Source organism: Pseudomonas sp. Tun-23181 (assembly GCF_057415455.1).
In genome coordinates this window covers 2,865,290-2,920,973 of sequence record NZ_CM171630.1, presented here as the reverse complement: position 1 = coordinate 2,920,973, position 55,684 = coordinate 2,865,290, and the positions used below count along the sequence as shown (strand labels likewise).

The window sequence follows — 55,684 nt, the reverse complement described above, 5'->3', positions numbered from 1 at the left end:
CCAGTCACGGGATTTCGGCATTCTCAGCGGCGGCAGCGTGGGCATTTGCGGGGCGTCTGCGGCGCTGGCCATTTCCGCGGTCCTGCCGCAAGACAAGGACAGCGAGCGCAACATCATTTTCACGGTGATCAGTGTGACGGCGTTGAGCACCATCGCGATGATCGCCTATCCGCCGATCGCCCAATGGATCGGCCTGGATGCCCAGCAAGCAGGGGTATTCCTTGGCGCGACCATTCACGATGTGGCGCAGGTGGTCGGTGCCGGCTACAGCATGTCGGATGAAACCGGCGATACCGCGACCGTGGTCAAGCTGCTGCGTGTGGCCATGCTGGTGCCGATTGTCTTCAGCCTGTCGTTGCTGCTGCGCAAGCGTAAGGAGGGAGGCCCGCGCACGGCACTGCCATTGCCCTTGTTCATCATCTTCTTCGTGTTGTTCGTTGCCATCAACAGCAGCGGCATAGCTCCGCCACAGGTGCAGGCGCTGGCCGGCGATGTGTCGCGCTGGTGCCTGGTTACCGCGATCGCCGCCCTGGGCATGAAAACCTCGTTGAAGGCGCTGCTGGAGGTGGGGTGGCGCCCGGCGACCCTGTTGGTCAGCGAGACGGTGTTTCTCGCCGCATTGATTCTGATCGCGGTGCAATGCCTGGGGTAAGCCAGCACCATGGGGTGAGTCGTATCGCTCCCGCCCGATCGACCGACGGCTGCCGACACCTGGCGTGTGCGGCGGCCGTCTGGTTTAACCCGTAGCCGAGGTGGTATGAGCCTACAAGTGCATCTGATCTTTCTGGGGTGCGTGGCATTGGCAAGCGTCGCCCAGAGCCTCACCGGCTTTGCCTTCGGCCTGATCCTGATGGGCTTGATCGCGTCCCTGCACATGGTGCCGCTGAGTGAGGTCGCGGTGGTGATCAGTATCCTTACCCTGGGCAACGCCATGGGGACCCTGGGCGGGCCGAAACCGCAGTTGGATCGCGCGGTGCTGATGCCGGTGTTGCTCAGCAGTCTGTTGGGGGTCAGCCTCGGCGTGTGGGGGCTCGATGCGTTGAGCGGCGGCCTGATCATCTGGCTGCGCCTGCTGCTTGGCGTACTGATCGTCGCCGCCAGCCTCATGCTGGTGGTGCAGAACAAACCGAAAGCGCAGCTCTCCCGGCAGCCATCATTCTGGCTGGCCGGTGGCCTTTGCGGGCTGCTCAACGGCTTGTTCTCCAGCGGCGGGCCGCCGATCGCGTATCACCTGTATCGCCAGCCTCTGGGCTACGAGATCATCCGCAACACCCTGATCACGGTGTTTTCCGCCAATGCGGCGGCGCGCCTTGGCCTGGTCGTCGCGCAAGGGCAGATGCAAGTGTCCACCTTGTTGTTGAGTGCCGAAGCCTTGCCGTTGGTGCTGCTGGTCAGTTGGCTGGTCCGTCGTTATCCGCCGAAGTTGTCACTGCGCACGGTACGTTGGCTGGTGTTCGTCCTGATGATGCTGGCCGGCGTGAGCTTGATCTGGGACTCAGTGCCGGGGCTTTTGGCTGCGACCTCGGCCTGAGTCCTGGCCGCATCAGTGGTTACTGCTGCAGTATGTACGTCGCCAGTGTTTGCAGCTCCTGCGAGTTCAACTGCGCGTATGGCGGCATAGGGATCGCTCCCCATTTCCCGGCGCCGCCGCTCTGAATGCTGGACGCCAGCTTGGCCGCTGCCTGCGGGTCGCTCCGATATTTGGCAGCGACATCGTGATAAGCCGGGCCTACCACCTGGTGATCGATCGCGTGGCAGGACAGGCAGGCATTGTTCTGAAGCAACGTCATGGCGTCGGCTTTCGCCGCAGGGGCCGCCGAGGCTTGGCTCGTTGCCAGGTTGGAGGCCGCTTGCACATCGGCATCGCTCGCCTGGGCACTGCCATAGGTCGCCGCCAGATAGGCGCCGATGATCTTCACATCCTGATCGCTGATCGGTGCGCCATACGCCTGCTGCATCTTGCTCGCCTCTGCAGTCCATTGCGCCAGGGACATCCCCGGAGGCTGAAAGTTGATGTAGTCGGCCGAATGGCAGGTGGAGCACTTCTGCAGGGCCAAGGTGTAGCCCGGCAGCGTGCTGGGCTTGAGCGCAGCCGTCTCAGGCGGCAGCGTGATCGACAGTGGCGCTGCACTGGCCAGGCTCGCCAAGCAGAATTGAGTCGCGCACAACAAGGTGGTCAACGGTTTCATGCGAGCCCCTCAGGCGACAGTCACGTGGGTGGTTTCGACGACGTGGCGACGGTAGCCCCCGGGATTCCAGTCGGCACGTAGCGGTTGTGTCTCGCCTGCGCGGTTGCTGGCGCGCACCATCAACTGGGTAGCCCCCTTGCTGGCGAAGGCGATCGCCAGTGTCCACTCACGGAATGAGAAACGCCCCAGGTCCTGCCCGAGCTGGGCTTCGAGCCAGCGCTTGCCGCCGTCGATGGAAACTTCCACCTTGTTGACCCCAGCCCCACTGTCGAACGCTATGCCCTTGAGCACCACCTGTTCTTTCAGTGGCAGGACATCACCGTGCTTGACGCTGGTGATGAAGCTGCGCACGGGCAATTTGGAAATCGGCTGGGTCTTCGCTGCCGTGGTGCCGGGGGCGACGCAAAAGCAATCGTTGTCCGGGACACGGTAGCCTTTAGCCATGAAAAAGCCGTCATCGATTTGCTCGATGACTTCGATCTCACTCAGGTGCTTGACCCAATAGGTCCCGAAGTAGCCTGGCACCACCAGACGAATCGGGTAGCCATTGAGAAAGGGCAGGTCGGTGCCGTTCATCGACCAGGCGATCATGGGCTCGCCATCCATGGCGTGGCTGATGTCCAGGGCCTTGATGAACTCCGGTGTGCTCGACAGCACGGGCTTATCAAGCCCACGGAATGTCACCTGCCTGGCTTCGGCTTTGACGCCTGCCTTTTCCAGTACCGCTTTGAGCGGCACCCCAACCCAACGGGCATTCCCCATCGAGCCATTACCCAGTTGGGCGCCGAACACGCGGGGCATGAAAAAGCCACGGCTATTACCGGAGCACTGATTGACAGCCACCACTTCCACCGGGTCGGTGAGTGTCTTGAGTTCTGCAAGAGACAACGACAGCGGGGTGTTGACCGAACCCTTGATCGTCAATCGGTAGCTGTCTGGATCGATGCGGGTAGGGAAGTTGGCCAAATGGTAACGCACGAAAAAAGCATCGTTTGGCGTGATGGGGCCCTGGTCGAAGACCGAAAATGGCGTTTCCAGGTGTGGTGGACGAGTGGTCACCAGGGTCAACGGCCTTTTTTGCGGGTATTGCACCAGCGGGCGAGGGCCAGCAGCGAAGGTCACGTCATCGGCACTCGAGGTGGCTTCTTGGGGATCGGAGACGGCCTTGGCCAGGCTTGCCAATGGGGAGGCTGCAACCGCCAGTGTCAGGGCATCGCGTAGAACGCGGCGACGGCTCGGATGGCTGTTTTCCATAAAGCTGAATTTCATTCTGCACTCTCTATGTTTGTATTTGAGTGAGATGCAATTGACAGTTTCCCGTCAGGGGCGCGAGGCATGGATAGTTCGCCCACGTTGATATTCAGCAGAAATTGACATCAGGCTATTAAGCCAACTTCTGTTTGGCGTGATGCCTCACAGGGCCATCTTCAAACGCTTGTGACGGCATGCATAGGTCCAGTTCATGCCGTAGTGTTGGGCCTCTGACTCGGTCGTTTGGGGCCGCTTCGCGCTTGATCGCCGGCAAGCCGGCTTCAAAACCACATCCGAATGCCGGCAACGAAACGCGCTTCATCCACATCCCCGCCATCGTCACGAATCAGGTCTGCCGTCTTGCCGTAGGCGCGGCTCCAGGTGACGCCTATGTAGGGGGCGACTTGGCGCACGATCTCATACCGTAGACGCAGTCCGACTTCGGTGTTGGCGAGGCCGGAACCTACGCCGCGCTCAGGGTCATGCTTGCCGTAGAAATTAGCCTCAGCGGTGGGCTGCAGGATCAGGCGATTGGTCAGCAGGATGTCGTATTCGCCCTCCAGCCGAGCGGCAGTCTGGCCATTCTCGCCCATGAAGGCGGTGGCCTGGGCTTCGAAGTCGTACAGCGCCATGCCTTGAATACCGAAGGCCGCCCATGTCTGCGCAGACGCTGGCTTGAAGTCCTGGCGAACCCCTGCAACCACATCCCACCAAGGGCCAATGGCGCGGCCGTACAGAAGCTGCAATTCGGCGTCTTCGGTAACGCCGTTCGTGCGCTCGCCTTCGGAACGGATCCAGAGCCGGTTTATATCGCCCCCGACCCATCCCGAGGCATCCCAGGCCAGCGTGCTGCCTTCGTCGGTATCCTGATACTCAAGCTGATCCAGCAAGAAGAAGCTGTTGATACCGCTATCGTGAATCTCATGACCGCCCAATGGGGGAAATGCCGCTTCGCGGTCCGCATCGGTCAGGATGGGAATCGGCGTGCGACTGGTCGTCGTGGGGGCATTGGCAGGGCCATGGTTCATCTTCGAGTGGTCCATGGCGCCGTGATCCATGCTCATCGCCGAATGATCCATCGCTTCAGCCGCAAAGCTGGGCGCCCCACCCAGTGTGCCGAGGGACACCGCCAATGCCAGGAGCGAGGGGCGTGCCAGCCTATTGCTCATCGTTGCCTGCCTCATGATGTTCACCGGACCACGAGGAAGGGGCATGCGCCGCCAGAAGGCCTACCAGGGAGGCAAAATAGAAAACGGCGCTACGTTTCATGGGTTTGCTCATCTCGGATTTCCAGTTCATTCGTCCACACGGACTTCTCGGAACATGCCCATTTCCATGTGGAACAGCAGGTGGCAGTGATAGGCCCAACGGCCCAACGCATCGGCCGTTACGCGATAGCTGCGTTTTGAGCCAGGCGGCATGTCGAGGGTGTGTTTTCGCACCATGAAGTTTCCATGCTCGTCCTCCAGGTCGCTCCACATGCCGTGGAGATGGATGGGATGAGTCATCATGGTGTCGTTGACCAAGGTGATGCGAAGACGCTCGCCATATTTGAGGCGCAGGGGCTCGGCATCGGAAAACTTGATCCCGTCAAAGGACCAGGCGAACTTTTCCATATGCCCCGTAAGATGCAGTTCGATCGTGCGACCAGGCTCACGGCCATCAGGGTCCATGAACGTGCTGCGCAGATCCGCATAGGTCAGGACACGGCGTCCGTTGTTGCGCAGGCCGATGCCTGGATCGCTCAACTTAGGTGTCGGCGACATCGTCTGCATGTCGACCAAGGGATTGTTGGTCTCCGAATCCGGGTGGCTCTGCCTGGCTGCCATCTGGCCGTGGTCCATGCCGTGCATCGATCCGTGATCCACCCCACCCATGCTGCCGTGATCCATACCCATATCGTTCATGGAGATGAGCGGGCGTGGGTCAACGGCTGGTACAGGCGCCTGCAGGCCTTCGCGGACGGCCAAGGTGCCTCGGGAGTAACCCGTACGATCCATGGACTGCGCGAAAATAGTGTACGCCTGCGCGTCCTCCGGCTCGACGATGACATCGTAGGTTTCAGCAACTGCGATGCGCAATTCATCGACGCTAACGGGATTGACGTGTTGCCCATCCGCGGCCACCACCGTCATCTTCAAGCCTGGGATTCGCACATCGAAGTACGTCATGGCTGAAGCATTGATAAAGCGCAGGCGGATCTTTTCGCCCGGCTTGAAGATGCCCGTCCAGTTACTGTCTGGTGCCTGGCCGTTCATCAGGTAGGTGTAGGTATACCCGCTCACGTCGGCAAGATCGGTTGGGCTCATCTTCATCGCTGCCCACATTTTTCGATCCGCCATGGCGGCCGACCACCCCATCTCGCTTACGTCGTCGATGAAGTCGCCAACCGTGCGCTTGTGGAAGTTGTAATAGTCCGACTGCTTCTTGAGCTTGGACAGGACCTTGGCAGGATCCTCATCGGTCCAGTCGCTAAGCAGGACCACGTAATCCCGCTCATAGGTGAACGGTTCAGGCGCTTTCGCATCGATGACCAATGCACCATAAACCCCGGCCTGTTCCTGCAGGCCCGAATGGCTGTGGTACCAGTAGGTGCCGTTCTGGCGGACCTCGAACTGGTATTCATACATGCCATCGGGGGCGATGCCATGGAAGCTCAGGCCTGGAACACCATCCATGTTCGCCGGCAGGATGATGCCGTGCCAATGGATGGACGTGTCTTGCTTCAAGCGGTTGCGAACACGGAGCGTGACAGTGTCACCTTCTCGCCAGCGAAGAATGGGCCCGGGCAGCGAACCGTTGATCGCCATGGCGGTACGGGCGGCTCCGGTGACGTTGACCGGTAGCTCACCGATGTAGAGATCGAAATCGGTGCCTGTCAGCACGTTGGGCTGGCCAGGGCTGGTCACGGCCCAGACCGGCGTGCGCCACATGCCTAGTCCACCCAGTAGTCCAGTAGCGGCCAGGCCTTTGACGAAGGATCGTCTCGTGGTTTTGCTGTGCATGCCGTCGTGTCCAGTCAGGTCATTCGCTGATATCCAGGCTGCTCGACGTCGCAGCCTTCGGTTTCACAGGCCAGAGGCGATCATCGTCATGAGCGCTTCGAGCAAGCTCATCCGTTGTTCCGCAGCGGGTCACTGTCTTGGCTACGTTAGCGAGCCTGCGCTTTCAGGAAGCTGAGCCCGGCATTACAGATCTGTCAGGTTCGCGTGACGGTTCAACCCGGTCTGGACGCACCTGTCATGCAGGCTGAGGCGCAATGACAGGACTCAGCGATCGAGTAGGAGATGGGGCTTGCATGGCTGGATGGCCTATAGGCTGGAATTCTTCTCTTGCGCCATGAATACGGTGCGCGGGTGGATCACGAGGCTCAGGGAACGCCTGCAGACGCCTCGTGTGCAGGCCGACATACCGGGTCACTACAAGATCAAGCTGAAGGCTTTCGGCCACCGCCTGGTCTATCGCGTCGAGGATGAGCGGGTGGTGGTGTCGATGGGCAAAGGCGAGCGAGGCGAGGTCTCCAGTTTCTCGGGGGAAAGGTGTAAACCTTATTCAGGACGGGACAGGACAAATTAAAAAGCCGGCTTGTGGTCGGCCTTTTGTGTTTATAACTACATGATTTAAAATGATATTATGATTATTTGTTATGTTGACCCACACTATGACCCACATCCTGGCCTCGGGTTCCATGTGGGCGTTTTGAACGGCATTTTGGCTCGTGCTTTTGCAGTCTAGCTTGTCGTACTCCGGGGGATGGAAGCCTTGGTAGATGGGCTTATGTTCATTTAGGCTGTCGCAGATGGATTGGTAAGGTTTTTTCGCTGTGCACCCAGGGCATTCTGATCATGCCCCTTGCTGATGGGGGGCGATGGCTGTTGCTCAGCTACACTCGGCGCCGGACACCCGTTTTGGCATCAACCTTCGTGCGTACAGCCGTCAAGGCCTTGGGGCCCATCGATAACCATTGATAGCATTGTGAAGATCGTTTTTGCCGAGGAGGTCGCGCAGAGTGAAGAACACTCCTACCCAAAACCTCCCGGTCAACCTTGGCATGGTTGGCCGGGAGTCAGATGCAAAGTGGTCAAGCGACCAATTGCAGGGCGGCATCCAGAGCGCGTTGCTTGATCTGCGCGCCCTGTCCGAACCAGGCTGAGTCCAGCCGGTACTCATTGCTACGCGCACGACGTTCGTGGTCGACATATTCGGTTACCGCGTTGAGCAGGCCCCAAGCAGTGCCGCGAGCTGAGTCCAATTGGCTGCCTCGTCCACGTCCTTCGTACAGCTCCTGCACTTTGCGCAAGGCGCGCTCATTCGGCAGACTTTCTGGCAAGTTGCCGGTCGGTGAGGTTTCGCACATCACGTTCATGAAAAAACCCAAGGCCTCATGCCACTGCACTTTGCGTTCGGCCAGAGCACGCATGCGATCCATGAAGTCGTCCCATTGCGAGACGGCGATGCCGAGTTGCTTCTTTACCGCCTTCGGATCAAAGCGGGTGTTGTGCGGCACCTTGATCGCACGTGTAGTACCGTCCAAAGCGACAGTGAGGGTGTTGTTGCACACCACGCGCACAGTGGTCGGCGTTGCCGTCGTGGCCAATGTACCGTCGCAGGACGTGGCCAACAGCAGGTAACCGTTGACCTGGTCGTTGCCCTTGAGGGCAGATCCTTGTCCGGTACGCGCCAGCGCCCAGAACTTACGACCGCCCTTGAGCACGCCGGCTGTTTCCAGCTCGTAGCCGGAGACCTCGGTCAGGTCGCGGTAGAATTCCAAGACCTCCCGAGGTTGTACCGTGTGATAGCGCTGGGAAACCACCGACAGCGGCGCCTTGGTGTCTGAGCGGTAGAGGACCTTTTGCTCAGGGAAGGAGTGAATGGCCCCCAGGTGGCCGACGGCATCCGACTTGAAGTGCACAGGGCTTTCCAAGATTTGCCAGTTCATACCGGCTTCGCGCTGCCAGACTTCAATGGATTGTTTACGCGGCAGATTGTTGCCCAGGCCGTGCCAGGGAGTAGTCCCAACATAGGCCATTTGTTCGATTTGATGGGCCATGGAAGATATTCCTTTGAGCAATAGCCGGCATAAAGCGCTGCGCATTGCACAGCACCGGCAGAAATAGGGAGTGGAAAGGGGGCGGATAAGCGGAATAGGGATCGCGGGGCGTCAGTCGTAGAGGCTGAACTCGTGCCCGCATTCCAGGCACTGGTAATTGTTCAGCACTCTCTCATCGATTTGAGAGCCAATCGCTGCACCAGCTACCGCTCCGGAGGCGCCACCTACGAGCCCTCCGAAAATGGCTCCGGTAATACCGCCCAGGGCGATGCCGACAGGGCCGGCAAAAGCACCGACAGTCGCGCCAGCCTCGGCACCCGCTAGTACGCTGGACACGCCACTGGCGGCACCACCAATCGATCCGATGACACCACCGGCCTTTTTGCCGAGATCCTTCGTTGCAATGCGTGCAGAACTACATACGGGACAGTTCATGAGAGAAATTTTCCTATATCAGGCCGATTTAACCGTGGGAGAAGGCCTACTGCTAGGTCTTCAAATTAATGATATAGGTTTGAAAATTATTTGAATCTAATTTGCTGTTGGTTTCTGGCTGGAAGTGGTTGCCTGCTTAGCATTGATAGGCTTGGCGTTGGTATATTTCGGTCGTTATGTCTGGTTTGGGCTAAGTGTTGCGAAGCAGTTTGGAGTTTTGCAGCTTTTCTGAGATGTATAAGCCCTTTTTAGCCTCTATTTCTACGAGTATTTCTAGTGCTCGTGCTCGACTGATTTCGTGTTGTTCTGATATTTTGTCTAGCGTCTCGACGGTCTTGTCTGACAGGACAAAGTTATATTGTGACTTTCCCTTTAGTGTGCTTCTGTATTTTCTTTGGTTCCATAGTTTTTTAATTTTCCCAATATAAAGTTCTTCTTGTTCGGAGGTGTAGTTCGCGTTGTCGAAAAAGATCAGTAGGTCCTCATATGTTTCGATGGGCGTGCGGAAGATGGAGAGGTATGTGTTCTTTTGTAGCCACTCGTAAGCGAGTGAGCATTTTTGATTGTCGTCTTTAAACCATGAGTATTTTTTGTCGTGGATTTTGTGCTCACGCCACCGCTGCTCCAGATTTTTGATTAGAGATGTCTTTTCGGTAAGGTCTCGTTTCCAGACGTCAAGTATTGCTATAGGGAGATCCCTTCCAGAAAGATTGAAGGGGAAGTTAAGTTGGCTGTGCTTGGTTGAGTTTTGAATTTCTTTTGTTAGCCATTCCACTAGTCGACGTTCGTTCGTGATCCACTCTAGGTGTTTCTTGGGGGTGAGTTGCTCTCGTCTTCTTTGCAATAGTGGATCGACCTTCCATTTGTTTGCTTGGAGATATCGAGCCATCTTGTCTCGCATTCCATAGTCTGGGAGTGCTTCTTTATTGAAACTTTTTTCGAAGAAAACGAGTGTGTACCAAAGCCATATGTCATGGCGCTCGCTGTACTCGGAATCGCCGAGAACCTGGCTTAACTCATCGTTGTAACGTATCGCCATACTAGGATCACTCTATGCAAACTCAAGGAAGAGGCTAGATTTACACTATCGTGATTATCGAGTCAATCTAGGCGTACTCTAGTAGTGCAAAATTCTCTTGGATACACAATTTCACTGGGTCTGTAGGTGTGTTTGTGGCTATTTACGTTTGAAAAAGGCAAGTCCTCTGAGACGAACATGATCCCCCAGAGGGGTGCTGAGGGTAGGAGGCAATGGACGGATGGCGAGGGGGTGGCGTGCCGACAAGGTGTGGGGTGGGTTCGTCGTCCGTCAAATTTTACTGGCCTTGCCAATCCTCTGGACGAATACAGGAGCTACGTTCATGAGGATAATCCGCCTGAAAGAGGTCATGGATCTTACTGGTCTTTCCCGATCCACGATTTATAAGTACATCGCAGAAGGTCAGTTTCCAATTCCGGTGCCGTTAGGGGATCGATGCGTCGGCTGGCTAGAAAGCGAAGTTCACGACTGGATTCTCGCTAAGGTGGCTGAGCGTGATAAAGCTTTAGGCCTGGCTAGCTGATAATTTGCGTTGACGAGCATAGTCGCCATCATGATCTGGTTGATGTCGGATCATGATGGTTTTTTGCCGGAGTTGAATGAGTGAGGTATTTGCTGGTTTTTAATAATGGTTTGGTCGGTATTGGTGGGTATGTGTTGTCATTTTGTTCTCGGTATGGGTAGTATGCTTTTATTAAGTAACTATCAATTGTGCTGTTAGGGCGGCTGATACTTGCTTCTGCTGATGGCTGTCTGTATCTATATCCATCATGATGTGAGAATGGCTAATGCTTACTCGTACCGCTGATTCTATATCTATCCAATGCTTGGCATGATATTTTCTGTCTGAAGGCTATCTACTCCCTAGCAGACCCCTTGGTGCCTAGGGCGACCCAGTGCATCACATGCTACCCAAGCACTTATCTCCCTAGTGATTTTCTCTTCAGGTTAGGTGATGTGCAGGATGTTTGGGTAGGGAAGGTTGGCGCCGTGTAACTCGTAAATAAATACCACGCTTGCTGAGTATATGAGTCTTAGCAAAGAGAGTGGTTACCATGCTGCGTCATCCCGATAACACCAACCTTCACATTCACGCTGGCGATCTGTTTGAAGGTCTTCCAGTCATGATCAAGAAGGGGCCATTTGTAACTGAGTACTTGGCTGCATTGAAACGCACCGTTGAAAACGCGCTTAGCCAGTATCCGAGACTGTTAGCCTTTAGAATCGATCTACGTCTGCCAATCGGTATCGACTTGCCTGATTACGCATACACCAACCAAGTCATCAGCAGATTTATTGAATCGTTCAAGGCCAAGATCGAGCACAACCGACTGAAGGCCCGTGAGCGGTATCTCTACGCTCATGGGTGTAAGGTTCGTTACGTATGGGCCAGGGAGGAGGGGACAGGGCACCGGCCGCATTATCACGTTCTGATTCTGCTCAATCGAAATGCCTTCTACACGGTGGGGAAACTGCAGTCTGATAACGCCAACATGATCAGTCGCTTGCAGGAGGCGTGGGCCAGTGCCTTGAGGCTGCAGGTCGATCAGGTGGCAGGTCTGGTGGAGGTCCCGGACAACCCGGCGTACAGGGTGGATCGCGGGGACACTGGGGCGTTGTCCGGCCTGTTCCATCGTGCCAGTTACCTGTGCAAGGTCGCTTCCAAAGCCTATGGAAATGGCCAGCATGGCTTTGGATGCAGTCGGGGGTGATGTAGTTACTGCTGAGACCCTGGCTTGTCAGGCTATGAACTCTGGCCTAGTTGAGTGATTGACCGGGCTGGAGATCGTCGCAATGCTCCAGATCACCTTCATCAATTTCGTCGCAGGCTGGTTATTGCATTCACCGCGGTTTTGGCAATGGCACTATCCAATGGTGACTAATGGCAATATGCCGCTGTACGTGAATGGTCACTGTCGATTACCCTTGTCGACTTGGAGTAGGTGAACAGGAAGCAATAGAACGCTTGCATTCGACTTTCTTCAGGGGAGTCTCCGCGCGACCGGTAAGCCCGTACGTCAGCGATGGCTGTACCTGCTGGTCGCTGCGCGAGCAGTTCGCCTGTCCTGAAATTCCCGGCAGTGCGCCAGGCTTAGCTCTACAGAAACACAGGAGAAGCAGGGAGACATCACCCGAGCGTGCGGCTAAGATCGCCGTCGAACTCTGCCTGCCAGCGGAGGAATTTCATTGGTACAAAGTGAGCAAGGATGTAGGGAATGTTCGTAATCAAGGGCCCGCGTTGATCACACCAATCGAGGCAGCGTCAGAGGAAGGAAAATGAGAGGCCGAGAGGGCACAATATCCAACGGAAACAGGTCACTACGACCTCTCTGCGTCCCTTACCACTACTGCAAGGTATAACCACCATCTACAACAATATCCTGGCCGTAGATGCTGCGTGCTCGCTCGGACAGAAGGAACAGAATCACATCTGCCACCGCTTCTGGCTCAAGAAAGTTACCTTCGAGCAAACGTTGGTTGACCTTATCTGCCACAAAAGACAACGTCGCATTATCCAACCCTAATGATCCCCAGATCGGAGTAGCGGTTGGCCCTGGTGATACAACGTTCACTCTAATTCCTGCCTCAGCCAGTTCGACGGCCAACGTTCGTGCATGCGCCGTCAGTGCTGATTTCGACGCGATGTAGCCGGCCAAGCCTGGGAAGGCCAACATGGAAAGGAAAGTCCCCACAAATACAACTGACGCGGGCCTCGCCAACTGGGCTCGCAAAGCTGAAAGCGTGTTAAGCGCACCAGCACCATTCGTGGCCCAGTTTCGCTCAAATCCCTTACTCTCCAAGCTGTCTTCAAGTACAGCGACGCCTGCATTCGGCACGAGAAAATCTACAGGCCCGATTCTGGAGGCGCAGTGTGCAAGCTGCTCAAGATCCGAACTTACTGTCACATCGCCCCTGACGATATGAAGGCGATCACCATGCATCTCTTTGAGCGTAGCCAGCCCGCCCAGGCTACGGGACATCGCCACTACATTCGCTCCTTGACTGAGTAATCGTTGAACGACTACCAGACCGATACCTGAACTCGCCCCAGTTACCACTGCCACGCGATTGTCGAACTCAATTGTCATGTTTCAACTCTTGAATAGTAAAAGACCCACCCAGCATCCTCATATTTCATGCCAACCTAAAACTTCATAATAATCAAAGGGCTGGCGATTTATAGAGTCAACTTAACAACGAGCTATTCTTGTCAAAATGACTAATGTCGAGTTTTTTTGACACTCATTAGTAGCTTTATTCGCGAGTTCCTGAGAGGGCAGAAAAATCGTGTCGCACTAGCTCTCCTTCAAAGTGACATTCCCGTCCACTCTTCAGAAATGCGCCAGAGCTGCTCTGCCAACTCGGGATTGGCCGCCCATCGCGCTACCCCCCTGCGACCTGCCTCGGAGTTGTTGATCGGCGCGACATTACAGTCTTCGCAATAGACACCGCCCTTGCCTTCCAATGCCGAACTGGTCGCGCACCACAGTCCCGTTGCCGCCCCCTGTTCCAGGTTTTTGAGGCCGATCTCCGGTGCGTTTCTTTGCTGGCCGTTCTCATCAAAGACGTCAAACGCCTCGATCTCGGCGCTGCTCAGGTGACGTCCCAAGTTAGTCAGAATCTGACCGGGGTGAAGGGAGAAAGCTCGCACGCCCTGGCCAGAACCGCGTTGGTCGAGACCTATGGCGAACAGTGCGTTGGCGGTTTTTGACTGACCGTACGCGGCCCATTTGTCGTAGGGACGATGGATGAAGTCGATGTCATCAAAGTCGACACCGGCAATCTGATGGCCTCGCGATGAAAACGAGATCACCCGGGCAGTGCCAGCTGCAACAAGTGCTGGCCACAACCCACTTACCAGACGGAAGTGCCCCAGATGGTTGATCGCGAACTGACTTTCGTGCCCATCGACATCTCGTGCCAGGGGCGAGGCCATGACGCCCGCGCAATTGATCAACAACGAGAGCGGTTGCCCGCGCCGCACGACCTGACCGGTGAACGTCTGAATGGAATCGGCATCGATCAGATCCATCGCGTGGACAGAGATACGCTCTTCGCCCGCCAGGGCCTTGCGCGCACGATCTGGGTCTCTGGCCGGGACAATGACCTTGGCACCTGCGCGGGCCAGACTTTTGGCGGTGACCAGCCCCAGGCCGGAATACCCACCGGTGACAACAGCGAGATGCCCGGCGAGATTCACTCCGGCCATGACCTCGGTCGCGGTACTGGCGGCGGAAAAAGGTGAAAGAACAGTTTTTTGAGGCGTTGTCATGAGCGGCTCCTCGTTGCTTGGCTTTGACGCTCATTGTTCTTTAAGATGCCTGGACGAAATAGTTAAGATAATCCAGGTTTCTGTCTTGATCATCCAAAATCCCGTCTTAGATCCCTTATCCGATGTCCTCGCGCTGGCCGGGCTCCGCGTCGCCTGCTCCGTGTGCCTGCAGGCGGGTGGGCAATGGGCCTTGCGTTTTCGTCCGATTGAACTCAAATTCAACGTCGTTCGGCGGGGACAGTGCTGGCTGCGCATCGAGGGCAGCCCGGCGCGCCACTTGCAGACGGGCGACTGCTTCGTGATATCCCGCACCCCGTTCATTTTGGCGAGCGATCCGGAAGGCGATGCGGTCAATGCGTCCGATGCCTTCGCCCAGTCCAGCACACTCGCCACCTTGGGTGCCGGTGACGATGTGGAGTTATTGGGCGGCAGTGTGAGTCTGATCAATGCTGGCGCAAGCGAGCTGCTGTCGCTGCTGCCACCTGCGATCATCATCCATGCAACCTCGGGAGCCGCTTCGTCGTTCGCCTGGCTGCTGGATGAGCTGGACAGGGAATGGCAATCAGCGCAACCCGGCGCCAACGCCATGTGTAATGGCCTGCTTCGTCTGATTTTCGTCCACGCGTTGCGACATCACATCAACACTGCCGATATCGCCGACCTTGCCTGGCTGGGAGGCCTGCGCGACCCTGCCATCGCCAACGTAATGCGTGCCATTCACGGTGCCCCGGAGAAATCCTGGAAGTTGGCGCAGATGGCGGAGATCGCTTGCATGTCGCGATCCAGCTTCGCGGCACTCTTCAAGCACCGCGTGGGACATTCTCCTGTTGAGTACGCGACTCGCTGGCGCATGCAAGTTGCCGCCTCTAGGTTATATGCGAGCCGGGACAGTGTGGCGACCGTGGCGGCCTCATTGGGTTATCTGTCAGACGCTGCTTTTGGAGTCGCCTTTCGCCGGGTTCACGGAAAATCGCCAGGGCAATATCGGCGAGAGGCAATACGTGAAGGCGTTCAATAGTAGCCCTGCGCACGTTGGCATCCACGCTGGAAGGTCGCAGATCAAGATCTACAATTCTCGGATCTGAGCATGGCTTAGTTGGAAGGTCTCTTCTTGACTCTGTGTGACTAGGCCACGCGTGGCTACAGTAGGTTCCAGCAAACATCAACCCACTGTGAGTGACCGCCATGAACAACCGTCTTGATTACTTCAAGCTGTCCCCTCAAGCTTCCAACAAGCTGGTGGAGCTGACGATACAACTGAGCGAGAAGCCGCTACTGGGTATCCGCCCAGCCAACACATCTTCCTGACGCAACCGCCGAAGGGCCTGGTGTCCACCTAATTTAAGTGGACACCATTTCTGGCCCATCAAGCGGATCTTCCATGCACCCTCAGCGCCGTACCTACAGCAAATCCTTCAAAGCCCAGGTTATCCAGGAGTGCGCCGAGCCTGGCGCCTCCATCGCAAACATCGCTTTGGGCTACAGCCTCAATGCCGACCTCGTCCACAAATGGATTCGGCTGCACAATCAAAAAAACGTAGCGCTTCAACCTCCGTTCATCCCGCTGCAGCGTCAGATGCTCGGCGCTGGCACGCATGCTCAGCCCTCCACTATTAGCCGTGAAATCCAGCACCCGCGTACACCCATCAAGATGACTTGGCCAGTGGACAGCGCAGCCGCCTGCGCAAGCTTTCTTCGAGAACTGTTGCGATGATCCGCACCGATACCATCTGGCTTACCACCGAGCCGATGGACATGCGCGCCGGCACCGAAACGGCCTTGGCCCGTGTTGTCGCGGTCTTCGGTGCGGCGAAGCCGCACTGCGCTTATCTCTTCGCCAACCGTCGCGCCAACCGGATAAAAGTGTTGGTACATGACTGCGTTGGCGTGTGGCTGGCGGCACGCCGACTCAACCAGGGCAAATTCCACTGGCCGGGCATTCGTCACGGCTCTCAAGTGGAACTGGACAGCGAGCAAGTTCAGGCGCTTATCGTGGGGTTACCTTGGCAGCGACAGACCACGGTCGCCCAAATAACCATTAATCACCGCCAGAATCCCAGCCGCCAACTCGTGTTTCTCCAGTAAACGGCGGAAGTTGAGGATGGTGGTTTCATCGGGAATGCGCTCCAGGCTCAAGCCGACGAACTGACGCAGGATGGTGGTCTCATACAGGGCTTCCTCCATCGCCGGGTCGCTGTAGCCGAACCAGTTCTGCATCAGATGTATGCGCAGCATCGCCATCAACGGATATGCCGGGCGACCACCTTCACCCCTGGGGTAGTGCGGTTCGATCAAGGCAATCAAACCCTTCCATGGCACCACCTGATCCATCTCGCTCAGGAACAGCTCCTTGCGGGTCTGCTTGCGCTTGTCGGCGTACTCGGCGTCGGTGAAAGTCATCTCTTCATTGGGGTATTCGCTCAACGGGATCGGCGTATTTCACCAGAAACCGGAAGTCTTCTTCAGAGTTTCCCTAAAGGCAGTTACACCGTCACCCTGAAATGGGTGTTAAGAGGTGTATTGGCTTGCTCTGAACCGGGATCCGCTTCGTACGGTGGGGCAGCATTTTGCCGCCGATAGTTGCCACTCGAAACGGCAACCCCCCTGTTCCGAAATCGTTAGAAAGAAACGGACGATGCAGGCAGAGGGTGGTCGCATTGTGGGATGTCAATAGTCCCAGAAGCCGGCGATCCAGCGGAAGGCATTACCATCCAGCGCCACCCGGCCTACAGATGGGAAGGGCAGGTGAGTGGCGATGAACACTTCGCCGCTCGCTGCGGCCTCGCGCAGCAGGCGTACACGGACATGGACGGACTCTTCCGGGTCGTGTTCAAAACCGTTGTGCCATTCCGGATGATCGAACGCTACAGGGAATAGTGCGTCGCCGGCAAAGGTCAGGCGTTCTCCTCCAGAATTCACGTAGACGATGCAATGGCCGGGAGTGTGGCCGCCAGTGAGTTTCGCCACTACGCCCGGCGCCACTTCGTACTCGTCTTCGAAGATGTACAGGCGGCTTTGGTAGTAGGCCATAAACTCGTTGGCAGTACGGCGCAGTACATCCGGTACAGGCTGTGGCATCTCGGTTAGGGTGAAGTCAGGGATTTTCCAGAAGTCGACTTCGGTAGCAGTAACGTGGATACGCACGTCAGGGCTCAAGCCGTTTCTCACCGTGTCGACGAGCAGACCACCGATATGGTCCATGTGCATATGGGTGATCACGATATCGGTTATTGACGACAACTCGATACCCGCATCCTTCAGACGCTTTGGGAACTGACCTGCACGGGGAAAGCCTGGAAACTGGTTGCCTAGGCCTGCGTCCACCAAAATAATTTGATCACCGCTACGTACTACCAGCACGTTCAGCGCCCAGTCAAACATGTCTGGCCCCAGATGCATCTCCTTGAACCACGCCGCGCGCTCAGCCGGGTCGGCGTTGGTGGACATCGTCTCAGTAGGTAGCGGCAGCACACCGTCGCTGACTACCAGCACGTCGATCTCGCCCACGCGCAGGGCGTAGCGTGAAGGTACCAGGTCTTGAGTGGGGGAGGCTGTACCTGGCTGGGCAAAGGTTTTCAGGTGCATGGTCATGGTTGTTCTCCTATCGCTTTTAGGTCGAATTCATCAGGCGTGTAGCACTTCCTCAGAGCGAGGAAGTGCAGGTGGGCAATCAGGCCACAGGGATCAGAGGATCGGCGGCGGCCAAGGCGAGGTCCCGCTCTGCGGCTGGCGGGTAGATCCACATGGTGTTGATCTGCGTCTTGAGTTCCTTGGCTTCCGCTTTCACAAGCTTTAGTTGGCGGTCCCAGCCTTCGGTGTACACGGCACCCCACGTGCCCAGGTCGAGGCAGGTGACGTACTTGGGTTGGCGGTATTGGGTTGGAGCAACGTCCAGTAGGTCGGCGGCAGCATTGTTGCCAGCATGGCGGCCCAGGCTGATGGCGTGTTGGCAGGACATCACGGCGAAGTTGCCGATATCGTCGGTGGCGGCATAGGCCACATCGCCTGCGGCAAATATGTTCTGCAGTCCCCGAACCTTGAGGTTTCCATCTACGTACAGGCGCCCTTGGCCGTCACGCTGGGCAGTCAACTGCTCGGTCAGTGGGCTGGCGCGAAAGCCAGCAGTCCAGATCACCGTGTGACTCTCGATGTGGCGTCCATCTGCGAGACTAACTCCCAGGGCGTCCACCGCGGAAACCGTGGCACCGGTGATCCATTCGATACCTAAGCTGTCGGAGGCCTCGATGATAGACGGTCGAATGCCGTCGCCCATCGCCGCCCCAATACTCTCGCCACGGTCGATAATGACCACGCGTATGTCCTGCTCGCCTCCCAGAATCGCGCGTAGCCGGGCCGGCATTTCAGTGGCGGTCTCGATGCCAGTAAAGCCACCTCCTGCGATCACCACTGTATTGCGTGCGCGACTTTCCGGCTGGTTGCGCAGTGACAACAGGTGGTTTTCCAAGTGCGCCGCCGATTCGATCTGGTCAACGTCAAAAGCATGCTCTTTCAGACCAGGGACAGGTGGGCGCGCCAGTTGGCTACCGCTTGCCAGTACCAGGCGGTCGTAGTCCAGTTCGGCGGAGCAGCCGGTTTCATCGTGATAGGTGACCTTGCGGGACTGTTCGTCGATGCTTTTGGCGGTGCCTTTGACGAAACGTATGCCTACCGCGCCGAACAGGTCAGTCAGCGGGGCGAACATACTGCGTACGTCGGGTTCGTAAAAACGCGGGCGAATGCGCAGTTCGGCCTGGGGGGCCAGCAGGGTAATTTCCACATCACTGCGGCCGTGCATGTCCAGTAAGCGAGCGGCGCTCAAAGCGCTCCACAGTCCACCGAAGCCTGCACCAATAACCAGAAGTTTTCGTTTCATAATATTCTCCTGACTCAAATTGATCGATAACCTCGAAGATTTTTCTTCAAATTCGGCGTGACGCTGACTTAGGGGCGCGGAGGCTGTGTTCCGCATGCAGTTGCACGCTATAAGTCCATGCTAGGAAGGAAAACTTTAGTTGGCACTTCTACATCAGTGTGAGGACAGTACCCATTAGTTAAAGATGGCTATACAAAGGTATCGATAGGGGGCAGTGCGCGGGAGTAAGAGTGGTAGTTATTTTTCAGAGGGCAGTGACTTATGAATTTAGGTCTAGAGCGAACTCGATACAGTCCAATAACTGCTCGGCTTCGAAAGGCTTGGGCAGGCAAGCAACCACTCCTGGGGTCTCCGCACCGATGTACGGTCTTTCTCCGGGGTAGGCGGTGATAAATATCACAGGTGTGTTCAAGCCCCGGGTGCGCAGCGCCTCAAGGAGCTCTACACCGCACATGCCCGGCATCTGGACGTCAGAGATCAAACAACTGGCCAGCTCCAGATATTCTGAGTCGAGAAATTCTCGTGCACCACTGTAAATGTATGCCTGATAGCCACTAGCACGCAGTAGACTTTCCAGCGCAGTGCGAAGGGACTCGTCGTCGTCGACCACTGCAATGACTGCTTTATTGCGAGTATTTGTCTTTTGCATCCTGTGGCTTACTCGTGGCGGTTTCTGCCATATTTGAAAGATACGCTGTCGAGAAAGTCATAGAAGTATACCTAGGTATAGCTGAGTAATCATTTGGTATAGGTATTATAGTGTGTTGTATGGCGTTGATGGTTTTGTTGGTGTCCATGGGCCAATTTATATGTCTGCGGAACCCAGTCTTGAAATCGAGCATAAGCAAGCTCGTTGCTCGTGGATAATGAACTGGAGCAGCGAGGGGAGGCTTGGGTTCAAGCGCATCACACAGATGAACCCATGAGCAAAAAATGCGGGTTGTCGTGCCGGATGATGCAGCAGCTTGGCCACGGGTTGCCAAATATTGAGCCACCTTTTCGACTAAGACACATCTCTCACAACGTCGCATACGGGAACTACCTGTCAGCGACGGTTGCCGCAAAGCGGGTCGATTAATCCAAGGCAGGCATGAGCGTCCGGCATTCTTCTTTCATGAGCGACGGCGGCATATTTCTTGATGCTGATTTGAGCAAAGCAAATTTAGCGGGTAAAGCGGTTGCGGTAGTCGCGCGGGGAGATCGACAGGTGACGCTGGAAAGTACTGCGCAATCGTTCCTCGTCCGCGAAACCGCAAACGCGGGCGATCTGCTCTATGTTGCGTGAGGAGTTTTCCAGCAGGCGTTTCGCCGCTTCCAGGCGGAAAAGTTCGATGGCCTTGGCCGGTGTACGCCCGGTCCGCTGTTTGTACACGCGGGAGAAGTTGCGCAGGCTCATTTTCGCCTGCTCCGCTAGGCGTTCCACGGACAGCTCCGGGTCACCTAGATTCTCCGTTAGCCAAAGGTGCAACTCGTCGAACGCCGGGCTGTCCTGGGTTTGCAATTGCAGCAACGTGCTGTACTGCGCCTGTCCACCAGGGCGTTTGAGATAAACCACCAGTTCCCGTGCAGCCTGCATGCTGATGTCCCGACCGCAATCGGTTTCTACCAACGCCAATGCCAGGTCGATGCCCGCGGTTACACCCGCTGAAGTCCATACAGCTCCTTGCTGGATATAGATCGCATCGGCATCTACTTCCAATGCAGGGAAGCGCTGTTGCAGGGTGTCACACATGGCCCAATGGGTCGCGGCGCGACAGCCGTCAAGCAACCCTGCTTTGGCCAGCAAGAAGGCGCCGCTGCACACCGATGCCACGCGCCGTACACGGGGCGCTGCGTGATTTAACCAGGCCACCAACTCACTATGGCTATCGAGGGCTTCGCAAATGTCCGGTGCGCCGGGAACCACCAGAGTATCGACGGTGGAGAGATCGAGTTGGTCCAGGGCACTGGTATCTACCGACAACCCCTCAACGGTACTCACCAACCCACCGCGTAGGCTCGTAGTCAGCAGTTGGTAGCCGGGCAGGTCGCGCTGGGCCAGGGCCTTGCTGGCGGCCCAGAACACGGTCTGGGCACCGCTGAGGTCTAGCAGGCCCATTTGTGGGTAGGCGACGAAGGCGACGGTTATCGGTGTCGTCGCAGGGAGTGGGTAAGGGGGGGCAAAGGCGCTTGCCATTTGAGATCAGCCTGTTCAAGGGAGCTATCGAAAGAGGGGCATTGTCCTGGTGGTTAAAGGGCGGATTGGCCGATATTCAGGGTTTTTTGGCCTGGTGGCGCTTCACCTCTCCAGGCTAGCCTTACTTATAGCATCGCAATGAGCGGGTTCATGGTGACTTTCGGAATATCGAAGGTCTAGCCTTATTGGCCAACGGGTTCACGCTTTACCGCAGCCCCTTTCATATATTAGATTTTTTGCCTGCACACCGCGAGTGCTGCGGCTTCAGGAGGCAAGATGAACTCGTCGTCCCATTCCAGTCCGCCGGATAGCTTGAAAGAGCCGGTGGTCTATGTGGTCGATGATGATGAGTCCATGCGTCTTGCCCTCGATGGCCTACTGCGTTCCATCGGTCTACAGGTGCAGACTTTCGACTCCACTCAGGCATTTCTTGCCTGCGCCAGGCGTGATGTCCCCAGTTGCCTGATCCTTGATGTACGCCTGCGTGGTGAAAGTGGGCTCGCATTTCAGGAGCAGATGGAGAAGAGCGGTGCGCGTATGCCCATCGTGTTTATGACAGGTCATGGCGATATTGCCATGACGGTCAAAGCGATGAAGGCTGGCGCCGTCGACTTCCTCGCTAAGCCCTTCCGTGACCAGGATATGCTCGATGCTGTGGCCAGCGGCCTGGCCCGCGATGGTGAGCGCTTACAGGTCGAGAGGTCCAGCGCTGCTCTACGTAAAGCGTTTGACTCACTGACCCAGCGAGAACGCGATGTGCTGCGCTTCGTCATTGCCGGGTTGATGAACAAGCAGATCGCTGCCGAACTCAACCTCAGTGAGGTGACCGTAAAAGTGCATCGTGGTCATGTCATGAGGAAGTTAGCTGCACGCTCCGTCGCCGATCTGGTGCGCATGGCTGAGGCGCTGGGCGTAAAGCCAATGCAGAGAACGATCTGAGACCTGCCAGGCCTTTTTCAGAGCACTCGCTGACCACCAGTTGGGGACAGCCCTCTTCAGAGGTCGAGATCTATGGCCATCAAACAGAAGATTCTGTGGGACGACGGTGAGCGGGTCCTCTTACGCAGTTGTCAGCCTGGTTGTGGCGATTCCGACGTACTGGTGGTATGTCCTGTTGCTGAACATCCATTACCTGCGACTCTTGAGCGGCTAGCGCATGAGTACAGTCTGCGAGAGGAACTGGACAGTGCCTGGGCACTGCGGCCGCAAGCGCTCCATTATGAAGAGGGGCAGACACGCCTGTTGCTTGGTGATCCCGGCGGCGAGCCGCTGTCAAACCTGCTGCTCTGTCCCTTGGAAACCCAAACATTCCTGCGTCTGGCCATCGAGATCGCTGTTGCGTTGCGCCATCTGCATCAGAGTGGTCTGGTGCACAGGGACCTCAAACCCAACCATATTCAAGTCAACTGCACTGATGGCCAGGTACGCCTAACCGGCTTCGGTCTTGCCTCACGATTGCCGCGACAGAGACAGGCCCCCGAGTCTCCGGAGACCATCGCTGGCACCCTGGCGTATATGGCTCCGGAACAGACCGGGCGGATGAATCGCTCCATAGACTCGCGTAGCGACCTCTATGCCTTCGGCGTGGTTCTCTACCAGATGCTCACCGGAACCCTGCCGTTTACCGCCAGCGACCCGATGGAGTGGGTGCACTGTCACATTGCACATAAACCGCAACCACCGAACGAGCGTGTCAGCAGCGTACCGCAGATGCTCTCGCAGATTGTGCTCAAGTTGTTGGCCAAGACCGCTGAGGAGCGCTATCAGAGCGCCGTAGGTGTCGAGTACGACTTACGTCGGTGCTTGGATGACTGGCAGAGAAGAGGGCGGATCAAGGCCTTCACGCTCGACGAGTACGGCACATTCGATCGCTTGTGGGTACCCGAGAAACTCTATGGTCGAGAATATGAGGTAGCGAGGGTGGTTGACGCCTTCGCGCGCGTTGTCGCCAACGGCACACCTCAGCTGGTGCTGGTGTCGGGATACTCCGGGATCGGCAAGTCCTCGGTGGTCAATGAGTTGCACAAGGCACTGGTGCAACCACGCGGGTTATTCGCTGCCGGTAAGTTCGACCAGTACAAGCGCGACATTCCCTATTCGACACTAGTACAGGCGTTCCAAGGACTGGTACGCACGTTGCTGGGCAAAAATGTCGAAGTGCTGGAGGGCTGGCGTGATGCTCTGTTGGCGGCGCTAGAGTCCAATGCCCGGCTTATCACCGACCTGATTCCCGAGTTGCGTTTAATTATCGGTGAACAGCCGGTGGTGGCAGAACTAGAGCCGCAGCAGGCGCAGCGCCGTTTCCTGCTGGTACTGCGTCGTTTCATTGGTGTTTTCGCCCGCGAAGATCACCCGTTAGTACTGTTCCTCGATGACCTGCAGTGGCTGGATGCAGCGACTCTTGATTTGCTGGAGGACTTGCTGACTCACGCTGAGTTGCACCACCTGATGTTGGTGGGCGCCTACCGTGATAATGAGGTAGATGCCTATCATCCGCTGACGGGCAAGTTGCAAGCTATCCGACAGGCTGGTGTGCGCATTGATGAGATCCGCCTTAAGCCCCTGGCCCGTGTGCACATCGAGCAACTGATCGCCGAGTCCCTGCGCTGCCCCCCACCGAGTATCGTGTCACTCGCCCGGCTGGTGCAGGACAAAACGGCCGGGAACCCATTTTTTATAATCCAGTTCCTCCAATCGCTAATCGAGGAAGAGCTACTTACCTACGACCACACAGCCCGTCGCTGGCGTTGGGATGCAGAGCGTATCCACGCCAAGGGTTACACCGACAACGTTGTCGACTTGATGGTGGGTAAGTTGGTGCGTCTGCCACTGGAAACCCGTTTGGCTCTGCAGCAATTAGCTTGCCTGGGCAGCAGGGCGCAGATCGATACCTTAGCGGCCATGCTTGACCTACCGCCTCCTCGAGTGCACTCAATACTTTGGCCCGCGGTGCGCCAGGAACTGGTGGAGTGCCAACAGGGCGTGTGCGCATTCGTCCATGACCGTATTCAGGAGGCAGCATATTCGCTTATCGCTGACGCTGCCCGTGACGAGACGCACCTACGTATCGGCCGTTTGCTGGCTGAGCAGACACCTATGGAGCGGCGTGAAGATGATATCTTTGAAATTGTCGGTCAGCTTAACCGTGGCGCCCGGCTAATCGAAACCCGTGCTGAGCGTGAACAGTTGGCCGAGTTCAACCTGTTGGCCGGGCAGCGTGCCAAAGCCTCCAGCGCCTATAGCTCGGCGCTGTCCTACCTGGGAGTGGGGGCGGAACTACTCGACGGAGATTGCTGGGCGCGTCGCCACGATTTGTGCTTTGCTTTGGAAATCAACCGAGCCGAATGCGAATTCCTCACCGGTCAGCTTGAACAGTCCGAAGATCGTCTCGCTTCCCTCACGTCGCGTGCCGTAAGCACGGTGGAGCAGGCGGCAGTAGCCTGCCTGCAGATGGACGTATACCTCCTGCAGGACCGCAGTGACAGCGCAGTTGCTGTTTGTTTGGCTTATCTTCGTACAGTTGGAATTAACTGGTCAGCCCACCCCGACGATGAACAAGTGCGTCGGGAGTATCAGCAGATCTGGAAACAGTTGGGAGAGCGCAGTATCGAACAACTGATCGATCTGCCGCTCATGGAGGACGCCGCCTCTCTGGCGACGCTCGATGCCCTCGGTAAGCTATTTGCTCCAGCCCTGCAAAGCGACGCCAACCTGGCCTGTATTACTATCTGCAAGGCCGTCAGTTGGAGCCTGGAGCGGGGCAATGGCGACGCCTCCTGCATGCTCTATGCAAATATGGGGAGAGTTGCCGGTCACCGGTTCGGTGATTACGAGTCAGGCTACCGATTTGGTCGACTGGGTTGCGAGTTAGTCGACAGGCGTGGCCTGAGTCGCCATGAGGCACGCACCTATCTGTGTTTCTCGATGTTCGTAGTGCGCTGGATGAGGCCGGTGCGAGAGTGCCGGGATCTTCTGCGCCGGGCTTTCGTAGCCGCCAACCGAGTCGGTGATTTGGCTTACGCTGCCTACGCGGGTAATGGCCATATTTCCGATGTGCTATTTCTTGGTGAGTCGCTGGCTCAGGTGCACCAGGAGGCGGAGCAAGGTCTTGCTTATGCGCAGAAAATTCACTTCGGTCTCGTGGTGGATTTTATCAGCACGCAGTTGGCACTGATTCGAACGCTTCGCGGACGGACCTCGACTTTCGGTTGTTTCGACGATGAGCTGTTCGACGAAAAGCGTTTCGAAGCACACCTGGATCGCACTCCTGGTTTGGTTCTGGCGGCAGCCAAGTACTGGATACGCAAGCTGCAGGCGCGCTACATGGCAGGTGACTACAGTGTGGCATTGCACTGCGTGGCGCAGGCGAAGGCGCTCCTGTGGGGCGTAGCGTCCTTTACAGAAGAAGCCGAGTATCACTTCCACGCGGCGCTGACACTGACAGCCACCTTCGACTCTGTCTCCTCCGACGATCAGCTCAGCCGTCTGCGGGACCTGTCCGGCCATCATGTGCAATTGCAGGAATGGGCGCAGCAATGCTCGGAGTCCTTCACTTGCCGGTTGGCGTTGGTGGGGGCCGAAATCGCCCGCGTCGAGGGGCGGATGATTGAGGCTGAGCTTCTTTACGAAGAGGCCATCCGCCAGGCTCAGGACCATGGCTTTGTCCAGATCGAGGCGCTGGCAAACGAGCTGGCAGGACGTTTCTACGGCACACGCGGTCTGAACAAAGTTGCCCGTGTCTATCTGCAGGATGCGTGTTACGGCTACCGACGCTGGGGCGCTGACGGTAAGGTACGACAGTTGGAGGAGCGTCACCGCTATCTACGTACTGAAGAGCTTGTGCCTGGCCCAACCGCGACTATCGCCACGTCGGTTGAGCACCTCGACCTGGCTACGGTCCTTAAGGTGTCCCAGGCGGCCTCGGGGGAGATCGTCCTAGAGAAGCTGATCGACATGGTGATGCGCACGGCTATCGAGCAGGCTGGTGCCGAGCGCGGATTTTTGGTCTTGGCGGATGCGGGCGAACTGCGAATTGCCGCACAGGCTACCGTCGGCGAGGGTGCGATGCTGTTGTGCAACGAGCCGATTAGTTCGACTGTGCTGGCGGAGTCAGTGCTCTATCAGGTATTGCGTACCGGCGAGAGCTTGTGCCTGGAGGACGCCATGATTGACCCTGCCTTCACTGCCGATCCGTATATCTACCAGCATGGTGCTCGCTCAATTCTCTGTATGCCACTGGTGAACCAAGCCAAGCTCACCGGAGCGCTTTACTTGGAAAACAACCTCTCGGCCAATGTATTCAATCCGGGACGGATCGCCGTGTTACGGCTGCTGGTTTCGCAGGCAGCGATCTCGCTGGAAAACGCACGTCTTTATCGCGATGTAGCCGAGCGTGAAGCGAAGATCCGCCGGTTGGTAGACGCAAACATTATTGGCATCGTCGTCTGGAGTGCAGACGGCGAGATAATCGAGGCCAACGACGCGTTCCTGCGGATGGTCGGCTATGAGCGTGACGAGCTGATGTCCGGGCGCGTGCGTTGGCACGACATGACGCCGTCAGAGTGTCGTAGCGAGAGTGAAAAAGCGCTGGCTGTCGCCATACGTACCGGGCGTGCTAACCCATTTGAAAAAGAGTACATCCGCAAGGACGGTGGCCGGGTGCCGGTGATTGTTGGTCTGGCTGCTTTTGAGGCGAACTTACAGGAGGGAGTGGCCTTTGTGCTCGATCTCACTGAGCGCAAGCAGGCTGAGGAGCGAGTACGTGAGGGTGAGCGCCGTTATCGCGAAGTGCAGACGGAGCTGGCTCATGCCAACCGTGTGGCAACCATGGGGCAGTTGGCGGCGTCCATCGCCCATGAGGTAAACCAGCCGATCGCCGCCACCGTGACCAATGCTAATGCCGCCTTACGCTGGCTTAGAGCAGATCCCCCGGATTTTGGTGAAGTTAATCAGGTGCTGGGGCGCATTATCAAGGACGCCAACCGGGCTGCCGAGGTGCTAGGACGCATCCGCCAATTGATTCGGAAGACACCACCGCAGAAACAACCGGTAGACCTCGGAGCGGCTTTGCTCGAGATGGTCGAGTTCAGTCGAGGCGAGGCCGCCAAGTCCCGCACTGTGGTTCGGGTTGAGCTTGCAGAAGACTTGCCGGAAGTGGAGGGGGATCGGGTCGAGTTGCAGCAGGTGATGCTCAACCTGATCGTCAATGCTATCGAAGCTATGGAGGCTGTCCCTATCGGAGAACGCCAGTTGGTGGTTAGCACCGGGTACGAGGGGGGCGGTGTACGAGTGAGAGTGAGCGACACTGGGCCGGGGTTTGTCGATGGCAATAACGATCTTCTCTTCGCACCGTTCTATACCACCAAGGCCTCTGGCATGGGCATGGGCTTGTCGATCTGCCGCTCGATCGTCGACAGCCATGCTGGTCGGCTCTGGGCCAGCAGCAATCTGCCTCGTGGCGCGGTGATGCAGTTCTCCTTGCCTGCGCTTCTTACGACGAGTGCATGACGCCGCATTCAATAACCATCAGAGCTTGACCTTGACGCTAGCGTCAAGCCGTCAGAGTTGCATCTATCGGAGGTTGACATGCAAATCGGAGAGCTGGCTCTACGCGCTGGCGTCAGTACACGTGCGCTTCGCCACTACGAATCTCGGCAGCTGATCGAGTCGTCGCGACTAGACAATGGCTATCGCGATTACGCCACGTCCATGGTGCAACGCGTGCTTTGGATTCGAGAACTGCTTGAGTGTGGCTTCAGTACCCGACAGATCCACGGCCTGTTGCAGTACTTGGAGGAGGAAGAGGACAGTGAAGGATTCCTCGCCTGCCTGCAGCAGCATCTGGAAAAGTTGGCCGCTCTGGACGCGCTCCAAGTCCAACTGGCCGAACGCCGTAGCCGTCTGGCGGAAAAAATAGGGCGCTATCTGCCTCTGCAGAAGGACCTACTGCGCACTCCCGATTTGCGACTTTTCGAACGAGTTCATTCGCAAGTCACGTTGGAGAAATGATGGGAAAGTTGAAAGATAAGGTCGCATTGGTCACGGGGGGCAACAGCGGCATCGGACTGGCTACCGCGCAACGATTCGTTCTGGAAGGTGCCGAGGTGGTCATCACCGGGCGCCGCTCGGAAGTTGTACAGGAGGCGGTCAGCATCATCGGTGAAAATGCCCTTGGCATTTGCGCGGACGCCAGTCGAGCTGAAGACCTGGACGCACTGTATCGACAGGTTGGCGAGCGCTTCGGACGTCTGGATGTGCTGGTCGCCAATGCTGGAATCATTCGTCCGGCATTGGGTGCCCAAGTCGATGAAGGTCAATTCGACGAACAGTTCGATATCAACGTCAAGGGCGCTTTCTACACCATTCAGAAAGCGCTGCCACTGCTGCGTGATGGAGGCTCAATCGTACTGGTCTCGTCCATTGCACACCTGAAAGCACTGGACGCTCACATAGTGTATGCCGCTACCAAGGCTGCGGTGCGTTCGTTCGCGCGTAGCTGGGCTGCAGAGCTCAAGGGGAGGAACATTCGGGTCAACTGCTTGAGTCCCGGCCCGGTACATACGCCGATTATCGGCAAGATGGGAATCGCAGAGACGCAGTTTGATGAGTTCGAAAAGCAGGTCTCGAGCCTGATCCCGCTCGGCCGTCTTGGACACCCTGAAGAGGTCGCAAATGCAGTGCTGTTCTTAGCTTCGGAAGATAGCAGCTTCATCACCGGCGTTGACCTGTGTGTCGATGGCGGTCTGTCGCAGCTCTGAATGAGAAACGGCCCAGAGCATCAAGCCCTGGGCCTTTGACGCGTATAGGCTTCAGCCCTGGATGAAGGCCAGCAGGTCCGCATTAATGGTCTCGGCGTGAGTGGTGCACATGCCGTGGGGCAGGCCTGGGTAGGTCTTGAGAGTGCCATGTCGAAGTAGCTTGATGGAGAGACGCGCAGAGTTTTCGATGGGAACGATCTGGTCGTCTTCACCATGCAGTACGAGGGTCGGTACGGCGATCTGCTTCAGATCTTCTGTGAAGTCGGTTTCCGAGAATGCCTTGATGCAGTCGTAGTGAGCTTTAGCCCCTCCACTCATACCTTGGCGCCACCAGTTGCTAATCACCGCTTCAGAGACGTTGGCGCCCGGGCGGTTAAAGCCATAGAAGGGACCTGCCGCCACCTCTCGGTAGAAGTTTGCGCGATTGGCAGCGAGCGCTTCGCGGAAGCCATCGAACACCTTCAGCGGTAGACCGCCGGGGTTTTTGTCGGTGCGCAGCATGATCGGTGGCACGGCGCCGACCAGCACAGCTTTGGCGACCCGACCGGCGCCATGGCGGGCGACGTAGCGGGCAACCTCGCCTCCGCCGGTAGAATGTCCAATGTGCACGGCATTTTTCAGATCCAGATGTGCGGCCAACTCCGCCAGGTCGGCGGCGTAGGTGTCCATATCGTTGCCTTTCGCCGTCTGGGACGAGCGTCCGTGACCGCGGCGATCATGGGCAATTACGCGGTAGCCTTTGCTTAAAAAGAACAGCATCTGATTGTCCCAGTCATCCCCTGAGAGTGGCCAGCCGTGGTGAAAAACGATTGGTTGGCCGTTGCCCCAGTCTTTGTAGAACAGCTGTGTTCCATCGCGCAGGGTGAGGTAGCCCGAACCCTGATTTTTGCGAGGGTCTGTTGTCGGGGCGACTTGGGCGTTGCCCGGCTGACCCGCTAATACGGGAACAGCCATGGCCAGCGTGGCAGCCGCTACGCTAGCGCTCGTCAAGGCGCGGCGTGTGGTTCCTTTGGTCTCTTCAGTCATGGTGAAAGCTCTCGTCAGAGTGCCGCTCGTACGGCGAATTGGGGCCGGCCGTATCACGCCCTCAAATTGACGCCTTGATCGTTTTGAAGGCTGGAGTGCCGGTAGACAAACCCTATTCGCCGGGCGGGGACCTCCACCATCGTCCATGGGTATCGAAGCGCCATACTTAGGTTTCGTGTGGGTGTGCAAGAGCTGGAGCGCATAGACGTTAGATAAGCTAACCCAACCCAGTTTGTAGTTAGATCGGAACAGACCACAGTGCGGAAACGCTTCCAGTCAACACCGCCATATTGGCTGTCCTGATCGGAATGCACGATTACCCGTCCCTTAGGCTTGCTACGCCAAGGCGTCATTAGCAGTGCAACTGAAGCCATCTCGCGGGCTAGTGCTGGCTGAATTGACCAAGTGTGCGTTCCGCCGATCATTTTTATTACCGCATTACCCAACGTTGTTAACGTGCAACAGCTGCTTGCAACAGGTGCCCTGGCATTCCTGAGCAAGCCTTTCGAGGTGCTGACCATCATTTACTGGATCGAAAAAGCTGTGAGTATCTGGTGCGGATAAACCAAAGTATGAGAGCCACACACCTTGATGTTAGCCGGGCGCCCCTAGGTAGAGGTGTCTAAGGCTCTGGCGCTTTTCTATCTTAGGGGCACATTCAGCCCAATGGGTCTGTCCACTCAGGGGGATAGACCAGAGCCTGTCTTATTGTCGGCCGAATTCATTAGAGCCGATCCGTTGACTAGAAGGGGAGCACCATGTCGAACCCAAGTAAATGTCCATTCAATCACGTTGCTGGTGGTGGCACGACCAACAAAGATTGGTGGCCGAACCAGTTGCGTGTGGACCTGCTCAATCAGCATTCCGACCGATCCAATCCCCTGGGCGAGAAGTTCAACTACGCCGAAGCATTCAAGAAGCTCGATTACAGGGCGCTGAAGGCCGATCTGGTCAAGCTGATGACCGACAGCCAGGATTGGTGGCCCGCCGACTTCGGCCACTATGGTCCGCAGTTCATTCGTATGGCCTGGCACTCGGCTGGTACCTATCGCACCACGGATGGTCGCGGCGGCGGCGGTCGCGGACAGCAGCGCTTCGCGCCGCTGAATTCCTGGCCGGACAACGTCAATATCGACAAGTCGCGCCGCTTGCTGTGGCCGATCAAGCAGAAGTACGGTCAGTCGATTTCCTGGGCTGACCTTTACATCCTGGCTGGCAACGTCGCGCTTGAGTCCATGGGGTTCCGTACCTTCGGTTTCGCTGGTGGCCGTGAGGATGTGTGGGAACCGGATCAGGACGTCAACTGGGGCGCCGAAGTTGCCTGGCTTGGTGTAGATCCCATGCGGGTCAACGATGAGCGTGAGCTTACGGCGCCTTTCGGCGCGACCCACATGGGGCTGATCTATGTGAATCCAGAAGGTCCCAACGCCAGCGGAGATTATCTGGAGGCCGCCAAGGATATCCGCGCGACCTTCTACCGCATGGCCATGGATGACGAAGAGATCGTCGCCTTGATCGCTGGCGGCCATACCTTTGGTAAGTGTCACGGCGCTGCCCCTGAGTCGCACAAAGGCCCGGAGCCGGAAGGCTCGCCAATCGAAGCCCAGGGGCTGGGCTGGACCAGCAACTTCGGCAGCGGTTTCGGCAAGGATACTGTCTCCAGCGGCCTTGAAGTAACTTGGACGAAAACCCCGGCGCTGTGGAGCAACAACTTCTTCGAAAACCTGTTCAAGTTCGAATGGGAATTGACCCAGTCGCCGGCTGGTGCCAAGCAGTGGGTGGCCAAGGACGCGCCGGAGATTATTCCTGATGCGCATGTAGCCGGTAAGTTTCACAAACCGACCATGCTGACCACCGACCTCAGTCTGCGTTTCGACCCGGAGTTCGGCAAGATTTCCAAGCGCTTCTACGAAGATCCACAGGCGTTCGCTGATGCCTTTGCCCGCGCCTGGTACAAGCTGACCCACCGCGACATGGGGCCGAAAGCGCGTTACCTTGGCCCGGAAGTGCCGAAAGAAGACCTGATCTGGCAAGACCCGCTTCCTGCCGCCACCCACAACCCGACTGCTGCCGATATCGCCGATCTGAAGGCGAAGATCGCAGCCTCCGGTCTGTCGGTGGGTGATCTGGTGTCTGCGGCCTGGGCGTCTGCCTCGACCTTTCGCGGCGGTGACAAGCGCGGCGGTGCCAATGGTGCGCGCCTCGCTCTGGCTCCGCAGAAGGATTGGGCGGTCAACCAACGGGCGCTAAAGATGCTGCCGAAACTGGTGGAAATCCAGCAGGCATCCGGTAAAGCATCCCTTGCCGATGTCATCGTGCTGGCTGGCAATGTCGGTGTCGAGCTGGCGGCCAAGGCTGCGGGTGTCACGGTGGACGTACCGTTCGCAGCGGGCCGTGTCGATGCGCGTCAGGATCAGACGGATGTTGAATCCTTCGATGTGCTGGAGCCGGTAGCCGATGGCTTCCGTAACTACAACAAGGGTAATCTTGGGGTGCCGACCGAGTCGATGCTGATCGACAAGGCGCAGATGCTGACCCTTACTGCGCCGGAACTAACCGCGCTGGTCGGCGGCCTGCGCGTACTGGGCGCCAACCACGACGGTAGCCAGCGTGGCGTGTTCACCGACAAGGTCGGCGTGCTGTCCAACGACTTCTTCGTCAACCTGCTGGACATGGGCACCGTATGGAAGGCTACCGATGACAGCAACGAGGTTTTCGAAGGTCGTACCCGCAAGGACGCGCAGGTGAAGTACACCGCTACTCGTAATGATCTGGTGTTCGGCTCCAATTCGATACTGCGTGCTTATGCCGAGGTCTACGCCAGCTCCGACGGTAAGGAGAAGCTGGTGAAGGACTTCGTCGCCGCTTGGACCAAGGTGATGAACCTGGATCGTTTCGACCTGACCTAAGCCTGAGTGGCGCCTGTGCGTAGGCTGAGAGCTTTCGCCGCATCTAATACTTGCTCGATCTGGCCGCGAACTTCGTCAGCAGTACGAGTCTTGGTGGACCAGATTGGGCGTAGCACGTTAACCACGTGCTCAGTTTGGATCGCATCCGCCGAAAGCGCCCCTATGATGGGGAATGCATAGAGCTCCAGTTTTCTCATCCAGCCTTTGCGCCATTTCTCGGACCAACTGCCGCCATGTGCTTGCAGATGATCACGTGCGAGATCTTCGAACGTCTTGCGCCGTGCCGCAGTTTGCCGCTCGGCTTCGCGCTTGGCTTCTCTTTCGGCATCGCGGGTGGCAAGTGGATCTGCTCCGCTTGCCAGTATCTTGCGTTGCTCGGCGGCAAGTTGACGAGCTGCACTAAGAGGAATGGTGGGGAAAGGGCCCAGCCCCATCTCTCGGCTTCGGCCGTCCAGCTTGTAGCGGAAAATCCAACTGGATGCCCCGCTTTTCGACACCTGGAAGTAAAGCCCGTCACCGTCGTTAGTTTTTCCTGGCATTGCCGCTTTGGCCAGGGACTCGGCTGTCTTGCTGGTTAGTTTTCCCATTCTGTTTTTCCTCCTGACCCACACCCCATGACCCACACTTTGACCCACACTTTGGGCGAGGATTTTGTAGATGCTTATCGGACGCTATGGGACAGATGGTATGCTGGAGGCCGCGTAAATACTAGGCTGTAGGATGTTGTTGGATTTATTCGGAAAATTAAAAAGCCGGCTTGTGGCCGGCTTCTCGGGGACGGTCTTGGCTAATTTTTGGTAAGCCGCAACCGCCTTAATCGGTATGGCCATCGAGGCCTGGAAAGATGGCGGACGGCTGTGTGAGGCGTCGCCAGGCCCTCTGGAGCGCGGCCTTTGGCCGGTCGGGGCAAAATGTGCCGCGTAGCATACTAGGGCTGGTGCAGGTTGCCCAGCAAAAAATGGCGTAAGGTGTTTCAGACAGGGCGCTGCTGGCTGAAGCACGACCAGTGGAACACCCAGCCGAGGATCACCATACCCTGTGCCTGACGTTGGGACGGTGTGTAGCGCTCCAGCGTGTGATTGTGCAGGTACAGGGTGTCGTGGTGGCCGAGGCTCAGGCGGTGGACCCGCAGTTTGCCGTTGTGCAGCAGGGCATAGGTTTCGCCATCGATGACCTGGGTCAGGCTGCGGTCGATGGCCAGGATGGCGTCCGAGGGGATGACGGGAGCCATGCTCGCGGAGGGTATGGCCAGGCCGATGACATTCTTGCGGGCGATGCCCAGGGCCTTGAGCGTCTGCGCAGGCAGGCGCAGGTGGCGTTTGCCCAGCGGTTCGAGGCGGCCGTCGCGCAGGGCATGCAGCGGGATGCGCAGTTGGCGCCCTTCCCGGAGGGACGAGAGAGGTGGGGCGTCGACCGGCGCCGGGCAGCGCAGTGGCTGGCGCAGGAGGGGGCTGGGGTGCTTGGCGCCTTCGCCGCTGCGCAGCCAGCGGCGCTGCACGCAGAACAGGTCGGCGATCTCTTCGAGGCGCGCCAGCGGTACCCCGCGCTTGAACCAATTGTTGACGTGCTGGGGCGTGACGCCACGCTGGGCGGCGAAATCGGAAGGGGTCAGGCCGCATTCCTGGAGCAGGGCCTTGAGACGGTCACCGGAGGTATTCATGGAGCCGAGTCTAGCGAGCGGCTGCCGGCGGGGAAATGAACCCGTGGTTGAGGCGTTACGTACGAAAACGGGGTGATTGTAGGAGTGCGCCTAGGACTGCGTAGGAGTTTTTACTGCTCACGCCGAAAACCCAAGGCCCACAAAAAAGCCCTGCCGAGGCAGGGCCTTGCGAGCCGGCGGTCAGCCCTTGTAGGCAGCGACCGACTTGGTGATCTCGGCGCGGGCGGCATCGGCGCCTTCCCAGCCCTTGACCTTGACCCACTTGCCTTTCTCGAGATCCTTGTAGTTCTCGAAGAAGTGCTTGATCTGCTCCAGCAGCAGGGCGGGCAGGTCGGTGTATTCCTTGACGTCGACGTACAGCTGGCTCAGCTTGTCGTGCGGAACGGCCAGGACCTTGGCGTCGCCACCGCTTTCGTCGTCCATGTGCAGGACGCCGACCGGGCGGGCGCGGATGACCGAACCCGGGGCGACCGGGTAGGGGGTCACGACCAGCACGTCCAGCGGGTCGCCGTCGTCAGCCAGGGTGTTGGGGATGTAGCCATAGTTGGCCGGGTAGAACATCGGGGTGGCCATGAAGCGGTCGACGAACAGGGCGTCGCTGTCCTTGTCGATCTCGTACTTGATCGGCGCGTGGTTGGCCGGGATCTCGATGGCGACGTAGATGTCGTTCGGCAGGTCTTTGCCAGCCGGAATCTTGCTGTAGCTCATTGGGCAGTGCCCCCATGTTTGACCAAAAAAGTGGCGGCGATTATAGGCACATTCCGACAGGGCATGCCACGCCCGGCCGGATGTGCGGGGGCCTCAGGCGTGGGTTTCGCGGTAGTCCGGGTGTTCGGCCTGCAGCCTGGCCAGGCGCGCGAGCGGATCCTGGCGGTAGAACAGCGACAGTTGTCCGTACACCTGGGGGTAGGCCTGGTGCAGCAGGTCGGGCGCGCTGAAGAAGTACTCGCTGGTGACGGCGAAGAATTCCGCGGGGTTTTCCGCCGCGTAGGGGTCGATGGCCGTCTCGGCGTCCGGGTTGGCATCCAGCTGGCGGTTGAGGTCGTCGTAGGCCTGCTGCATGGCCGTGGCCCAGTCTGCCACGCGCATGCTGCCGTGCAGGGGCGGCAGGCCGTTGGCGTCGCCGTTGAGCATGTCGAGCTTGTGCGCCAACTCGTGGATCACCAGGTTGTAGGCCTCCCAGCCGCCGCTGGCCAGCACCCCGGGCCAGGCCAGGATCACCGGCCCCTGCTGCCAGGCCTCGCCGCTGTGCTCGGCGTCCCAGGTATGCTCGACGCCGCTGCTGTCGCGGTGGCGCTGGGGGCTCTTGAAGTCATCGGGGTAGAGGATGATCTCGTGGAAGCCCTGGTACCAGTCCAGGTCCCCCAGGTGCAGCAGCGGCAACTGGGCCTGGGCGGCGAGGAACAGGCGCTGCTCGTCGTCCAGCTCCACGCCTGGCAGGGTGGTCAGGTGCTTGTCGTGCAGGAACAGGACGCAGGCCTCGCGCAGCCAGCGGTCTTCCTCGTCGCTGAGGCCGTCGAGCAGCGGCAGGCGTTCATGGACCACTTGCCACAGCTGCGGGTCGACCGGGTAACGGGCCAGGGTGCGTCGGCGGCGCCAGGCGCGAAGCGACCACATGGCGTGGATCAGTGGGCCTTGGCCGTGCGGCCCAGGCGCCCGCGCAGCAGGCCCAGGACCATCGGTACCAGCGACAGGAAGATGATGCCCAGGACCATCAGCGACAGGTGCTGCTTGATGAACGGTACGTTGCCGAAGAAGTAGCCCAGGGTCACCAGGCCCCCGACCCAGAGCAGCGAACCGGTCACGCTGAAGGCCAAAAAGCGTGGGTAGTGCATGTGGGCGATGCCGGCGACGAAGGGGGCGAAGGTGCGCAGGATCGGCAGGAAGCGTGCCATGGTCACGGTCTTGCCGCCGTGGCGTGCGTAGAAGTCGTGGGTGCGCTGCAGGTAGTCGCGGCGGAAGATCTTCGAGTTCGGGTCGCGGAACAGGCGCTCCCCAGCCGTGCGGCCGATCACGTAGTTGGTGCTGTCGCCCATGATCGCCGCCGCCATCAGCAGGCCAGAGAGCAGTACCGGGTCCATGCCGCCGCCAGCGGCCACGGCGCCAGCGATGAACAGCAGCGAATCACCCGGCAGGAAGGGCATCACCACCAGGCCGGTCTCGCAGAAGATCACCGTGAAGAGGATGGCGTAGATCCAGGGACCATAGTTGGTGACCAGCAGATCGAGATAGGCATCGAGATGCAGGATGAGGTCCAGCGGGTTGAATTCCATGTACAGCACCTGTGTTCTTGACCCGCAGCTACGGGCGCGCGATGACGGACAATGCCAAGGGCGTAGGTTTGTTTACCGGCGGGAGGTAAATTTTCACACATGACAGGAAGGGCATTATACGGCGATGCCAGGAATGTGCCCGGAGAGTTTGTAGCGGCGGATTACGGGGTTCAATGTCAGTCAGGCCCACTGGGGCTGCCTTGCAGCCCATCGCTGGCAAGCCAGCTCCCGCAGGGTTCGAGTCGATCACGCATGATGCGATTTGCAGGGCCGTGTGGGAGCGGCTTGCCGGCGATGGGGCGCGATGTGGCCCCAACTGCCCGTACCGCCTCAATCCTGGTTGATCGGCAGCACGTAGTTCTCGAACTCGGTGTCCTTGTGAAACCCCATCGACTCGTAGGTCTTCTTCGCCACCTCGTTGTCGCTGCTGGTGGACACGCGCATGCGCACGGCATTGGTTTCCTTGGCCATCTTCTTGGCTTCGCGCATCAGGTGGTCGGCGACCAGCATGCGGCGGGAGTCTTCGGCCACGTAGATGTCGTTGAGGATCCACACACGCTTGAGCGACAGCGACGAGAAGCTCGGGTAGAGCTGGCAGAACCCCAGCAGGCGGCCCTCTTCGTCATCCGGCAGGGCCAGGTAGATCACCGACTCACCACGCTTGAGGCGCTTTTCCAGGAAACTGCGCGAGCTGTCGGGGTAGGGCAGTTGCCCGTAGAACTCGCGATATTTCACGAACAACGGGGTCAGCAGGTCGAGGTGTTCCAGGGTTGCCTTGATGATGCGCATGTGCGGCCCTCAGAGTCCATGTGGGGAAACAGCGGATTGCCAGCCGCTTCAGATGCTGCCCAAAGCAGCCGGGAAGCGCAATCCGCCCGGCGTGACATGTTTTTTACTCTTCTCCAAGCAGGAAGTTGCCGCTTTTACCTGTGGCGCTTTCAGTCTCGAGGCTGTGCACCTCGGCCTCGTCCTTCAGGTTCACCCCCGACAACTGCCGGCGGCAGGCCTCGCGCATCAGGTACAGCAGGCGGTGGGCGGCCATGCCGTAGCTCAGCCCCTCCAGGCGTACATTGGAAATGCAGTTGCGATAGGCGTCGGTCAGGCCGACCTTGGGCGCGTAGGTGAAATACAGCCCCAGGCTGTCGGGCGAGCTCAGGCCGGGGCGTTCGCCGATCAGCATCACCGTCATGCGTGCGCCGAGCAACTCGCCGACTTCATCGCCCACCGCCACGCGGCCCTGTTCCACCAGCACCACCGGGGCGCTGGTCCAGCCGTCGGCGGCGGCCTGCTCCTCGAAGCGGGCGAGGAAGGGCAGGGTATGGCGATGCACGGCCAGGGCCGAGAGGCCGTCGGCGACCACGATCGCCAGGTCGACCCCACCGGGGTGGGCCTGGGCATGCTCGCGCAGGCGCTGGGCCGAGTCTTCGTTCAGGCGCCGGCCCAGGTCGGGGCGCTGCAGGTACTGGTGACGGTCGCTGGCGGCGCTGTGCAGCAGCAGGCTGTCGCGACCCCGGTCGGCGAGCTGGCTGCGCAGGCCAGCATGGTCGAAGGGCAGGTGCACGGCATCGCGGGCCTGGGCATGGGCGAACTGGAAGTCCAGCTGGGCGCCAGTCGGCAGGCTGATACCGGTACGGCCCAGGGCGATGCGCGCCGGGGTCAGGTTGCGCAGGGCCAGCCAGGGGTTGTCATGGGCGGGTGTGCGTGGGTCCATGGTCACTCCCTATGCAAGCTGTGCCAGGGCCTGGCGGAACGCCGGCGGCAGGTTGTCGCCAAAGCGTATCCGGCCATCGGCCTGGGTGAAGATGCCGGTACGTTCCAGCCAGGCCTCGAACTCCGGGCCAGGCTTAAGGCCCAGGGTCTGGCGCGCGTAGAGCGCGTCGTGGAACGAGGTGGTCTGGTAGTTGAGCATGATGTCGTCGGAGCCGGGGATGCCCATGATGAAGTTGATCCCGGCCACGCCCAGCAGGGTCAGCAGGGTATCCATGTCGTCCTGGTCGGCTTCGGCATGGTTGGTGTAGCAGATGTCGCAGCCCATGGGGACGCCGAGCAGCTTGCCGCAGAAGTGATCCTCCAGGCCCGCGCGGATGATCTGCTTGCCGTTGTACAGGTATTCCGGGCCGATGAAGCCGACCACGGTGTTGACCAGGAACGGTTTGAAGTGCCGGGCCACGGCGTAGGCGCGGGTTTCGCAGGTCTGCTGGTCGACGCCGTGGTGGGCGTTGGCCGACAGGGCGCTGCCCTGGCCGGTCTCGAAGTACATCAGGTTCTGCCCCACGGTACCGCGCTTGAGAGACAGCCCGGCCTCGTAGCCTTCCTGGAGCACGTTGAGGTTGATGCCGAAGCCCGCGTTGGCGGCCTCGGTGCCGGCGATGGACTGGAACACCAGGTCCAGCGGCACACCCCGGTTGATCGCCTCGATCGAGGTGGTGACGTGGGTCAGTACGCAGGCCTGGGTGGGGATCTGGTAGCGCTGGATGATGGCGTCGAGCATCTCCAGCAGGGCGCAGATCGAGGCGATGCTGTCGGTGGCCGGGTTGATGCCGATCATGGCATCGCCGTTGCCGTACAGCAGGCCGTCGAGGATGCTGGCGGCGATACCGGCGGGCTCGTCGGTCGGGTGGTTGGGCTGCAGGCGGGTCGACAGCCGCCCACGCAGGCCCATGGTGCCGCGAAAGCGCGTGACCACACGGATCTTCTGCGCCACCAGGACCAGGTCCTGGACGCGCATGATCTTCGACACCGCGGCGGCCATCTCTGGCGTCAGGCCTGGGGCCAGGGCGCGCAGGCTGTCCTCGTCGGCCGCCTCGCTCAGCAGCCAGTCGCGCAGCCCACCGACCGTCAGTTGGCTGACCGGGGCGAAGGCCTCGGCGTCGTGGCTGTCGATGATCAGCCGGGTGACTTCATCGTCTTCGTAGGGGATCAGCGCCTCGTTGAGGAAGTGCTTGAGCGGGATGTCGGCCAGTGCCATCTGCGCGGCGACCCGCTCGCCGTCGTTGCTGGCCGCGACACCGGCCAGGTAGTCGCCCGAGCGTGCCGGGCTGGCCTTGGCCATGACTTCCTTGAGGCTGTCGAAGCGGTAGACCTGGTTGCCCACCGTGTGTACGAAACTTGCCATACAGAATCTCCAGGGCGCCGCGGGGCTGGCCCGCGGCGTAAGACGGCGATCAGTGCAGGGCCTCTTCGGCTTTCTGGATCGCGGCGAATTCCTCTTCCGGTGTCCCGGCCACCAGGTGGTGGCGGCTGTAGAAGGCGAAGTAGGCAATTAATACTCCATAGATCACCGCGGCGCCAATCACCACCCGAGGGTCGACCAGGAAGCCCGCGACCACCGCCAGGCAGGCCAGCACCAGGGCCAGGCCCGAGGTGAAGATGCCGCCTGGGGTGCGGTACGGACGCTCCATCCGGGGGCGACGGATGCGCAGGGTGATGTGCGCGGCCATCATCAGCACGTAGGACAGCGTGGCACCGAACACCGCCACCAGGATCAGCAGGTCGCCCTGGCCGGTCAGGGACAGGCAAAAACCGATGATCCCCGGGATGACGAGGGCCAGCACTGGCGCCTTGCTCTTGTTGGTCTCCGAGAGTTTGCGCGGCAGGTAGCCTGCGCGGGAAAGGGCGAAGATCTGCCGCGAATAGGCGTAGATGATCGAGAAAAAACTAGCGATCAGGCCAGCCAGGCCGACCAGGTTGACGAAGCCGCCCATCCAGGTGGAACCACCGTAGGCCTTGGCCAGCGCCTCGACCAGCGGGTTGCCGGAGGCTTTCAGGGCCTCGGAACCGGCACCGCCAGGCCCGACCACCAGGATCAGCAGGGCGAAGGCCAGCAGCACCAGCATGGCGCCGATCAGGCCGCGTGGCAGGTCGCGCCGTGGGTTCTTGGTTTCCTCGGCGGCCAGTGGCACGCCTTCGACGGCGAGGAAGAACCAGATCGCGTAGGGGATCGCCGCCCAGATGCCGACATAGCCGAAGGGCAGGAAGGCGCTGGCGCCAGCGGCGTCGGTCTGGGCGATGTCGAACAGGTTGGCTGCATCGAAATGGGGCACCATGCCCACCAGGAACACGGCCAGGGCGATCGCGGCGACGGCGGTGATGATGAACATCAGCTTGAGCGCTTCACCGACACCGAAGATATGGATGCCGATGAAGACGATATAGAACGCCAGGTAGACCATCCAGCCGCCGATGCCGAACAGCGACTGGCAGTAGGCGCCGATGAACGTGGCGATGGCGGCCGGGGCGATGGCGTACTCGATGAGGATCGCGGTACCGGTCAAAAAGCCGCCCCAGGGCCCGAAGGCGCTGCGGGCGAAACCGTAGCCGCCGCCGGCGGTGGGGATCATCGACGACAGTTCGGCCAGGGAAAAGCACATGCACAGGTACATGGTGGCCATCAGCAAGGTGGCGAGGAACATGCCGCCCCAGCCGCCCTGGGCCAGGCCGAAGTTCCAGCCGGCATAGTCGCCGGAAATCACGTAGGCCACGCCCAGGCCCACCAGCAGGATCCAGCCCGCCGCGCCTTTTTTCAGCTGGCGGTGCTGGAAATAGTCCGCATCGACTTTTTCGAAATCGACGGAAGCGCTCACCGGCGTGCCGGTGGCGGAATGATCGCTTGGCATAGTGTTCACCTGTTGTTTTTCTTGATGGCCGGAGGGACTTCCAGCCCATGGTGATTGGTCGTGCAGGAAGCGGGCCATTCAGCTGCGAACTGCGAGCCGCAAGCTTCAAGCTACAAGCTTCAAGAAAAAGCAGGCCTGTGCACGGTCCGCTTTTTCTTGTCGCTTGCAGCTCGAGGCTGTTCGTTAGAAGAAGCCCAGCGGGTTGATGTCGTAGCTCACCAGCAGGTTCTTGGTCTGCTGGTAATGGTCGAGCATCATCTTGTGGGTTTCGCGGCCGACACCGGACTTCTTGTAGCCCCCGAACGCGGCATGCGCCGGGTACAGGTGGTAGCAGTTGGTCCATACGCGACCAGCCTTGATGCCACGGCCCATGCGGTAGGCGCGGTTGATGTCGCGGGTCCAGACGCCGGCGCCAAGGCCGAACTCGGTGTCGTTGGCGATCGCCAGGGCCTCGGCTTCATCCTTGAAGGTGGTGACACTGACCACCGGGCCGAAGATCTCTTCCTGGAACACGCGCATGCGGTTGTTGCCCTTGAGCAGGGTCGGCTGGATGTAGTAGCCGGTGGCCAGGCTGCCTTCGAGTTTTTCCACCTTGCCGCCGGTCAGCAACTCGGCGCCTTCCTTCTCGGCGATCTCCAGGTAGGAGAGGATCTTCTCGAACTGCTGCTGGGACGCCTGGGCACCTACCATGGTCTCGGTGTCCAGCGGGTCGCCACGCTTGATCTGCTGGACCTTCTTCATCACCGCTTCCATGAACTGCGGGTATATCGACTCCTGCACCAGCGCTCGCGACGGGCAGGTGCACACCTCGCCCTGGTTGAAGAAGGCCAGCACCATGCCCTCGGCGGCCTTCTCGATGAAGCTCGGCTCGGCCTGCATGATGTCTTCGAAGTAGATGTTCGGCGACTTGCCGCCCAGCTCCACGGTGGACGGGATGATGTTCTCGGCGGCGCACTTCATGATGTGCGAGCCGACCGGGGTGGAGCCGGTGAAGGCGATCTTGGCGATGCGCTTGCTGGTGGCCAGGGCTTCACCGGCCTCGCGGCCATAGCCTTGCACCACGTTGAGCACGCCCTTGGGCAGCAGGTCGCCGATCAGCTCGAGCAGCACGGTAATGCCCAGTGGGGTCTGTTCGGCCGGCTTGAGCACCACGCAGTTGCCCGCGGCCAGGGCCGGCGCCAGCTTCCAGGCGGCCATCAGCAGTGGGAAGTTCCACGGGATGATCTGCCCGACCACGCCCAGTGGTTCGTGGATGTGATAGGCCACGGTGCTTTCGTTGATCTCGGCGGCGCCGCCTTCCTGGGCGCGGATGCAGCCGGCGAAGTAGCGGAAATGATCGACCGCCAGGGGGATGTCGGCGTTGAGGGTCTCGCGAATCGGCTTGCCGTTGTCCCAGGTCTCGGTGATGGCCAGGACTTCCAGGTTCTGCTCGATGCGGTCGGCGATCCTCAGCAGGACGTTCGAGCGTTCTTGCACCGAGGTGCGGCCCCAGGCGTCGGCGGCGGCATGGGCGGCGTCCAGCGCCTTGTCGATGTCCTCGGCGGTGGAGCGGGGGAATTCGGCGATCGGCTGGCCGTTCACCGGCGAGGTGTTGGTGAAGTACTCACCCTTGACCGGAGGAACGAACTCACCACCGATGTAGTTACCGTAGCGGCTCTTGAAGGAAATCTTCGCGCCTTCGGTACCGGGATGTGCGTAACGCATGGTGTGTCTCCTGGCTATTGTGTTTGTGATGGAGTTGAAAAGCGTAGAGCAAAGGTCGGGCCAGCGCTCAGAGCCCTCTTATAATCAATGAGTTATGCGAAATTGGTGATGAGACTGACAGACCGTTGTGCCTACCCTGGTACGCTCGCCGTGACACTTTGTACCGTTTCCGACACAGCGCATGACTCAGCGGTCAGTGCGCCATTGCAAAGCCTTCCCAGGTAGAGGATGCTGGCAGGACGCTCTATCTGCGGAGAACAACAACTAATGCAGAGCAACTCTTTCAGCCGCCATGCCCACCAGGTGCTCACGGTCGCCCGCGGCCAGGCCAGCGGGCCGGGCAGCGACCCATCGATCGCCCGCTCCTGGCTGCGCTGCCTGGAGGACTATCACCTCGACCCAGCCTTGGCCCAGGCCCCCGTGGTGCTGGAACACGGCCGCCTGCTGGAGAGCCGCGAGCGCCTGCGCCAGGTGCTGCAGATCGCCGACAGCGAGATGAACAGCCTGCACCAGCAGCTTTCCGGCTCTGGCCATGCGGTACTGCTGACCGATGCCCGCGGGGTGATCCTCAACTGTGTCACCGCGCCCACCGAGCGGCGCATCTTCGAGCGTGCCGGGCTGTGGCTGGGCGCCGATTGGAGCGAGGCCCGCGAGGGCACCAATGGCATCGGCACCTGCCTGGTCGAGCGCCAGGCCCTGACCATCCACCAGGACGAGCATTTTCGCGGCCGCCACACCGGCCTGACCTGCTCGGCGAGCCCGGTGTTCGACCCCCACGGCGAGTTGCTGGCGGTGCTCGATGTTTCCTCGGCGCGGCCAGACGTGTCGCGCCAGAGCCAGTTCCATACCATGGCCCTGGTCAACCTCTCGGCGAAGATGATCGAAGGCTGCTATTTCCTGCGCCATTTCGAACACCAGTGGCTGTTGCGCTTTCACCTGCAGGCCGAATCGGTCGGGTTGTTCAGCGAGGGTTTGCTGGCGTTCGACGGCGACGGGCGGATCTGCGCGGTCAACCAGGGCGCCCTGAACCTGCTGGGCACCATCCGTGGCGGTGTGCTGGGCAAGCCGGTGGACATGTTCTTCGCCTGCAGCCACGACGAACTGTTCAGCCGTGCCACGCCCCAGGGCTGCGCGGCCTGGCCATTGCACACCCGCGATGGCCGGCGGGTATTCGCCAGCCTGCGCGGCCAGGCGCACACGCCGGCGTGGTCGGTACCGCCTGCCGCGCCGTTGGCCAAGGCTGTGCCGCAGCCCGCCCTGTGCTTGCTCGACCCGGCCCTGCAGAACGATTTCCGCCGTGCCGTGCGGGTCTTCGAGCGAGACGTGCCGCTGCTGCTGCGTGGCGAGACCGGCTGTGGCAAGGAGGCGTTCGCCCAGGCGGTGCACCAGGCCAGTGATCGCCGGGACAAGGCCTTCGTGGCGATCAACTGTGCCTCGATCCCCGAGAGCCTGATCGAGAGCGAGCTGTTCGGCTATCGCGGCGGCAGTTTCACCGGGGCACGCAAGGAGGGCATGCGCGGCAAGCTGCTCCAGGCCGATGGCGGCACGCTGCTGCTGGACGAGATCGGCGACATGCCCCTGGCCTTGCAGACCCGCCTGCTGCGGGTGCTGGAGGAGCGCCGGGTGGTGCCCATCGGCGGTGAGCCGCAAGCGGTGGATGTACGGATCATCAGTGCCACCCACCGCGACCTGCTGGAGCGGGTGGAGCAGGGGAGTTTCCGCGAAGACCTGTATTACCGCCTCAATGGCCTGGAGGTGGCGCTCCCGGCCTTGCGCGAGCGCAGCGACAAGGCGCAGTTGCTGGACTTTCTCCTGGCGCAGGAGGCAGACGGGCTGCCTATCGGGATCGCGCCGGCCGCGCGCCAGGCCCTGCTGGACTTCGCCTGGCCGGGGAACGTGCGACAGATGCGCAATGTGCTGCGCACCCTGGTGGCGTTGTGCGAAGACCATCGCATCGAGCATGCCGACCTGCCGCCGATCGTGAAACACGGCGCCACGCCCGTGGCAGCGGGCTTGCCCGCGAACGAGGGCGAGCCCCTTGTCATGGCTGGCCAGCCCCACGGTGGCCCAGTAACCCTCGAGGACGTCGAGCGGGACGCGCTGCTGGCCGTGCTCGAGGCAAAACGCTGGCACATGACCCACGTCGCCGAACACCTGGGCATCAGCCGCAATACCTTGTATCGGAAACTGCGCAAGCACGGCATCGCCAGGGCCGGGTAAGCGAAACAGCGGGTGCGATTTCCCTCGCCCTGGGCTACCCTGCCTCGATGTTTTGCGAGGTCGACCATGCACATTCACATTCTCGGTATTTGCGGCACTTTCATGGGTTCGCTGGCGGTGCTGGCCAAGGAGCTGGGCCATCGGGTCACTGGCTCCGACGCCAACGTCTATCCGCCGATGAGCACGCAACTGCAGGCCCAGGGCATCGAACTGACCCAAGGCTATGACCCGGCCCAACTGCAGCCGGCGCCGGACCTGGTGGTGATCGGCAACGCCATGTCGCGGGGCAACCCGGCCGTGGAATACGTGCTGAACAAGGGCCTGCCCTATGTCTCCGGCCCCCAGTGGCTGGCCGATCACGTGCTGCAGGGGCGCTGGGTGCTGGCCGTGGCCGGCACCCATGGCAAGACCACCACCAGCAGCATGCTGGCCTGGGTCCTGGAGCATGCCGGCATGAGCCCGGGCTTTTTGATCGGCGGCGTGCCGCAGAACTTCTCGGTGTCGGCGCGCCTGGGCGAGACACCGTTCTTCGTGGTCGAGGCAGACGAATACGACAGTGCTTTCTTCGACAAGCGCTCGAAGTTCGTGCATTACCATCCACGCACCGCGATCCTCAACAACCTTGAGTTCGATCATGCGGACATCTTCCCTGACCTGGCGTCCATCGAGCGGCAGTTCCACCACTTGGTACGGACGATTCCCAGCGAGGGCCTGGTCATCCACCCGACCACCGAACCGGCTCTGAAACGGGTGATCGGCATGGGCTGCTGGACCCCGGTGCAGACCACCGGCGAGGGCGGCCAGTGGCAGGCGCGCTTGCTCAGCGCCGATGGCTCGCGCTTCGAGGTGCTGTTCGAAGGCGAGGCCCAGGGCGTGGTCGAGTGGGAACTGACCGGCCAGCACAACGTGGCCAATGCCCTGGCCACCCTGGCCGCCGCCCGCCACGTGGGCGTGGCGCCGGCCATGGGCATCGAGGGGTTGAGTGCGTTCAAGAGCGTCAAGCGGCGTATGGAGAAGGTGGCCGAGGTCCAGGGCGTGACCATCTACGACGATTTCGCCCATCATCCGACCGCCATCGCCACCACCCTCGACGGCCTGCGCAAGCGTGTCGGCGAAGCGCCGGTGATCGCCGTGATCGAGCCGCGTTCCAACTCCATGAAGCTTGGTGCCCACCGCGAAGGGCTGCCAGAAAGCGTCGAGGCGGCCGACCAGGTGATCTGGTACGCCCCGCCCAACCTGGGCTGGGACCTGGCCAGCACTGCCGCCCAGTGCAAGGTGCCGGCGGTGGTGGCCGACAGCCTCGAGGCGATCATCGAGCGCATCAAGGGCCAGGCCCGCCCAGGCACCCATGTGGTGATCATGAGCAACGGCGGTTTTGGCGGCCTGCACGGCAAGCTGGCCGAGGCCCTGGCATGAGTGGGCCGGAGCGCATCACCCTGGCCATGACCGGTGCCTCGGGGGCGCAGTACGGGCTGCGCCTGCTCGACTGCCTGGTGCGCGAGGACCGTGAGGTGCATTTCCTCATCTCCAAGGCTGCGCAACTGGTGATGTCCACCGAGACTGATGTATTGCTGCCGGCCAAGCCCCAGGCGATGCAGGCGTTCCTGACCGAATACACCGGTGCCGCCGACGGGCAGATCCGTGTCTATGGCAAGGAGGACTGGATGTCGCCCGTGGCTTCGGGGTCTGGCGCGCCGGCGGCCATGGTGGTGGTGCCGTGTTCCACCGGGACCTTGTCGGCCATCGCCACGGGGGCCTGCAACAACCTGATCGAACGGGCGGCCGACGTCACCTTGAAAGAGCGTCGGCAGTTGATCCTGGTTCCGCGCGAGGCGCCGTTGTCGACCATTCACCTGGAGAACATGCTCAAGCTGTCGCAGATGGGCGCGGTGATCCTGCCGGCGGCGCCGGGCTTCTATCACCAGCCGCAGACCATCGACGACCTGGTCGATTTCGTCGTGGCGCGCATCCTCAACCTGCTGAACATCCCCCAGGACATGCTGCCGCGCTGGGGTGAGCACCACCTCGGGATCGACGATTGAGGCGGGCGCTGGCAGGGCTGCTGGTGCTGGCCCTGCTCGGTGGCTGCGCGACCGTGCGCACGCTGGATGCCAACAAGCCGGGAACGCCGGTGGTGTATGCCGGGACGCGGCTGGACCTGTATGCACTCAAGGGTGGGTGTTGCCCCGAGGACCGCTTCGGGGCGCAGGCACCGGCGTATCCTGGGTGGGATCTGCCGGGGAGCCTGTTGCTCGACACCTTGTTGTTGCCATTGTCGTTGCTGACGGCGTTGGGGATTGGCTTTCAGGCTACTGGCGGGCTTTGAGCCCATCAGCCAAGTGTTGCAGCTGTCACTTGGGGCCGCTTCGCGCCCTATCGCCGGCAAGCTGCTCCCACAGAGACTGCGCCGCTCCTGAGGTCGGCGCAGAACCTTGTGGGAGTTCAGTTTACTGGCGATGGGCTGCAAAGCGGCCCCAATACGTGTAACTGACTTATTTCCTGCCCAGCTTGCGCAACTCATCCGACTCGACGATACGCACCCCGTCTTCTTCCTCCAGCGCCAGGCGCCACAGCGCTCGGGCCAGGGTGCAGGCCTCGATCCCCCGGTACTTGCCCGGTATCAATCGCGACAGCGGTGCGGCCAGGCGTTCGCCCAGCCGTGGCTCCAGGCGCTCGCCCAGCAACAGCGAGGGCCGGACGATGGTCAGTTGTGGCCAATCCTGGGCCTTGAGCGCTTCTTCCATCTCGCCCTTGACCCGGTTATAGAAGATCGACGACTTGGGATCGGCACCGATGGCGCTGACCACCAGCAGATGGCGAGCCCCCAGCTCCCGCGCGCGCTTGCTGAAGGCCACCACCATGTCCAGGTCGACGGCGCGGAAGGCCGACTCGGAGCCGGCTTGCTTGAGCGTGGTGCCCAGGCAGCAGAAGGCGATGTCGACACGCCCGGCCAACTGTGGGAGAAACACGGCCGGGTCGCCCACGGGGTTTTCCAGGTGCGGGTGCTCGGCCAGTGGCCGGCGGGTAGGTGCCAGCACCCGGCTGATGGTGGGTTCGTTGAGCAGGCGGTCGAGCAGGTGTTCACCCGTCAGGCCCGTGGCTCCGGCAAGCAGGACATGCTGAGGCGTCAAGTACATGATGTCTCTCCCCTTTTACACACAGCTTAGTGGGTGCCCGGCGTTTTCGCCTGCCCACCCGCGGTTGGCTGTGCCTTGTTGCGCAAGGCTTCCTCGGCTTGCTGCTGGCGCAATCGCTGCCAGTGCGCAAGGACCGTTGGCGGCGCCCAGAGCTGCGGCTCCGAGGCTTCGAAGCCTTCCCTCCTTTCACGTTCGGCAACGCTGCGGCGGGCCAGTTCGAACGCCTGTTTCAGGTCGTCCGTCTGGTTCAGCGCCTCGGCGAACAGGGCGTCGCCGAAATAGGTGAAGTCGGCCTCTTCCGAGCAGCCGAAGGACACCCGGTCGGGGCGTGCCGCAGTCATGATCAGGGTCCGGTCGTCCTTGAGCGGGGCGATGTAGCCCCCTGAATAGCAGGCGGAGATGACGATTATCTTGTCGCGGTCCTTCAGTGGTGCCAGGGCGCCGGCCAGTTCGTCGGCGGAGAGATCGGCCAGTTGCAGGCGCGGCTGGTCGAGCACCAACTGGTGATCCGGGCTGCCGTGGCTGGTCAGGTAGATGAACACCAGGTCTTCCGGGCCGCTGCGCTCGGCCAGGGTCTGGGCGGCGCGGGTGAGGTTCTCGCGGGTGGCCATGGGCCGGTCGCTCAGGTGGTCGCGGTGGTTGACCAGCGTCACCTGGCCGCGAGCCCCGAAGCGTACCCGGAGCATGTTGCTGACGTAGTCGGCCTCGCGCAGGAACACGCTCTGCTGCCCATCGCCGGCCACGACCAGGCTGTACAACTGGATCGGCGGGACCGAGCTCGGCACCTTGGCCAGGGCCTCCTGCAGCAGCCGGCCCTGGTTGAGCAGGGCCAGGTCGAGCGGGTCGGGCAGCAGCCTGCCCTTTTCGTCGCGCACGCGCACGCCGTTGACCCAGTAGCCGCTTTCGACCCGCCCACCCGGGAGGGTCAGGCGTCCACGGCCCTGGTAGGCGTCGTTGGCGAAACCGCCGATGTACTGGGTGCCGTCGGCCAGCAGCAGGTGGCCCTTGCCGGAAAAGCGCCAGTCACGGAAGTGGCCCTTGTAGCGGCTGCCGTCGCTGCCGAGCAATTCGCCCTCGCCATCGAGCGAGCCGTCCTTGAAGTTGCCGATCCACACATCGCCGTCGGCGTTCTCGTAGCGGCCCCGGCCTTCCAGGCGGTTGTCCTTGAACTCGCCGATGTACTGCTCGCCCTCGACGCTGTCGTAGGTGCCGCTGCCTTGCAGCAGGCCATCGACGAAACGGCCGCTGAACTGGTTGCCGCTGGCGTCGCTGCGCACGCCGGCGCCGTTGGGCTTGCCCTTGGCGAACAGGCCCTGGTAGCGGCTGCCGTCGGCCAGTTCCAGCTGGCCGGCGCCTTCGTACTGGTCGTCCTTGAACTGGCCGCGATAGGTCTGGTCGTTCTGCCGGAGGGTGCCTTCGCCATCGCGCCGGCCATGCTTGAAGGTGCCGGCATAATGGCTGCCGGGGGTGGTCAGGTCGCCCAGCCCATGGAACAGCCCCTCGGCAAACTGGCCCCGATAGACCTCGCCGTTACTGCCGTGCCACTCGCCCTGGCCGTGCCACTGGCCATCCTTGAAGGTCCCGGCGTACCAGCTGCCATTGGGATAGTCGATGCGCCCTTCGCCCTGCAACAGGCCATCGATCACCTCGCCGCGGTAGCGGCCGCCATCGGGCAGGCGGGCATCCGGCGGCGACAGGGGTTCGCCGTCGCCGCAGGCGGCGAGCAGCAGTAACAGCGCGAGGGGCAGCAGTGGACGCATGGCGGGATCCAGGCAAAAGATCTGCCGAGTATGCCGCAGAACAGGTGGTTGGAGACAGGCAGTGAGTGATTAGGGCCGCTTCGCGCCCCTTTCGCGACGCGGCCCTCACATCACAACACCTCGCTCGACTGACCCACCACTAGACAAAGCAGAGCGACAGGGACTCGGCGATATAGGCCGGTTTCTCCTCGCTCTCGATCTCCAGGGTGGCGATGGCCTTGAGCAGCCATTGCCCCGGTTTCTTTTCGCTGGCATCGCTCAGCTCGACCTTGAGCCGCACCTTGCTGTCCACCTTCACCGGCTGGATGAAGCGCACGCTGTCCAGGCCGTAGTTGACCACCATCTTCAGGCCTTCGGGCAGTACCAGGATGTCCTCCATCAGCTTGGGGATCAGCGACAGGGTCAGGAAACCATGGGCGATGGTGGTGCCGAACGGGGTTTGCGCCGCCTTCTCGGGATCGACATGGATGAACTGGAAATCGCCAGTGGCTTCGGCGAACAGGTCGATACGCTGCTGATCGATCGTCAGCCAGTCGGAACGTCCCAGTTCCTTGCCGACATACTGCGATAGCGCTGCAACGGGTACATAGGGCATCGCGACTCTCCAGGTTGTCTTGCTGTTCGAAAAGCTTGATCTGGTACGAAAGTGCAAGATCAGCACGGCGAACCGTTTCAGTCAAGCTGACCGCTTTTCGCTGTATATCGGCTTATAGGCGTGGTTTAGCGTGCTTATAATGGCGGCAACGCTCGAAGGAGATCCCTATGCTGTTGCGCGGTTTGACCTGGCTGGTGTTGTTTCAACTGCTGGGCACGGCGATCAATCATCTGCTGCTGCCGATCCTGCCAGGGCCGATCATCGGCCTGCTGCTGTTGCTGGTGTTCCTGATGCTGCGTGGCGAGGTCGGCAAGCCACTGAACGAGGCGTCCACCAGCCTGTTGCGCTACCTGCCGCTGCTGCTGGTGCCACCGGCGGTCGGTGTGATGGTCTACGCCAGGGACATCGCCGCGGACTTCTGGGCCATCGTCGGTGCCCTGGTGATCTCTTGCCTGGTGACCCTGGTCTTCGTCGGGGTGCTGATGCAAAGGCTCATGCAGCGCCATGGCAAGCGCAAGGAGCAGCCATGATGCTCGACTGGCAGGGCGCGCTCGATGCGGTCATCCACCATCCGCTGTTCGGCATCGGTATCACCCTGGGCGCCTACCAGGTGGTGCTGGCCGCCTACGAGAAGACCCGCTGGATCTTCCTGCAGCCGGTGCTGGTGTCGATGCTGCTGGTCATCGGTGTGTTGCTGGGCTGTGGCATCGACTACGCCGAATATCGCAAAAGCACCGAGATCCTCAACATCCTCCTGGGCCCCGCCACGGTGGCCCTGGCCGTGCCGCTCTACCTCAACCTGCGGCGGATCCGCCAACTGTTCTGGCCGACATTTACTACGCTGGTAGTCGGAGGTCTGTTCGCCACCGTGGCCTGCCTGTTGCTGGGTGCGTGGTTCGGTGCCGAACACATGATCCTGATGACCATGGCGCCGAAGTCGGTGACATCGCCGATCGCCATGCTGGTGGCCGAGCAGATCGGCGGGGTGGCGGCCCTGGCGGCGGTGTTCGTGCTGATCACCGGGGTGATCGGGGCGATCTTCGGGCCGGCGCTGCTGACTCGCTTCGGTGTGCTCAGCCCCGAGGCGCGCGGCATGTCGCTGGGCGTGACCGCCCATGCGGTGGGCACGTCGGTGGCCTTGCAGGAAAGTGACGAATGCGGCGCCTTCGCCGCGTTGGCGATGAGCCTGATGGGGGTGGCCACGGCGGTATTCCTGCCGTTGGCGGTCAGCCTGGTGGCTTGAGGAATCGAGATGATGCTACCGCTGTTTCCCCTCAATACCGTGTTGTTTCCCGGCTGCATGCTCGACCTGCAGATCTTCGAGGCGCGCTACCTGGACATGATCGGCCGCTGCATGAAGCAGGGCGGCGGCTTCGGCGTGGTGTGCATCCTCGAAGGCGAGCAGGTGGGCAAGGCGCCGCCAGCGGTGGCTTCGGTCGGTTGCGAAGCGTTGATCCGCGATTTCGAGCAGCAGGACAACGGCCTGCTGGGTATTCGCGTGGAAGGTGTGCGGCGTTTCCGGGTGGAGCGCACCGAAGTGCAAAAGGACCAGCTCGTGGTCGGCGAGGTGCACTGGCTGCCGGAGCTGGCGGACAGCGCCCTGGCCGAACAGGACCACGACCTGCTGGCGTTGCTCCAGGCCTTGGGTGAGCACCCCATGGTGGCGGCGCTGGACATGCCACGGCCAGTGGAGGGTAGGCAATCCCTGGCCAACCAGTTGGCCTACCTGTTGCCGTTCATGGAAGAGGACAAGCTCGACCTGCTGGCGATCGACTCGCCGCAGCAGCGACTGGAGGCGATCCAGACCCTGCTCGAGCGCATCCAGGGTGAATTGTTCGCCTGAGTGTTTTGCGTCGCACCTTTCGCGGGCAAGCCCGCTCCCACAGGTTCACCGCAGCCCTTGAAAGCGGCGCTGTACTTGTGGGAGCGGGCTTGCCCGCGAAAAGAGCGACGCTGACCTTCAGTACTGGTAGCGCAACAGTGCCTGGGGCAGGGCGTACAAGGCGAAGAACGCCATCAGGGCGATACAGGCCGGCAACACCAGCCACCACACCCGTGGCGGCAAGGCACCCAGCGGCTGGCGGTGCTGCACCAGGGTCAGGCTGAGTGCGCACACGCAGCAGGCCAGCAGCCCCCCGGCCAGGATGTCGGTGGGCCAGTGCGCACCCAGGTAGACCCGCGACAGGGCGATCGCCAAGGCCGGCAGGCTGCCCAGCAGCACCCAGGTCAGGCGCATGCGTGGCGGTTGGCCACGACCAGCCAGCAATGCCATCACCAGGAAGAACGCGAACGATGCCGAACTGTGCCCGCTGGGCATGCTGTAGCTGGTCAGCGGATCGCTCAGCACTTCTGGACGAGCCCGGGCGAACAGCCATTTCAGCGTGCCATTGGCGATCGCCGTGCCCATCAGCGCGCTGCCAGCGAGCAAGGCATGACGCCATTGCCGTGCTAGCAGCAGAAGGCCAGTGAGCAGGGCGCCAAGGAACAACTGGGTGCGGAAGTCGCCCAGCCGGGTGACCAGCACCACGGCGCTGTCGATGGCCTGGCTGCGATGCTCCTGGACCAGGGTCATCACGCCCTGGTCGAACTCGTGCAGGTGGGGCCAGCCGAGGAACAAGGCCACCAGGGCGATCAGGCTCAGGCCGGCGATCAGCCGGGTGCCATGGCGCTGGTCGCGCAGGCTGCTGCCCAGGCTCAGGCCGATCACCACGGCCAGGGTGCCGGCGATGATACCGGCATCCAGCCAGAACCCCTCCGGCAAGGGCAGACGCATGGCCGCTCCGGTGGCCCAGCCGGGCAGCAGGTAGGCCACCGACCAGCCGGCGCCGGCCACCAGGCTGACGGCGATGAAGCGCGGCAGCGGCATGTCGAACATGCCGGCGACCATCGGCAGCATCGGCCGCAGCGGGCCGATGAAACGCCCCACCAGCAGGCTGGCGATGCCATAGCGGTGGAAATAGGCTTCGGCGCTGCCGATCCACTCCGGATGATGGCGCAGCAATGGCAGGCGCCGGATGTTCTGGTGGAAATACTTGCCGAGCCCATACGACAAGGCGTCCCCCAACAGGCCGCCGAGCAGCCCCAGCAGCAGGGTTTCGCCCAGGCTGAAGCCGCCGCTGCCGGCGAGCATGGCGACAGCGAACAGCAGGACGGTACCCGGTACGATGATGCCGGCGATGGCCAGGCACTCCACGCAGGCGATCAGGAAAATTGCCAGGCCAAGCCACTGCGGGTTGGCGCTGAGCCAGCCGGTCAGGCTGTCGAGCCATTGGCCCATGGTGTCAGCTTCCTTGTTCGAGGATGAAGAAGTCGCGTCCTTCGACCTGGCCCCGGCGCAGCGGGTTGCGCGTGCAGAAGCGGGCGAACTCGGCATCCACGAAGCGGTAGGGCAGGTGTTCGTCGCGGCCGTGGGGGATGCCCAGGCGGGTGGTCTGGACCACGCGCGGTACCGGGATGCCGCAGTCCTCGACGTACAGGTGCTCGGGGTCGAAGCGCCTGGCGTCCCAGTTCGGCACCTTCAGGCCCATGGCCCGGCACAGCAGGGTCTGGCCGGCGCACAGGCGCTCGGCCGGGCGCAGGTTGCCACTGGCGTCGGGGTTGTTCAACTGCATCTGCGCCAGGCTGTTGGCATCGGAGATGGCGTCCACCCAGGGGTAGGCGGACTTGATCAGCACCGCGTTGCCCGGGCCTTGGGCGCTGAAGTTCAGCGAGTCGCCGCCACGGGCGTAGTACATGTAGATGTGGCCACCGTCGAGGAACAGGGCCTTGCGTTTTTCCGTATAGCCGAGCGAGGCGTGGCTGCCCTTGTCGGTCAGGTAGTAGGCTTCGGTCTCGATGATCCGCGCGGCCAGCCAGAGGTCGCCGTGGCGGTGGCGGATGACCTTGCCCAGCAGGGCCTTGGCCAGGGTCTGGGCGTCGCGGTCGAAGAAGCTGTCGGGCAGGGCACGGGCCGGGCAGGGGGCTGGATCTTGCATACTGTCGGTTCGTGGTGGTGAAGCTGGGGATGATAGCAACTATTGGCTGGCGCGCGGCTGAACCGATGGGGTCGCTTCGCGCCCCCAGCATTGGCCAAATCCTGCAGGGGGCCCGCGAAGGAGCGATTTCGATAAGGCCGGTTACATCTTTCCTGCCTGTTCCCGTCGGCCATTTTCTACCATCCGCCTCCCGCCGCTGGGCGTACCCGAGCGTGCCAGTTATAATCAGCCGATTTCCCCTTTGCCAAGACACCGAGCCCATGACTGAGTCCGTTCTTGACTACATGACCCGCCTGGGTCGCGCCGCCCGCGCTGCCTCGCGCGTGATCGGTCGTGCCAGTACCGCGCAGAAGAACCGTGCCCTGCAGGCCGCCGCCGAGGCGCTGGACGCCGCCCGCGCCGAGCTCGGCGCAGCCAACGAACTGGACCTGGCCGCCGGCCGCGCCAATGGCCTGGAACCCGCCCTGCTCGACCGCCTGGCGCTGACCCCGGCTCGCATCGACGGCATGATCACCGGTCTGCGCCAGGTGGCTGGCCTGCCAGACCCGGTCGGTGCCATCCGCGACATGAGCTACCGCCCGTCGGGCATCCAGGTCGGCAAGATGCGCGTACCGCTCGGGGTGATCGGGATCATCTACGAGTCGCGGCCGAACGTGACCATCGACGCGGCCAGCCTGTGCCTGAAGTCCGGCAACGCCACCATCCTGCGCGGCGGTTCCGAGGCCATCCACTCCAACCGCGCCATCGCCGCCTGCATCCAGCGCGGC

General features: G+C 60.5%; 50 protein-coding genes and 3 pseudogenes (2 of these 53 cut by a window edge). 22 read left to right on the top strand and 31 right to left on the bottom strand.

The window, feature by feature from the left end:
• Both ACDI39_RS13905 and ACDI39_RS13900 read left to right on the top strand, forming a co-directional pair.
• Positions 1-652, top strand: partial view of a YeiH family protein gene (locus ACDI39_RS13905; protein WP_253102400.1) — the 3' portion only. The gene continues 419 nt to the left of window position 1, outside the view; only the last 652 of its 1,071 coding nucleotides appear in the window; the start codon falls outside the window, past its left edge; the stop codon is at positions 650-652.
• A 117-nt stretch (positions 653-769) separates the two neighbouring features.
• Positions 770-1,531, top strand: coding sequence for a TSUP family transporter (locus ACDI39_RS13900; RefSeq protein WP_253102398.1), 762 nt, complete (start codon positions 770-772; stop codon positions 1,529-1,531).
• A gap of 19 nt (positions 1,532-1,550) precedes the next feature.
• Here the strand turns inward: ACDI39_RS13900 and sorB are convergent, their stop codons facing one another.
• The 4 genes from sorB to ACDI39_RS13880 form a co-directional block, all read right to left on the bottom strand.
• Complete coding sequence (gene sorB, locus ACDI39_RS13895) at positions 1,551-2,189, bottom strand: SorB family sulfite dehydrogenase c-type cytochrome subunit (protein ID WP_253102396.1); 639 nt, start codon at positions 2,187-2,189, stop codon at positions 1,551-1,553.
• 9 nt (positions 2,190-2,198) lie between these two features.
• A complete protein-coding gene (gene sorA, locus ACDI39_RS13890) occupies positions 2,199-3,458 on the bottom strand; it encodes a SorA family sulfite dehydrogenase catalytic subunit (RefSeq protein WP_225788746.1) in 1,260 nt (419 codons plus the stop codon).
• 263 nt (positions 3,459-3,721) lie between these two features.
• On the bottom strand, positions 3,722-4,609 hold the full coding sequence (locus tag ACDI39_RS13885; protein ID WP_253102422.1) for a copper resistance protein B: 888 nt from the start codon (positions 4,607-4,609) through the stop codon (positions 3,722-3,724).
• Between the two features lie 126 nt (positions 4,610-4,735).
• Entirely contained in the window at positions 4,736-6,445 is a 1,710-nt protein-coding gene (locus ACDI39_RS13880; protein WP_253091531.1) for a copper resistance system multicopper oxidase, read from the bottom strand.
• Positions 6,446-6,734: 289 nt separating this feature from the next.
• Here ACDI39_RS13880 and ACDI39_RS13875 point away from each other — a divergent pair, with 289 nt between their 5' ends.
• Positions 6,735-7,016 carry a type II toxin-antitoxin system mRNA interferase toxin, RelE/StbE family gene (locus ACDI39_RS13875; protein WP_410896927.1) on the top strand — a complete coding sequence of 94 codons (282 nt, stop codon included), beginning with the start codon at positions 6,735-6,737 and terminating at the stop codon, positions 7,014-7,016.
• Positions 7,017-7,521: 505 nt separating this feature from the next.
• Here ACDI39_RS13875 and ACDI39_RS13870 read toward each other — a convergent pair.
• From ACDI39_RS13870 to ACDI39_RS13860, 3 genes are all read right to left on the bottom strand, one after another.
• Complete coding sequence (locus ACDI39_RS13870) at positions 7,522-8,490, bottom strand: DUF932 domain-containing protein (RefSeq protein WP_225788743.1); 969 nt, start codon at positions 8,488-8,490, stop codon at positions 7,522-7,524.
• Between the two features lie 111 nt (positions 8,491-8,601).
• The gene (locus ACDI39_RS13865; protein ID WP_225788741.1) at positions 8,602-8,925 is read right to left on the bottom strand and encodes a hypothetical protein; all 324 of its coding nucleotides are present in this window, start codon (positions 8,923-8,925) and stop codon (positions 8,602-8,604) included.
• Positions 8,926-9,115: 190 nt separating this feature from the next.
• A complete protein-coding gene (locus ACDI39_RS13860; RefSeq protein ID WP_225788740.1) occupies positions 9,116-9,964 on the bottom strand; it encodes a hypothetical protein in 849 nt (282 codons plus the stop codon).
• Positions 9,965-10,286: 322 nt separating this feature from the next.
• Between ACDI39_RS13860 and ACDI39_RS13855 the strand changes: the two genes are divergently transcribed.
• Positions 10,287-10,487, top strand: coding sequence for a helix-turn-helix transcriptional regulator (locus ACDI39_RS13855; protein ID WP_181126733.1), 201 nt, complete (start codon positions 10,287-10,289; stop codon positions 10,485-10,487).
• A 532-nt stretch (positions 10,488-11,019) separates the two neighbouring features.
• Positions 11,020-11,676, top strand: coding sequence for an inovirus Gp2 family protein (locus tag ACDI39_RS13850; RefSeq protein ID WP_225788739.1), 657 nt, complete (start codon positions 11,020-11,022; stop codon positions 11,674-11,676).
• A gap of 633 nt (positions 11,677-12,309) precedes the next feature.
• On the opposite strand, the gene ACDI39_RS13845 is transcribed toward ACDI39_RS13850, so the two are convergent.
• Together ACDI39_RS13845 and ACDI39_RS13840 are read right to left on the bottom strand one after the other, a co-directional pair.
• A complete protein-coding gene (locus tag ACDI39_RS13845) occupies positions 12,310-13,053 on the bottom strand; it encodes an SDR family NAD(P)-dependent oxidoreductase (protein ID WP_225788738.1) in 744 nt (247 codons plus the stop codon).
• A 218-nt stretch (positions 13,054-13,271) separates the two neighbouring features.
• A complete protein-coding gene (locus tag ACDI39_RS13840; RefSeq protein ID WP_225788737.1) occupies positions 13,272-14,237 on the bottom strand; it encodes an oxidoreductase in 966 nt (321 codons plus the stop codon).
• Here ACDI39_RS13840 and ACDI39_RS13835 point away from each other — a divergent pair.
• The 4 genes from ACDI39_RS13835 (at position 14,236) to tnpB (ending at position 16,322) form a co-directional block, all read left to right on the top strand.
• Positions 14,236-15,255, top strand: coding sequence for an AraC family transcriptional regulator (locus tag ACDI39_RS13835; RefSeq protein ID WP_225788736.1), 1,020 nt, complete (start codon positions 14,236-14,238; stop codon positions 15,253-15,255). The genes ACDI39_RS13840 and ACDI39_RS13835 overlap by 2 nt on opposite strands.
• Positions 15,256-15,422: 167 nt before the next feature.
• Positions 15,423-15,545 (top strand): hypothetical protein, encoded by a 123-nt coding sequence (locus ACDI39_RS13830; RefSeq protein ID WP_262923563.1) that lies wholly within the window; start codon positions 15,423-15,425, stop codon positions 15,543-15,545.
• Between the two features lie 73 nt (positions 15,546-15,618).
• On the top strand, positions 15,619-15,951 hold the full coding sequence (locus ACDI39_RS13825) for a transposase (RefSeq protein WP_225788735.1): 333 nt from the start codon (positions 15,619-15,621) through the stop codon (positions 15,949-15,951).
• Positions 15,948-16,322: an IS66 family insertion sequence element accessory protein TnpB gene (tnpB, locus tag ACDI39_RS13820; protein ID WP_225788734.1), complete on the top strand. Its 375-nt coding sequence runs from the start codon at positions 15,948-15,950 to the stop codon at positions 16,320-16,322. Before ACDI39_RS13825 ends, tnpB begins: the two co-directional genes overlap by 4 nt.
• Here tnpB and ACDI39_RS13815 read toward each other — a convergent pair.
• The 5 genes and pseudogenes from ACDI39_RS13815 to ACDI39_RS13795 all read right to left on the bottom strand — a co-directional run.
• Positions 16,245-16,637: pseudogene (locus ACDI39_RS13815) on the bottom strand (transposase); the annotation flags it as partial. The gene tnpB and the pseudogene ACDI39_RS13815 sit on opposite strands and share 78 nt — an antisense overlap.
• A gap of 267 nt (positions 16,638-16,904) precedes the next feature.
• Positions 16,905-17,828 (bottom strand): MBL fold metallo-hydrolase, encoded by a 924-nt coding sequence (locus ACDI39_RS13810; RefSeq protein ID WP_225788733.1) that lies wholly within the window; start codon positions 17,826-17,828, stop codon positions 16,905-16,907.
• 79 nt (positions 17,829-17,907) lie between these two features.
• Complete coding sequence (locus ACDI39_RS13805; protein ID WP_225788732.1) at positions 17,908-19,110, bottom strand: NAD(P)/FAD-dependent oxidoreductase; 1,203 nt, start codon at positions 19,108-19,110, stop codon at positions 17,908-17,910.
• Positions 19,111-19,369: 259 nt separating this feature from the next.
• A complete protein-coding gene (locus ACDI39_RS13800; protein WP_225788731.1) occupies positions 19,370-19,759 on the bottom strand; it encodes a response regulator transcription factor in 390 nt (129 codons plus the stop codon).
• 513 nt (positions 19,760-20,272) lie between these two features.
• Positions 20,273-21,286 carry a GlxA family transcriptional regulator gene (locus tag ACDI39_RS13795; protein ID WP_253079884.1) on the bottom strand — a complete coding sequence of 338 codons (1,014 nt, stop codon included), beginning with the start codon at positions 21,284-21,286 and terminating at the stop codon, positions 20,273-20,275.
• A 276-nt stretch (positions 21,287-21,562) separates the two neighbouring features.
• Between ACDI39_RS13795 and ACDI39_RS13790 the strand changes: the two genes are divergently transcribed.
• The 4 genes from ACDI39_RS13790 to ACDI39_RS13775 all read left to right on the top strand — a co-directional run bounded on the left by ACDI39_RS13790 (position 21,563) and on the right by ACDI39_RS13775 (position 29,043).
• On the top strand, positions 21,563-22,225 hold the full coding sequence (locus ACDI39_RS13790) for a response regulator transcription factor (protein ID WP_225788729.1): 663 nt from the start codon (positions 21,563-21,565) through the stop codon (positions 22,223-22,225).
• Between the two features lie 72 nt (positions 22,226-22,297).
• Positions 22,298-27,793, top strand: coding sequence for a trifunctional serine/threonine-protein kinase/ATP-binding protein/sensor histidine kinase (locus ACDI39_RS13785; protein ID WP_225788728.1), 5,496 nt, complete (start codon positions 22,298-22,300; stop codon positions 27,791-27,793).
• A 78-nt stretch (positions 27,794-27,871) separates the two neighbouring features.
• Positions 27,872-28,294 carry a MerR family transcriptional regulator gene (locus ACDI39_RS13780; RefSeq protein WP_225788727.1) on the top strand — a complete coding sequence of 141 codons (423 nt, stop codon included), beginning with the start codon at positions 27,872-27,874 and terminating at the stop codon, positions 28,292-28,294.
• On the top strand, positions 28,294-29,043 hold the full coding sequence (locus ACDI39_RS13775; protein WP_225788726.1) for an SDR family NAD(P)-dependent oxidoreductase: 750 nt from the start codon (positions 28,294-28,296) through the stop codon (positions 29,041-29,043). Before ACDI39_RS13780 ends, ACDI39_RS13775 begins: the two co-directional genes overlap by 1 nt.
• A 51-nt stretch (positions 29,044-29,094) precedes the next feature.
• On the opposite strand, the gene ACDI39_RS13770 is transcribed toward ACDI39_RS13775, so the two are convergent.
• The gene (locus tag ACDI39_RS13770; RefSeq protein WP_225788725.1) at positions 29,095-30,069 is read right to left on the bottom strand and encodes an alpha/beta fold hydrolase; all 975 of its coding nucleotides are present in this window, start codon (positions 30,067-30,069) and stop codon (positions 29,095-29,097) included.
• A gap of 263 nt (positions 30,070-30,332) precedes the next feature.
• Positions 30,333-30,473, bottom strand: a pseudogene (locus ACDI39_RS13765) (IS3 family transposase); the annotation flags it as partial.
• Positions 30,474-30,827: 354 nt separating this feature from the next.
• On the opposite strand from ACDI39_RS13765, the gene katG reads away from it, so the two are divergent.
• The gene (katG, locus tag ACDI39_RS13760; protein ID WP_225788724.1) at positions 30,828-32,978 is read left to right on the top strand and encodes a catalase/peroxidase HPI; all 2,151 of its coding nucleotides are present in this window, start codon (positions 30,828-30,830) and stop codon (positions 32,976-32,978) included.
• Here the strand turns inward: katG and ACDI39_RS13755 are convergent.
• From ACDI39_RS13755 to exaC, 10 genes and pseudogenes are all read right to left on the bottom strand, one after another.
• Positions 32,978-33,565, bottom strand: a pseudogene (locus ACDI39_RS13755) (tyrosine-type recombinase/integrase); the annotation flags it as partial. The gene katG and the pseudogene ACDI39_RS13755 sit on opposite strands and share 1 nt — an antisense overlap.
• 386 nt (positions 33,566-33,951) lie before the next feature.
• Entirely contained in the window at positions 33,952-34,638 is a 687-nt protein-coding gene (locus ACDI39_RS13750) for a LexA family transcriptional regulator (RefSeq protein WP_225788723.1), read from the bottom strand.
• A gap of 180 nt (positions 34,639-34,818) precedes the next feature.
• Positions 34,819-35,346 carry an inorganic diphosphatase gene (ppa, locus tag ACDI39_RS13745; RefSeq protein ID WP_225788722.1) on the bottom strand — a complete coding sequence of 176 codons (528 nt, stop codon included), beginning with the start codon at positions 35,344-35,346 and terminating at the stop codon, positions 34,819-34,821.
• Between the two features lie 93 nt (positions 35,347-35,439).
• Positions 35,440-36,255, bottom strand: a complete 816-nt coding sequence (locus ACDI39_RS13740; RefSeq protein ID WP_225788721.1) for a M90 family metallopeptidase — start codon at positions 36,253-36,255, stop codon at positions 35,440-35,442.
• Positions 36,256-36,263: 8 nt separating this feature from the next.
• Positions 36,264-36,911 (bottom strand): DedA family protein, encoded by a 648-nt coding sequence (locus ACDI39_RS13735; protein ID WP_225788720.1) that lies wholly within the window; start codon positions 36,909-36,911, stop codon positions 36,264-36,266.
• A 330-nt stretch (positions 36,912-37,241) separates the two neighbouring features.
• Entirely contained in the window at positions 37,242-37,700 is a 459-nt protein-coding gene (locus tag ACDI39_RS13730; RefSeq protein WP_225788719.1) for a GNAT family N-acetyltransferase, read from the bottom strand.
• A 103-nt stretch (positions 37,701-37,803) separates the two neighbouring features.
• Positions 37,804-38,622 (bottom strand): ethanolamine ammonia-lyase subunit EutC, encoded by an 819-nt coding sequence (gene eutC / locus ACDI39_RS13725; protein ID WP_225788718.1) that lies wholly within the window; start codon positions 38,620-38,622, stop codon positions 37,804-37,806.
• Between the two features lie 9 nt (positions 38,623-38,631).
• Positions 38,632-40,026 carry an ethanolamine ammonia-lyase subunit EutB gene (locus ACDI39_RS13720; protein WP_225788717.1) on the bottom strand — a complete coding sequence of 465 codons (1,395 nt, stop codon included), beginning with the start codon at positions 40,024-40,026 and terminating at the stop codon, positions 38,632-38,634.
• Between the two features lie 49 nt (positions 40,027-40,075).
• Positions 40,076-41,527, bottom strand: coding sequence for an ethanolamine permease (eat, locus tag ACDI39_RS13715; protein ID WP_225788716.1), 1,452 nt, complete (start codon positions 41,525-41,527; stop codon positions 40,076-40,078).
• 183 nt (positions 41,528-41,710) lie between these two features.
• The gene (gene exaC / locus ACDI39_RS13710) at positions 41,711-43,231 is read right to left on the bottom strand and encodes an acetaldehyde dehydrogenase ExaC (RefSeq protein WP_225788715.1); all 1,521 of its coding nucleotides are present in this window, start codon (positions 43,229-43,231) and stop codon (positions 41,711-41,713) included.
• Positions 43,232-43,498: 267 nt separating this feature from the next.
• Here exaC and ACDI39_RS13705 point away from each other — a divergent pair, with 267 nt between their 5' ends.
• From ACDI39_RS13705 to ACDI39_RS13690, 4 genes are all read left to right on the top strand, one after another.
• Positions 43,499-45,451 (top strand): sigma-54-dependent Fis family transcriptional regulator, encoded by a 1,953-nt coding sequence (locus tag ACDI39_RS13705; RefSeq protein ID WP_486538926.1) that lies wholly within the window; start codon positions 43,499-43,501, stop codon positions 45,449-45,451.
• A gap of 66 nt (positions 45,452-45,517) precedes the next feature.
• A complete protein-coding gene (gene mpl / locus ACDI39_RS13700) occupies positions 45,518-46,867 on the top strand; it encodes a UDP-N-acetylmuramate:L-alanyl-gamma-D-glutamyl-meso-diaminopimelate ligase (RefSeq protein WP_410045137.1) in 1,350 nt (449 codons plus the stop codon).
• A complete protein-coding gene (ubiX, locus tag ACDI39_RS13695) occupies positions 46,864-47,493 on the top strand; it encodes a flavin prenyltransferase UbiX (protein WP_225788712.1) in 630 nt (209 codons plus the stop codon). The genes mpl and ubiX overlap by 4 nt, the downstream gene beginning before the upstream one ends.
• Positions 47,490-47,777: a YceK/YidQ family lipoprotein gene (locus tag ACDI39_RS13690; protein ID WP_225788711.1), complete on the top strand. Its 288-nt coding sequence runs from the start codon at positions 47,490-47,492 to the stop codon at positions 47,775-47,777. Before ubiX ends, ACDI39_RS13690 begins: the two co-directional genes overlap by 4 nt.
• Before the next feature lie 166 nt (positions 47,778-47,943).
• Here the strand turns inward: ACDI39_RS13690 and ACDI39_RS13685 are convergent, their stop codons facing one another.
• From ACDI39_RS13685 to ACDI39_RS13675, 3 genes are all read right to left on the bottom strand, one after another.
• Positions 47,944-48,588 (bottom strand): oxidoreductase, encoded by a 645-nt coding sequence (locus ACDI39_RS13685; protein ID WP_225788710.1) that lies wholly within the window; start codon positions 48,586-48,588, stop codon positions 47,944-47,946.
• Between the two features lie 26 nt (positions 48,589-48,614).
• Positions 48,615-50,348: a C13 family peptidase gene (locus tag ACDI39_RS13680; protein WP_486538922.1), complete on the bottom strand. Its 1,734-nt coding sequence runs from the start codon at positions 50,346-50,348 to the stop codon at positions 48,615-48,617.
• Positions 50,349-50,487: 139 nt separating this feature from the next.
• Positions 50,488-50,943, bottom strand: coding sequence for a MaoC family dehydratase (locus tag ACDI39_RS13675; RefSeq protein ID WP_225788708.1), 456 nt, complete (start codon positions 50,941-50,943; stop codon positions 50,488-50,490).
• Positions 50,944-51,110: 167 nt separating this feature from the next.
• On the opposite strand from ACDI39_RS13675, the gene ACDI39_RS13670 reads away from it, so the two are divergent.
• The 3 genes from ACDI39_RS13670 to ACDI39_RS13660 are packed head-to-tail and all read left to right on the top strand — an operon-like array spanning position 51,111 to position 52,786.
• On the top strand, positions 51,111-51,473 hold the full coding sequence (locus ACDI39_RS13670) for a CidA/LrgA family protein (protein WP_225788707.1): 363 nt from the start codon (positions 51,111-51,113) through the stop codon (positions 51,471-51,473).
• The gene (locus ACDI39_RS13665) at positions 51,470-52,186 is read left to right on the top strand and encodes an LrgB family protein (protein WP_225788706.1); all 717 of its coding nucleotides are present in this window, start codon (positions 51,470-51,472) and stop codon (positions 52,184-52,186) included. Before ACDI39_RS13670 ends, ACDI39_RS13665 begins: the two co-directional genes overlap by 4 nt.
• A gap of 9 nt (positions 52,187-52,195) precedes the next feature.
• On the top strand, positions 52,196-52,786 hold the full coding sequence (locus tag ACDI39_RS13660; RefSeq protein ID WP_225788705.1) for an LON peptidase substrate-binding domain-containing protein: 591 nt from the start codon (positions 52,196-52,198) through the stop codon (positions 52,784-52,786).
• 117 nt (positions 52,787-52,903) lie between these two features.
• On the opposite strand, the gene ACDI39_RS13655 is transcribed toward ACDI39_RS13660, so the two are convergent.
• On the bottom strand, positions 52,904-54,220 hold the full coding sequence (locus tag ACDI39_RS13655; RefSeq protein ID WP_225788704.1) for a bifunctional DedA family/phosphatase PAP2 family protein: 1,317 nt from the start codon (positions 54,218-54,220) through the stop codon (positions 52,904-52,906).
• Positions 54,221-54,224: 4 nt separating this feature from the next.
• A complete protein-coding gene (locus ACDI39_RS13650) occupies positions 54,225-54,917 on the bottom strand; it encodes a DNA-3-methyladenine glycosylase (protein WP_225788703.1) in 693 nt (230 codons plus the stop codon).
• A 260-nt stretch (positions 54,918-55,177) separates the two neighbouring features.
• On the opposite strand from ACDI39_RS13650, the gene ACDI39_RS13645 reads away from it, so the two are divergent.
• Positions 55,178-55,684: the start of a glutamate-5-semialdehyde dehydrogenase gene (locus ACDI39_RS13645; protein ID WP_368816119.1), read on the top strand. It continues 765 nt past the right edge of the window; only the first 507 of its 1,272 coding nucleotides appear in the window; the start codon lies at positions 55,178-55,180; the stop codon falls past the right edge of the window.

What these genes read in the sequence shown, in the direction of transcription:
- sorB (WP_253102396.1), bottom strand. Translation starts at nt 2,189, where the DNA reads ATGAAACCGTTGACCACCTTGTTGTGCGCGACTCAATTCTGCTTGGCG.
- sorA (WP_225788746.1), bottom strand. Translation starts at nt 3,458, where the DNA reads ATGAAATTCAGCTTTATGGAAAACAGCCATCCGAGCCGTCGCCGCGTT.
- ACDI39_RS13885 (WP_253102422.1), bottom strand. Translation starts at nt 4,609, where the DNA reads ATGAGCAATAGGCTGGCACGCCCCTCGCTCCTGGCATTGGCGGTGTCC.
- ACDI39_RS13880 (WP_253091531.1), bottom strand. Translation starts at nt 6,445, where the DNA reads ATGCACAGCAAAACCACGAGACGATCCTTCGTCAAAGGCCTGGCCGCT.
- ACDI39_RS13870 (WP_225788743.1), bottom strand. Translation starts at nt 8,490, where the DNA reads ATGGCCCATCAAATCGAACAAATGGCCTATGTTGGGACTACTCCCTGG.
- ACDI39_RS13865 (WP_225788741.1), bottom strand. Translation starts at nt 8,925, where the DNA reads ATGAACTGTCCCGTATGTAGTTCTGCACGCATTGCAACGAAGGATCTC.
- ACDI39_RS13860 (WP_225788740.1), bottom strand. Translation starts at nt 9,964, where the DNA reads ATGGCGATACGTTACAACGATGAGTTAAGCCAGGTTCTCGGCGATTCC.
- ACDI39_RS13855 (WP_181126733.1), top strand. Translation starts at nt 10,287, where the DNA reads ATGAGGATAATCCGCCTGAAAGAGGTCATGGATCTTACTGGTCTTTCC.
- ACDI39_RS13850 (WP_225788739.1), top strand. Translation starts at nt 11,020, where the DNA reads ATGCTGCGTCATCCCGATAACACCAACCTTCACATTCACGCTGGCGAT.
- ACDI39_RS13845 (WP_225788738.1), bottom strand. Translation starts at nt 13,053, where the DNA reads ATGACAATTGAGTTCGACAATCGCGTGGCAGTGGTAACTGGGGCGAGT.
- ACDI39_RS13835 (WP_225788736.1), top strand. Translation starts at nt 14,236, where the DNA reads ATGAGCGGCTCCTCGTTGCTTGGCTTTGACGCTCATTGTTCTTTAAGA.
- ACDI39_RS13840 (WP_225788737.1), bottom strand. Translation starts at nt 14,237, where the DNA reads ATGACAACGCCTCAAAAAACTGTTCTTTCACCTTTTTCCGCCGCCAGT.
- ACDI39_RS13830 (WP_262923563.1), top strand. Translation starts at nt 15,423, where the DNA reads ATGAACAACCGTCTTGATTACTTCAAGCTGTCCCCTCAAGCTTCCAAC.
- ACDI39_RS13825 (WP_225788735.1), top strand. Translation starts at nt 15,619, where the DNA reads ATGCACCCTCAGCGCCGTACCTACAGCAAATCCTTCAAAGCCCAGGTT.
- tnpB (WP_225788734.1), top strand. Translation starts at nt 15,948, where the DNA reads ATGATCCGCACCGATACCATCTGGCTTACCACCGAGCCGATGGACATG.
- ACDI39_RS13810 (WP_225788733.1), bottom strand. Translation starts at nt 17,828, where the DNA reads ATGACCATGCACCTGAAAACCTTTGCCCAGCCAGGTACAGCCTCCCCC.
- ACDI39_RS13805 (WP_225788732.1), bottom strand. Translation starts at nt 19,110, where the DNA reads ATGAAACGAAAACTTCTGGTTATTGGTGCAGGCTTCGGTGGACTGTGG.
- ACDI39_RS13800 (WP_225788731.1), bottom strand. Translation starts at nt 19,759, where the DNA reads ATGCAAAAGACAAATACTCGCAATAAAGCAGTCATTGCAGTGGTCGAC.
- ACDI39_RS13795 (WP_253079884.1), bottom strand. Translation starts at nt 21,286, where the DNA reads ATGGCAAGCGCCTTTGCCCCCCCTTACCCACTCCCTGCGACGACACCG.
- ACDI39_RS13790 (WP_225788729.1), top strand. Translation starts at nt 21,563, where the DNA reads ATGAACTCGTCGTCCCATTCCAGTCCGCCGGATAGCTTGAAAGAGCCG.
- ACDI39_RS13785 (WP_225788728.1), top strand. Translation starts at nt 22,298, where the DNA reads ATGGCCATCAAACAGAAGATTCTGTGGGACGACGGTGAGCGGGTCCTC.
- ACDI39_RS13780 (WP_225788727.1), top strand. Translation starts at nt 27,872, where the DNA reads ATGCAAATCGGAGAGCTGGCTCTACGCGCTGGCGTCAGTACACGTGCG.
- ACDI39_RS13775 (WP_225788726.1), top strand. Translation starts at nt 28,294, where the DNA reads ATGGGAAAGTTGAAAGATAAGGTCGCATTGGTCACGGGGGGCAACAGC.
- ACDI39_RS13770 (WP_225788725.1), bottom strand. Translation starts at nt 30,069, where the DNA reads ATGACTGAAGAGACCAAAGGAACCACACGCCGCGCCTTGACGAGCGCT.
- katG (WP_225788724.1), top strand. Translation starts at nt 30,828, where the DNA reads ATGTCGAACCCAAGTAAATGTCCATTCAATCACGTTGCTGGTGGTGGC.
- ACDI39_RS13750 (WP_225788723.1), bottom strand. Translation starts at nt 34,638, where the DNA reads ATGAATACCTCCGGTGACCGTCTCAAGGCCCTGCTCCAGGAATGCGGC.
- ppa (WP_225788722.1), bottom strand. Translation starts at nt 35,346, where the DNA reads ATGAGCTACAGCAAGATTCCGGCTGGCAAAGACCTGCCGAACGACATC.
- ACDI39_RS13740 (WP_225788721.1), bottom strand. Translation starts at nt 36,255, where the DNA reads ATGTGGTCGCTTCGCGCCTGGCGCCGCCGACGCACCCTGGCCCGTTAC.
- ACDI39_RS13735 (WP_225788720.1), bottom strand. Translation starts at nt 36,911, where the DNA reads ATGGAATTCAACCCGCTGGACCTCATCCTGCATCTCGATGCCTATCTC.
- ACDI39_RS13730 (WP_225788719.1), bottom strand. Translation starts at nt 37,700, where the DNA reads ATGCGCATCATCAAGGCAACCCTGGAACACCTCGACCTGCTGACCCCG.
- eutC (WP_225788718.1), bottom strand. Translation starts at nt 38,622, where the DNA reads ATGGACCCACGCACACCCGCCCATGACAACCCCTGGCTGGCCCTGCGC.
- ACDI39_RS13720 (WP_225788717.1), bottom strand. Translation starts at nt 40,026, where the DNA reads ATGGCAAGTTTCGTACACACGGTGGGCAACCAGGTCTACCGCTTCGAC.
- eat (WP_225788716.1), bottom strand. Translation starts at nt 41,527, where the DNA reads ATGCCAAGCGATCATTCCGCCACCGGCACGCCGGTGAGCGCTTCCGTC.
- exaC (WP_225788715.1), bottom strand. Translation starts at nt 43,231, where the DNA reads ATGCGTTACGCACATCCCGGTACCGAAGGCGCGAAGATTTCCTTCAAG.
- ACDI39_RS13705 (WP_486538926.1), top strand. Translation starts at nt 43,499, where the DNA reads ATGCAGAGCAACTCTTTCAGCCGCCATGCCCACCAGGTGCTCACGGTC.
- mpl (WP_410045137.1), top strand. Translation starts at nt 45,518, where the DNA reads ATGCACATTCACATTCTCGGTATTTGCGGCACTTTCATGGGTTCGCTG.
- ubiX (WP_225788712.1), top strand. Translation starts at nt 46,864, where the DNA reads ATGAGTGGGCCGGAGCGCATCACCCTGGCCATGACCGGTGCCTCGGGG.
- ACDI39_RS13685 (WP_225788710.1), bottom strand. Translation starts at nt 48,588, where the DNA reads ATGTACTTGACGCCTCAGCATGTCCTGCTTGCCGGAGCCACGGGCCTG.
- ACDI39_RS13680 (WP_486538922.1), bottom strand. Translation starts at nt 50,348, where the DNA reads ATGCGTCCACTGCTGCCCCTCGCGCTGTTACTGCTGCTCGCCGCCTGC.
- ACDI39_RS13675 (WP_225788708.1), bottom strand. Translation starts at nt 50,943, where the DNA reads ATGCCCTATGTACCCGTTGCAGCGCTATCGCAGTATGTCGGCAAGGAA.
- ACDI39_RS13670 (WP_225788707.1), top strand. Translation starts at nt 51,111, where the DNA reads ATGCTGTTGCGCGGTTTGACCTGGCTGGTGTTGTTTCAACTGCTGGGC.
- ACDI39_RS13665 (WP_225788706.1), top strand. Translation starts at nt 51,470, where the DNA reads ATGATGCTCGACTGGCAGGGCGCGCTCGATGCGGTCATCCACCATCCG.
- ACDI39_RS13660 (WP_225788705.1), top strand. Translation starts at nt 52,196, where the DNA reads ATGATGCTACCGCTGTTTCCCCTCAATACCGTGTTGTTTCCCGGCTGC.
- ACDI39_RS13655 (WP_225788704.1), bottom strand. Translation starts at nt 54,220, where the DNA reads ATGGGCCAATGGCTCGACAGCCTGACCGGCTGGCTCAGCGCCAACCCG.
- ACDI39_RS13650 (WP_225788703.1), bottom strand. Translation starts at nt 54,917, where the DNA reads ATGCAAGATCCAGCCCCCTGCCCGGCCCGTGCCCTGCCCGACAGCTTC.